Raw genomic sequence first — 56,500 nt, forward strand, 5'->3', positions numbered from 1 at the left:
CGAACATCGAACATCGAACATCGAACATCGAACATCGAACATCGAACATCGAACATCGAACATCGAACATCGAACATCGAACATCGAACATCGAACATCAGTCCCCATAAAGGAAGCAAATAATGACCGACTACAAACACACGCTGAACTTGCCGGAAACGCAGTTTCCGATGCGTGGTAATCTCGCAAATCGCGAGCCGCAAATGCTGAAACAGTGGTATGCCGATGATTTGTACGGCAAGATTCGAATTGCGAAAGCGGGTCAGCCGGTCTTTATTTTGCACGATGGACCTCCGTATGCGAATGGTCAGATTCATATTGGCCATGCGGTGAATAAAATTCTTAAAGATGTGATTGTGAAGGCGAAAACCTTGAGCGGTTTTGACGCGCCTTATGTGCCGGGTTGGGACTGTCATGGTTTGCCGATTGAATTACAGGTCGAGAAAAAGCATGGCAAGCCGGGTAAAAAGCTTTCGATTGCTGAGTTCCGTGAAAAGTGTCGCAGTTATGCGATGGGACAGGTTGAACAGCAGCGTGAAGAATTTAAACGCTTAGGGGTGTTCGGTGATTGGGACAATCCTTACCTGACCATGAACCCGCAGCAAGAAGCAGACAGTATTCGGGCGCTGGGCAAAATTATTGCCAACGGTCACATGCAACAAGGTTTCAAACCTGTGCATTGGTGTACAGACTGCGGCTCGGCGTTGGCCGAGGCGGAAGTTGAGTATCAGGATAAGCGTTCACCGGCTATTGATGTGAGTTTTGTTGCGGTCGATCAGGCGCAACTGGTGGCAGCTTTTGATCATCCTGCCGACCACGCCGGCGAAGGTGAGGTCAGTGTGGTGATTTGGACCACCACGCCTTGGACGATTCCAGCTAACCGTGCGATTTCGTTACACCCTTCGTTGGAGTATGCCTTGGTTCAGGTGGAAGCGACGGCAGAGCGCCCGGCGCAGCGGTTGGTGATGGCCGACGAGCTGGTCACATCGGCGATGGAGCGCTGGGGCATTGATGACTATCACAAATTAGGTTTTGCCAAAGGTGAAGCTTTGGAGTTGATGAAACTCCACCATCCATTGTTTAGTGACATTCAGGTGCCTTTGGTTTTGGGCGAGCACGTAACCACTGAATCGGGTACGGGCTGTGTGCATACGGCGCCAGGTCACGGTGTGGACGACTTTTTAGTTGGCCAGCGCTACGGCATTGAGGTGTATAACCCGGTGGCCGACAATGGGGTGTATAAAGACGATACGCCGATGTTTGCCGGTCAACATGTGATGAAGGCTAACGCCAATATCGTTGATGCGCTGCAAGAGGCAGGGCGCTTGGTTCACCACGAAGCTTATAACCACTCTTATCCGCATTGCTGGCGCCATAAAACGCCGATTATTTTCCGCGCGACGCCCCAGTGGTTTATCAGCATGGACAAGCAAGGTTTACGAGCCAAGGCGTTAGAGCAAATTAAACAGGTTCGTTGGGTGCCTGAATGGGGCCAAAGCCGTATTGAAAGTATGGTGGATGGTCGTCCCGATTGGTGTATTTCACGGCAGCGTACTTGGGGTAACCCGATTGCGGTGTTTGTGCGTCGCGATAACGACGAATTGCACCCTCGTACCTTAGAGTTACTCGAAGAAGTGGCGAAACGAGTCGAAAAAGACGGTGTGCAAGCTTGGTTTGATCTCGATGCGGAAGAACTGCTCGGTGATGAAGCCGGTGACTACCGTAAAGTCACCGACACTCTTGATGTTTGGTTTGACTCGGGCGTAACCCACGAAGCGGTGTTGAATAAAACCCCGGGCTTGCAGTGGCCGGCTGATCTTTACTTAGAAGGTTCAGACCAACACCGAGGCTGGTTCCAGTCGTCGTTGTTAACCGGTGTGGCGATGTATCAACAAGCGCCGTACCGTCAAGTGTTGACCCATGGTTTTACCGTTGACGGGCAGGGCCGTAAAATGTCCAAGTCGATTGGTAACGTAGTGGCGCCGCAAGAAGTAATGAACAAGCTTGGCGGTGATATTTTACGTTTGTGGGTGGCCGGTACCGATTACTCTGGCGAAATGACTGTTTCCGACGAGATCTTAAAACGTTCGGCGGACAGCTACCGCCGTATCCGTAATACGTCGCGCTTCTTGTTAGCGAATATCAATGCTTTTGATCCGACGCAGCACTGTGTCGACGTGCAGCAAATGGTGGCCATGGACCGTTGGATTGTGGCGCGTGCCGTAGCCTTGCAAAAAGAGCTACTGCAAGCTTACGACGATTATCAATTCCATGTGGTGGTGCAAAAACTGATGCACTTCTGCTCTATCGAGTTGGGTAGTTTCTATCTTGATGTGATCAAAGACCGTCAATACACCGCCCAGCGCGACAGTGTTGCTCAGCGCTCTTGTCAGACCGCTTTGTATCATATTGCCGAAATGCTAGTGCGTTGGTTGGCACCAATTTGTAGCTTTACGGCCCAAGAAATCTGGACCGCATTGCCAGCGCAAAACACCGCTGGGCAACAACGCAGTGAGTATGTGTTTACCGAAGCTTGGTATAACGATGCCGACCACATTACCGTCAGCGACGCTGACAACACTTTCTGGCAGCAACTGCTGGATGTGCGTGATGCGGTTAACCGTGCCTTGGAACAAGCGCGCCGTGATGAAGTCATCGGTGGTTCGTTACAGGCCGAGGTAACCTTGTATGCTGGGCCTGAGCTAGCTCACAAGCTGAACAGTTTGGCCGACGAACTGCGGTTCGTGCTGTTAACTTCAGCCGCTGTGGTCGACTCCATAGACGCAGCACCGGAAGACGCCGTCGCCACAACTATCGATGGGTTAGCGGTAAAAGTTGCGAAAACAAGCTATCAGAAGTGCGATCGTTGCTGGCATCATCGCCCTGAGGTTGGCACCATCGAGGCGCATCCAAGTTTGTGCCAACGTTGTGTCACTAATATCGACGGAGCAGGTGAGGAGCGTCATTTTGCCTAAGGCTAAAGCTGATTTTCAAAAGCGCTTAAGCGGACTGCAGTATTTGTGGTTGTCGCTCGTGCTGATTATTATTGATCAGGTAACAAAGCAATGGGTTCTCGATGCTTTCGACTTATATGAAAGCATTGAGATTATGCCGTATCTAAACTTCACCTATGTACAAAACTTCGGTGCCGCATTTAGCTTCTTGAGTGATCAAGGGGGCTGGCAGCGTTGGTTGTTCACCGGTCTAGCTATCGCCGTGAGTGTTATCTTGCTGGTTTGGCTACGTCGTAACCCCGTCAACATGTGGCGCCAGAATCTGGCGTTTTCGCTGATCCTCGCCGGTGCCGTCGGCAACGTTGTTGATCGCCTGATACATGGTTTTGTCATCGATTTTATTGATGTGTATGTTGATAACTGGCATTGGCCAGCCTTTAATGTGGCCGATATGGCGATTACCATAGGCGCAGTTTTAATGTTATTAGAAGCCTTTTTTGAGCAGCGCCAGGAGCAACAGCAGTCATGATTAGTCGTTTACCTATTGAGCATGGTCGCGAAGTTATTCTTCACTTTACCATTAAGTTGGCCGATGACTCGGTGGCTGATAGCACCAAAATGTCGGGCAAACCGGCCAAGTTCCGCGTCGGCGATGGCTCGCTTACTGAAAACTTCGAAGCCTGCCTGGTCGGCCTTAAAGCCGGTGATGATCGTGAGTTCGAGCTCGCCCCGGAAGATGCTTTTGGCATGCCGAACAAAGACAACTATTATCAAGTAGAGACACAGAAATTCGCGGAACGTCCCGAAGAAGGTCAAATTTTTACCTTCCCACAACCCGATGGCACTGAGCTACCGGGTATTGTGCGTTCGATTAACGAGCAGTTCGTGACGATTGATTTTAATCACCCGCTAGCAGGCCAGCGGGTACGTTTCGCCGTCGAAATTATAGAGGTGAATCCGTAAAAGCAGATGTTAGATGTTAGATGTTAGATGTTTGACAAAGATCTTTCCGTATCAAACATCGCGGTACCGCTCTTAGGCCGTTATCAAACATCGTCTTTAAGCTTTTATGTTGTTATCGAACATCGAACATCGAACATCGAACATCGATTTTCGTCTTTGGAGTTAATATGCAAATCTTGCTAGCTAATCCTCGTGGTTTTTGCGCCGGTGTCGACCGTGCAATTACTATCGTTGAACGAGCATTGGAAATTTTTGAGCCACCCATTTATGTGCGCCACGAAGTGGTGCATAACAAGTATGTGGTGGACTCGCTGCGTGAGGCTGGCGCGGTATTTGTCGATGAACTCGAAGAAGTGCCCGACGATAGCATCGTGATTTTTTCGGCGCATGGGGTATCGCAAGCGGTACGCCAAGAGGCGAAGAGTCGTGGGCTGAAAGTGTTTGATGCGACCTGCCCATTGGTGACCAAGGTGCATATGGAAGTTACTCGCGCAAGTCGTAAGGGGCATGAGTGTGTGCTGATTGGCCATGCGGGCCACCCGGAAGTTGAAGGCACGATGGGGCAGTATTCAAATGCCGACGGCGGTATTTACTTGCTTGAGTCGGTAGACGATGTTGCCAAGCTCGAGGTGAAAGACCCTAGTCAGTTGCATTATATGAGCCAAACCACACTGTCGGTTGACGATACAGCGGATGTGATTGAAGCCCTACGTGAGCGCTTTCCTCAAGTGCAAGGGCCGCGCAAGGATGACATTTGTTACGCGACGCAAAACCGTCAAGACGCGGTACGCGAGCTAGCCGACGAAGTCGACTTGCTGCTCGTGGTTGGTGCGCGCAATAGCTCAAATTCAAACCGTCTACGCGAGCTTTCTGAAAAAATGGGCACCACAGCCTTTCTTATCGACGATGCGAGTTGTATTGATCAAAGCTGGCTAGAGAATGTTGAACGTGTCGGTGTTACTGCGGGAGCTTCTGCGCCTGAAGTGTTGGTCAAAAATGTGATCGAGCAGCTGCAGCAGTGGGGCGGTGAAACCGTCGATGAACGCAGCGGCCGCGAAGAAAATATTACCTTCTCGATTCCACCTGAGCTAAGAGTTGTGGAGCTTTAACGCTGCCAACAAGCGGCCGGTGTTTTTTGGTCGTTGTGATTAATTGAAATGGCGGTACAGCCGGTGTCATTGGTTTGGCCGCCCGTCGCTGTGGCGGTCAAAGTGTAGGTCTCAGCGCCGACATTTGATGCTGAAAAGGTATAGTAGTCGCTACTTGCTCCTGCCCCTAATGTGGCAAGATCAGCGTAACTGGTATTCTTCAGACGATACTCTTCTTCTGCCATTTGCAGGGTCAACAATTGCGCCATGGCATCTGCTCGGCGAGCCTCGCGTACGTAGTCAACGAAATTCGGATAGGCGATCGCAGCAATGATACCAATGATCGCTATCACCACCATTAGTTCAATCAAGGTCATGCCTGACTGTTTTAATTTTGCTTGCATTTGCGTGCCTTGTCGTCAAAGATGAATTTTTAAACTACACTGTAGTTAATTAACCTATCTTTAATAGATACGCTATTTTTGGCAATTACGCAATGTGCGGACAGCTTATGAAACGATCAGCGACCCCTCGTCGTGGTTTTACCCTACTGGAGTTACTTGTCACTTTGGTGATTCTCTCCATTATTCTTGGCGCCGGGGTGCCGATGATGCTTAACCTTGCCAAATCAATGCGGCTGCAAGGTGCGGCGCAAGACACTTATGCCCTGTTGCAGTATGCCCGTTCGGATGCGTTACGTACCACCGAAGACCGTTTTGTGGTGTGGGACGAAGAAGACGGTGTTTGGTGTGCTGCCGTGGCAACGGCAAATGATTGTGACTGTTTATCGGAAGATTGCAGTATAAATAACGTACTGCGCCAAATTAACAGTAGCGACTATACTAATATTAGCGTGAATGCGGCGTTTGCCGCTGGCACCTACACTCGATTCGACGGCATGCGTGGCCTAGCCGAGGGGCATGCAGGTAGCGCTCGTTACCAACTGATGGACGACGACAGTGTGGAAGCCGAAGTACGGGTGGTGGTCAGTGTGTTAGGGCGCATTCGTTACTGTACGCAGTCCGGTGATATTGGGGATTATCCAGCATGTTAAAACGACAGCAGCAAGGTCTTTCTTTAGTTGAGCTGATGATTACCATCACGCTCGGCTTGCTGTTAATGGCGGCATTGACGGCGGTATTTGCCAATACCCTTGGAGTGAATTCAAGAAGCTTAAAGTTAAGTCAGTTGCAAGAAGAGTCTACTGCGGTGATGGACTTGATCGTCGGTGACTTGCGGCGCACCGGCTATCGGGCCGATGCGGCCGAATTGATTTACGACCCAGCGAACGCCAGTACGGCGTTTAATGGCACTATCGTGATCTCCAATCACAGTAGTGAAGAGCTCAATAGCTGCGTTATGTTCAGCTATGACGCCGACGCCGATGGTGTGCATGATGGCAACCCAGAAAACTTCGGCTATCGAGTATTTGAAGGGCGCATTCAGCGCCGACAAAGCTCAGCGTTGTGTGATGCTGGAGGCTGGCAGAACCTCACAAGCAACGACATGATTGAAGTGACCGACTTAGATTTTGCACTGACAGAGCAGATGCTGGGATTAGTGAATGAACAGCGCGTCAGTGTCACGTTAGCGGTGGCGATGCCGTCGGATAGCGAAATTACTCGCGAATTAACAACAGAAGTGATCATTCGTAATGCGTTTTAGTCAACGGACCACGAACAGCGGATTTGCAACGGTAACACTGACGGTGTTGCTGCTAGCCATTATTATTCTGGTGACTTTGTATACCGCGAAGTTTAAGGCGCAAGAGCAGCGCATTATGCGCAACCACATGGCCATGATGGAGGCTCGCACGGTGGCTGATGCCGCCCTTGAGCAAACCATTATGGAAATTGATAAAGATCGAAACAATTTAGATCGCACCATAACAGGTACGATTGATGGCGCAAACTATACGGCGACCTTAACCAGCACCAATTATGTCGGTACTGCACGCGGCAGTGTGGATATCGTTGATGTCCAGGTGGTGGCCAATTCAGCGGATGGTTCGGCGACGCAGCGAGCTGCGATAGAGCTGATGGTGTCGTCGTTGATTCGTAGCGGGCCGACGATTCCACTGGCGATTCGTGGCGGCGTGAATGTCTCAGGTAGTTTCCAAATTGTGGCGAACGCCAATGGTGGTGGCGACGGTGTGCCCCTTTCGATTTGGAGCAAAGATGATGTCGACATTAATGGTAACGGTACCACTTGTGGTCAATGGGAGTTTGAGAACGGCGTATGTAGCTCACAAACGTTGAGTGAGCGGGGCGATCATGGCATTGATATTCTTGATGCAGATCCTAATTTTCCCGGCGACTTACTCGACTATTTGTTTGGCATTCCAGAGGACAACTGGGAAGACCTGCGCGCCATGGCAAACTATGAATTTGATAACTGTAACTCACTAGGGCCAACCACCACTGGGTTGATCTGGATTAATGGTGACTGCGATACGCCCAACGGCGATATCGGTACGCCCACGGAGCCAGCCTTGATTGTCGTGCATGATGGCGATTTCAAGATGAATGGTAACGTGACCCTGTACGGCATGATTTTTCAGTTTGTAACGCCGGGACAAGCGTCACCACCGCAATACAGTATTACCTTAAATGGTGGTGCTTTTGTTGAGGGCTCAATACTAGCGAGTCAATCACCCAAGTTGTCTAATGGTAATTTAACCATTCGCTATAATTCAGATGTTCTTGAAAGAATCGAAACCAACGATGAGTTCCGCCGAGTGCATCGTGTAGGGGGAAGCTGGCATGATTTCTAATCGTAGAGCTCGAGGTTTTACCTTTGTTGAGGTGCTAGTTGCGTTGGTTATTATAGCGATTGGCGTGGCAGGCTTAGTAAGCTTACAGCGGATGTTTATTCAATCATCGACGCGAGCGACCGAGCGCACCGCTGCCATGGAAATGGCGCAAGCGAAAATCGAAGAATTACGTTTTACTACTTATGCCGATTTGGCCGCGGGTAGTGATACTGAAAGCCGTGATGGTAAGTCGTACGCGTTGGCCTGGACGAAAACCGATCAGTACCTAGCTGCAGGTAACTGGGTGACCGCGAGCAGCCCAAGCGCGCCTGATCCATTGCCTTCTGAACCCGATGCCAAGGCGATTGCCGTGACGGTGAGTTGGACGGAACGCGCGGGAGCCAGTGAATCATTAACTTTAGAAGCTTGGTTTAATAGTATTGCCGGTCGTGATGGTGGCTTAGTGGTTACCGTGCCAAGTCCACAGCAGCGTCCTAGTGTGACCTACAATCCGGGGGCGGCGCCAGAAGTTATTGCAATTCGGTTAACTGATGACGATTCGGCTGAAACATATAAAGTTAAAGAAACCACTAAACCGACGCCGCAGGTACAATCAGTCGGTGATCGGTTGCAAGTTACTTTCGATACAGTTACCTATGACGAAGCCAGCCAGACGCAACGGATTGAAGACTTTGTAACGGTAAGTTGCGCTTGTAGCTTTGTAGGCTTAGGTGATGAAGGCAAAACGCCCGCGCGTTTAATTCTCGAAGATCAGAGTTTAGTGCTTGACCCTAATGGCTCGGTGAATACGCGAAAAATGGTCGGTGAGCCTGCGGATTCGAACCAACCCGAACTTTGCACTTTGTGCTGCCGCGACCACCACGACAACAGCGAAATGTATCAGGCACAAAATGTTTATCGCCAAGAGAAACTTGATTTAAGAGAGCCAAGTGGTAACCACCGGCACTTCACTAATGTGAATGGTGTGCTAACCAAAGCCGATAGTCTTGGTGATGTGTACGAAGAGTCCTGTCGGATGCGTCGAGTCAATGGCTATTACGTCACGTATCCCGATTGGAGTATCAAAGCAGTGAATGTCATGAGCTCTGAATACTTAGTAAATTCGGGCTCTAGCGGCGTATATACCGATTATGTAAGAGATACAATACGCGCATTGATTTTGGACAATGATTTGCCTACACCGCCAACGGGTCGCGATATTGAAGTGGTACCTGGCGCTTATCAAATGATCGGGCGAGCTATATACCTCGACGCCATGACCACAGAACATGAAAATACAGTCAAAACGGCTCTTCAAAATGGTGAAGACGACTGGCTGTCAAAAGTACCCTTTTATGAAGTGAATCTTACGTTGTTAGGTGAATGGGACTCGTCGGCACCAAGCGTTGCAACGGTAACGAGTGAACCCATTGAAACCATTGTCGACCCGGAAAACAATTATTACGGAACCTATAGTCGAGGTCGACTGCAGACCGCAAGCGGCGGCACCACCACTGTGGGTATCGAAGTGGGTGCAGGGAACGCAAGTATTTTAGGTAATGGCGCTATTCACGTGACAGATAATGGGGTGACGTACACAAGCTCACTTGATGCCACCGTTATTGCTGAAGACAGCGATGACGTCGAATTGTATTCGATTACCGGCGAAATCAATTGCTTGTTTTATAAAGTTAGAGGCAAAAACGCAAGTTGGGAAGCCTGTAAATCAAACGATTTTCGCGATGTTACCATCACCAGCTCAAACCCCAATATTAGTTGTTCGATTTCGACCATCGGCAATACCAACACCACGGGGTATTCTTGTGACGGTATCCGTGCCGGCAGCAGTGTAAGCATTAGTTTTGGCAGTAGCGAACCGAACACCACGACTTTTGACCCTGCAAGCTTCATAGAGGAGTCAATAAGCGAGAACGTGACGCAAAACACGGAAATGCGCATAAACTGATCCTTTACCCAGGTAAGTTATGCTACTATCGAGGCAAATTTAAAGTTGCTTCGGTAGTCGTGCTTATTCATCATGTCGACCCTTCTAACAGTTAAACAGCTTGTTTCGCAGCGTGCTGGGCGCACGTTGTTTGCCGATCTTTCATTCGATTTGCAGCGTGGTGATGTGCTGCATATTGAAGGCGTGAATGGCGCTGGCAAATCAACTTTGCTGCGTGCGTTAGTCGGTTTGGTGCAACTACAAGCTGGCGACATCCGCTACTTTCCTGAGTCGGCTCTTCCCACCGATGCCAATGATTGGCGCCAACAGGTGTTGTTCTTAGGTCACAAGCCAGGCGTGAAAGCAGAGCTGACCGCCCTTGAAAATGTTTCCTTACAAGCGCAACTGAGTGGTGTTGAATCCATTGAACCATGGCAACTGCTAGCCACTGTGGGCTTACTGGGCTTAGAAGACTTACCCGCCGGGCAACTTTCGGCAGGCCAACAGCGGCGTATTGCATTAACCCGCCTTTGGTATAGTCAGGCGCCCTTATGGATTCTAGACGAACCTTTTACTGCCTTAGATACCGACGGTATCGAGCTATTGCAGCAACGTTTTGCTGAACATACAGCAGCGGGAGGCGCTATTATTCTTACTTCACATCAACCGCTAACCTGGCAGCCAACACGCCTGCAACGCTTACGTATTACTGGAGGCGACGAATGAATTCGGCCTCAAATTGGCAAGCGTTCAGGGCCGTGATGCGGCGCGACTTAATGGTGGTGATGCGCCGCCGTAGCGATATTCTGAACCCTCTGTTGTTTATTTTGATGGTGGTGAGCTTGTTTCCGCTCGCGGTTGGGCCAGGGCCCGATATTCTAGGGCGTATCGCTGCCGGGGTGATCTGGGTGGCGGCGCTGCTGTCGGCACTGCTAGGTTCAGAGCGTTTGTTTCGCGATGACTTTCTCGATGGTAGCTTAGAGCAATTGACGCTACTACCGCAGCCGCTGGCGCTGTTAGCTGCTGCTAAAGTGGTGGTACATTGGTTGCTGAGTGGTCTGCCGTTAGTGATCCTCGCGCCGCTTTGCGCATTATTATTAAAGCTACCTTTACAGGCGTGGCCGACGTTAGTGGCAACACTTGTTGTAGGTACCCCAATTTTGAGTGCGGTAACGGCCATAGGTGCCGCGTTAACGGTGAGCTTGGGGCGCGGCGGTGCGCTATTGAGCCTATTATTACTGCCGCTATTCATCCCGTTATTGATTTTTGCCAGTGGTGCTGTTGAAGCCAGTTTGGTGGGTACAGCTGCGTGGCCGCAAGTGTTATTATTGGGCGGCTTGAGTCTATTAACCTTACTGCTTGCCCCATTTGCGGTGGCAGCGGCAATACGAGTGAGTGTGAATTAACATGTGGCGCTGGTTACATCCTTACGCAAAACCCGAAACTGTTTATCACCTGCTAGGGCGCTGGCTACCTTGGGTTGCTGGCACAGCGACCTTGATGTTAGCCGCGGGCATGGTTTGGGGGCTGGCGTTTGCGCCGGCAGACTACCAGCAAGGTGACAGTTACCGCATTATTTTTGTGCATGTGCCAACCGCCATGCTGTCGATGAGTCTATATGTTGGGCTGGCGCTATCGGCGCTGATCGGCCGAGTTTGGCAGTTGAAAATGGCCGATTGGGCACTTTCCGCCATTGCGCCCGTTGGCTTGACGTTTACCTTTATATCGCTGGTTACCGGCGCCATTTGGGGTAAGCCCATGTGGGGCACATGGTGGGAATGGGATGCACGCTTAACCTCCCAACTCATTTTACTGTTTCTTTATATTGGCGTACTCGCGCTCTATCATGCCTTTAGTGATAATCGCAGTGGTGCAAAAGCAGCGGGTATTCTAGCCATGGTTGGGGTCATTAATATCCCCATTATTCGTTACTCGGTGGAATGGTGGAACACCTTGCATCAAGGCTCAACTTTGACGGTTTTTGAGCGCCCGCCAATGGCAAATAGCATGTTAGTACCGCTGTTGGTGTCGATACTTGGCTTTTCTTTATTGGCGGCGAGTTTGATCTTTCAGCGTATGCGCAATGAAATTTTACGCCAAGAGTTACGGCGCCCTTGGGTGAAACAAGAACTGGCGGAGCTTGCAACGCAGCAGCCGGCAATGAAGGAGCAAAGCTAATGGCATTTGAAAGTTGGCAAGCCTTTATTGAGATGGGCGGCTATGGATTTTATGTGTGGTTGGCTTTTGGTATTAGTTTTGCTGCGATTGCCGTGCTGGTGATCAATGGCTTTGGTGCGCGCGTAAAACTGCAGCGTGAGTTCATTAAGCAGCAGCAACGGCAACAGCGTCTAGCGCAGCGGAAAAAAGAGGTATCCTAGTGGCTATGAATCCCCGACGAAAAAAACGTTTAACCTGGGCACTTGGCTTGATTGCTGGGGTGGCCGTTGCATTCAGTATTATTTTGTATGCGCTATCGCAAAACATTGACCTTTTTTATACGCCCAGCGAAGTTGTTGAAGGTAAAGGCAACGACTTAGTGAAGCCGCAAGTAGGCCAACGGTTACGCATTGGTGGCATGGTGGTGGAAGGCTCGGTGAAACGCGACCCGGACACCTTAGAAGTCGAGTTTATGGTCACCGATATTGGCCCTGAAGTGAAAGTATTGTATACCGGCATTTTGCCTGACCTGTTCCGTGAAGGACAGGGAATCGTTGCCCAAGGTGTGATGGTTGAACCGCGAGTGCTTAAAGCCACCGAAGTGCTGGCCAAGCACGATGAAGAATACATGCCACCCGAACTGGCAGAGCAGATGAAAGGTATTAAACACGTCAACCCGAACCAGCCTGATGCGTTCGAAGGAAGCCAATAATGATTGCCGAAGTCGGACAATTTTCACTGGCGCTAGCCTTAGCTTTTTCATTGGTGCTGGCCGTTTACCCAATGTGGGGCGCACATAAAGGTCATAGCGGCGCAATGCTGTTGGCGCGCCCCTTAGCTTACGGTCAGTTCTTGTTTACCGCGATTGCTTATGCGGCACTCACCTGGGCCTTTGTGGTGAACGATTTCAGTGTTGCTTATGTGGCAGCAAACTCGAATACGCAATTGCCGTTAGCCTATCGCATCACTGCGGTGTGGGGCTCTCATGAAGGCTCCTTTTTGCTATGGATGTTAATGCAGGCGGGCTGGATTGCCGCCGTGGCCATGTTCTCACGACGCATGCCGGTGACGATGATGGCGCGGGTGTTGGCGATTCTTGGTTTGATTAGCGTTGGCTTTTATTTATTTATGCTCAGCGTATCGAATCCGTTCGACCGCTTGATACCGTGGATTCCGGTGGATGGCCGCGACCTCAACCCATTATTGCAAGACCCCGGTATGATCATTCATCCGCCGTTGCTTTATATGGGGTATGTTGGTTTTTCTGTGGCCTTCGCCTTTGCTATCGCCGCCTTGATCACTGGCAAGCTTGACGCCGCGTGGGCACGCTGGTCGCGCCCTTGGGCAACCGCTGCCTGGGCTTTCTTAACCTTAGGTATTGCACTTGGCAGTTGGTGGGCCTATTACGAACTTGGCTGGGGCGGCTGGTGGTTCTGGGACCCCGTTGAAAACGCTAGTTTTATGCCGTGGCTGGTGGGCACAGCGCTCATCCATTCGTTAGCGGTGACGGAGAAACGCGGGGCGTTTAAATCGTGGACCGTGCTACTTGCTATTTCGGCCTTCAGCTTAAGCTTGCTGGGTACTTTTTTGGTACGTTCAGGCGTTATTGTGTCGGTGCACGCGTTTGCCACAGACCCCGCGCGCGGGCTATTTATCCTCGGCTTACTTGGCGTGGTGATTGGCGGCTCGCTCGTGCTGTTCGCGTTGCGCGGCGGAGTGGTGAATAGTCACACCAAATATGAAGGCGTGTCGCGCGAGGTGATGCTGCTAGGCAACAACATCTTATTGATGGCGGCAACCTTAGTGGTGCTGCTGGGTACCTTGTTGCCATTGGTGCATAAAGAATTAGGGCTGGGTTCTATTTCCATCGGGGTACCCTTTTTCAATCAAATGTTTACCTGGTTGATTGTGCCATTTGTGGTGCTCATGGGCCTAGGGCCACTCTTCCGCTGGCGCAGGCAGAACTTGCAGCCACTACGCAACAGTTTAGTGTTAGCGCTGGTGTTAGCTGTTGGCTTGGGTTACTTGTTGCCCGCGGTGATGGCCGAACAGATTCATGCCATGGCCGTACTTGGCTTGATTATGGCATTGTGGATCACGCTCAGCTTGGTGACCGAACTGCGCTTGCGAGTGCAGCAACGCAAACAAGGTTTAGCAGGCTTGACCAAGTTAGGTCGCAGCCATTGGGGAATGGTACTTGGCCATCTTGGCTTTGCCATTACCTTGATCGGTATTGGTGCAGTGTCACAATACGAGATTGAACGCGATGTACGCCTAGCCCCCGGTGAGAGTGTCGTGGTGCAGGGGTATCGTTTCCAGTTTGATGTGTTAAGCCAACAACAAGGGCCGAATTATATTACCGACCATGCGGAGTTTTCTGTCTACTCAGGTGAGCGCAAAATAACCGACTTAGTGACCGAGAAGCGTTTTTATACGGTACAGCGGATGAGTATGACCGAGGTTGGTTTAGACGCGGGCTTTACCCGTGATCTCTATGTCGCGCTGGGTGAGCCGCTAGAGAACAGCGATGCCTGGGCGATTCGTATTTACATTAAGCCGTTCATACGCTGGATTTGGCTAGGCGCGCTGTTTATGGCCCTAGGGGGCTTACTCGCGATCACCGATAAACGTTACCGCGCCTTTAAAAAAGCAGGAGGCCGTCAATGACGAAGCCTTGGCGTTTGGCAATCTTATTACTGCCGCTGCTGGCGTTTATTGTCTTGGTTGGCTTTCTGCTGCGCGGCTTATTTTCTGACCCAACGGAACTCAGTTCGGCGTTGGTGGGCAAACCTGTACCGCAGTTCAGTGTGCCTGATCTCTATGACCCCGAACAGCGCTATACGCAACAGGTGCTTAGTGGTAAGCCGATGCTACTTAACGTGTGGGCAACTTGGTGCCCTACCTGCCGCGCCGAGCATGCGTACCTGAATCAATTGGCGGCCGACGGGGTGCCGATTGTGGGCTTGAATTACAAAGACGATTCGCGTGAGAAAGCGGTGCGTTGGCTCAATACTTTAGGGGACCCTTACCAGCTTAATTTATTTGATGCTAAAGGCACGGTGGCCCTAGAGTTTGGTGTGTACGGCGCACCGGAAACCTTTTTAATAGACGCCCAAGGGCGCATCCGTTACCGCCATGTGGGGGATGTGAACGAGCGCGTGTGGCAGGGTGAACTTGGCCAACGCTATCGCGCGCTGGCTGCAGAAGGAGAAAACTAATGCGCAGTTTTTGCACGACGTTATTTCTCGCGCTGTCGTTACTGGTCGCTTTGAGCCCAGCTGCGCCTGCCGCGTATGCTGAAGACATCGAGGTTTATAGCTTTGATGAGCCTGCCAAAGAGGCGATTTTTCAAGAGTTAATTACCGAATTGCGCTGCCCGAAATGCCAAAATCAAAGCATTGCTGACTCGGACGCTGACCTGGCACGCGACTTACGTGACCGCACCTATTTGATGGTAAAGAGCGGTGCTTCAAAGCAAGAAGTCATCGATTACATGGTGGCCCGCTATGGCGACTTTGTGCACTACCAGCCACCGATGACCGTGGCGACCAGTATTCTCTGGTGGGGGCCGATTGCCGTGTTAGCCGGCGGTGCCTTAGTTATTTTAGTGCGCGTACGTACTCAGCGCCGTGGTGAAGTGGAGCTCACCGACAGCGAGCGAGCGCGGCTTGCAGAGCTGCGTAAAGCCCAACAAAAGGACACTGACCAATGACCTGGATGATAGTCACTAGCATGGTGGTGCTGGCGCTTTTGGCGTTGGTACTGGTGGTGGTGTTTGGGGTCCGCCAAAGTGCCCAGCGCCGCAGTCGTTTAGATGTAAACCGCGAACTTTATGAGCAGCGTCGGCAAGAACTCGCCCAAGAGCATGCCGATGGGTTACTGACCGACCAGGCGCTGACAGGTGCCGAGCAAGAGCTCGATAAACGCTTTGTTAGCGAGAATAACGAGTTGGAAAAACTGGAAGAGCAAGCGGTCGGTCGCGGCATCTGGTTACCCGCGATTATTATTGTGGTGTTGGCGGTGGTTGGTTATACCTTGTTTGGTAGTTGGCAGCAACAGCACTACGCGGAGCAAGCACGAAAGGCGTTACCTGGCCTCGCCGAGAAGGTGATCACAGAGCAACAAACCTCACCGACTCAGGAAGAGTTAGAGCTTTTTGCGTTAGGTTTACGCCAACGGCTTCATGAAGACGGTGGTGATGCGCTGGCGTGGATGCTTTATGCCCGCGCCGCGGCGGCATTGCAACAGTACGAGCAAGCCATCGAAGCTTATGAGCGGGCGTATCAGATGGACAGTGAGCGCAGCGGTATTTTGCTGGGCTATGCACAGCTGCTGATTAATGTTGGTGGTGCTGAGCAGTTACAGCGCGCCGGTCGATTGCTGGGACAATTACTAGCACTGGACCCGCAGAACATCGATGCATTGTCATTAACTGGGGCGGTGGCCTATCAGCGGGGCGACTGGCAACAAGCCGTTCAAGCTTGGAGCGTGCTATTGCGGGTGATGCCCGAAGATGATCCGCGCTATGCGGCTGTCGAGAATGCTTTAACCGATGCCCAGCAAAAATTAGCGGGTACTGAGCGCCAGTTGGTGGTGACCGTTCAGTTGGCTGAAGAATTACGACAGCAACTACCGGCAAATGCCACCTTATTCGTTTTTGCCAAAGCCGCAAATGGTGCGCCGATGCCGGCGGCAGTGGTGCGGCAGCCGGTGTCAGAGTTTCCTATCGACGTGCGGTTATCAGACGCCAATGCAATGTTAGCCGATTATAAGCTAAGCCAATTGAACCAATGGCAGGTTGAAGCACGTATCTCTTCTGACGACCGTATTGAAATAAGTGCTGGAGACTTGGGAGCAGACGCCATAACCGTTGCTGCTGATGCTAACGTAGAAGTTACGCTAACCATTGACCAAGTGCTTACACCAGCAGCTGAACAAGATTAAAAGGAGCGACCTTTTGAAAGCTTATGTAGTACCGCTATTGATTTTTGTGCTTGGGCTTAGTGGCTGCGCGACCGCACCAGACGATACCTATGCCAACCCGCGTGACCCTTTTGAAGAGGTAAACCGTGATGTTTGGGATTTTAACGAAGCCTTGGACGAAAACGTACTTTGGCCAGTGGCCCGCACCTATGGAAAGATTCCGCAGCCGGTGCGTACCGGTATTTTGAATGCCGCCGAAAATCTTGGTGAGCCGTCGTACCTAGTGAACAACACCTTGCAAGGTAAATTCAAAGATGCCGGCGTGACGTTTTGGCGCTTTTTAATTAATAGCACGGTGGGTGTGTTGGGTATTTTTGATGTGGCGACGCCGATGGGTTTGAGCGTGCGTGAAGAAGGCTTCGGTGAAACTTTGGCGAGCTGGGGTGTGGCCGATGGCCCCTACCTGATGCTGCCGGCCATGGGCCCAACGGTACCTGTCGATCGTGGTGGGGATGTGGTCGATGGCCTCTACTTTCCTCTTGACGACCTGAACACCCCAATAAGCATTGCCCGCTTTACGGTCAAAGCATTAGAAATGCGGATTCGCTTGCAAGAACAACAAGCGCTCATGGAGAACTCTTTAGACCCCTATAGTTTCGTGCGCGAGGCGTACTTTCAAAACTGGCGTGATAAAGTGCACGACGGTAATCCACCTGTCGAGACCAGTGAAGATGAAGGTTTAGAAGATCTAGGCGATGATTTTTATGATCAATTTGACGACTAACAACGCTCAACAACCCTAAACAAGGAATCGATGACATGGTAAAAAAAGTAGTCATCCCCGTTGCCGGACTAGGTACACGGATGTTACCCGCGACCAAGGCTATCCCGAAAGAGATGCTGCCCTTAGTGGACCGCCCGCTGATTCAACTTATCGTAGAAGAATGTGCGGCTGCAGGCCTGACCGATATTATTTTGGTGACGCACTCGAGTAAAAACTCGATTGAAAACCATTTCGATACCAGTTTTGAGCTGGAAACCACCTTAGAACAACGGGTGAAGCGCCAGTTGTTAGCTGAAGTACAGGCCATTACGCCACCGGGCGTGACCATTATGCATGTGCGCCAAGGCGTGGCAAAAGGCTTAGGACATGCCGTACTTTGCGCGCGACCACTGATTGACGACCAGCCCTTTGCGGTCGTGCTACCCGATGTGTTGGTCGACGCCGCGAGTTGCGATATGCAGCGCGACAACTTAGCCGAAATGGTACGTAACTTCACTGACACCGGTGCGGCGCAAGTCATGGTTGAAAAAGTGCCGCGCGAACGCGTTGATCAATATGGTATCGCCGACATTAAAGGTGTTGAGCTGGCACCTGGTGAGCAAGCCCCCATCGAAAAACTCGTTGAGAAACCTGCCGTGGCGAGTGCCCCGTCGGATCTCGCCGTGGTTGGCCGCTATGTGTTCCCAGCAGCGCTTTGGACCTTGCTTGAACGCACTCCTGTAGGGGCCGGGAACGAAATCCAATTGACCGACGCGATGGACATGCTGCTTGACCAACAAGCCGTGAATGCTTACTACATGAAGGGTCGCAGCAACGACTGCGGCAACAAACTTGGCTATGCCCAAGCCTTCGTTGAACACGCCCTGCGCCACCCCGAATTCGGCCCCGCTATGCGCACCTGGCTCAAAACCCAACTCTAACCCAGAGGGGGCAGCCCCTACATTGTAAAGATTTAGGGGGGGCAGCCCTTACATTGTAAGGGCTGCCCCCCCTGTTATTTTTGCAGTTTGTCGTTTTCTATTTCCTTTTGCGTGCGAAATCGGTAGGGTATTACGGTTTTGGAACGCTTATAACAACAAACAGTGAAGGCAAATAGGGTATGGAACCTAAGAAGACACAACAACAGGACAATGGTTTTTTCGGTCAGCCGGCTGGCTTACAAACCTTGTTCTTTACGGAAATGTGGGAGCGCATGAGTTACTACGGCATGCGCGCGCTATTAGTGCTATTTATGACCGCTGCGATTCAAGAGGGCGGTTTGGGAATGACGGTCGCGGTTGCTACGGCGATTTACGGTTTGTATACCGGTGCGGTCTACTTCATGGGCTTGCCAGGTGGTTGGATTGCTGACCGCTTGATTGGTGGTCAACGGGCAACATGGTATGGCGGTATCGTCATCATGTGTGGTCACATTGTACTTGCGATACCATCCAACACTTCGTTTTTCTTGGGCTTGATACTAGTGGTACTAGGTACCGGTATGTTGAAGCCAAATATCAGTGCCTTGGTCGGCCAACTTTATGATGATGGTGACGACCGCCGTGATGCGGGTTATACCCTGTATTACATGGGTATCAACATCGGTTCACTGATTGGTTACCTAGTCACTGGTTACTTAATGGAAAATGTCGGTTGGCACTGGGCCTTTGGTGCCGCTGCGGTGGGCATGGCCTTTGGCTTACTGCAGTATCGCGCGACCCTACCTAAGCTAGGTAAAGTTGGCGTTGATGCACCTAAACCGTTGTCACCGCAAGGTCAACGGTTGAGCTGGGCGGTGATCGTTCTGTTTTTAGTGGCGCTAGGCACGGTTTTTGTGGCTACTACAACGGGCGCGATGACGATTGACCCAGTCGCGATTGCACAATACGTCGCACTTGCTGCAACCATCGTGTTCTTCGTTTACTACCTGAGCATTTTTATATTTGGTAATTTAACCAAAAATGAAGCCAAACGTTTGGGTGCGTTGTTCTTGGTGTGTATTGCCTCGATTTGTTTCTGGGCTGGGTTCGAGCAAGCGGGTTCATCACTGAATCTATTTGCGCGCGACTTAACTGACCGTATGGTAGGTTCGTTCGAAATTCCAACGGCTTGGTTCCAGATGCTCAACTCTGGTTTCTTGATTGCCTTGTCGCCGTTTTTTGCGGCGCTATGGGTGAACTTAACCAAGAAAATGATTAACCCTTCGTATGGCTTCAAAAGCGCGCTGGGCTTGATCATTATGGCAAGTGGTTTCATCGTAATGTTCTGGGCCTCTCAGGCTGCTGCATCGGGTATGAAAGTATCACCGAACTGGTTGGTTGCGGTGTACTTCTTACACACGGTTGGTGAGCTGTGCTTAAGCCCAGTTGCGTTGAGTGCAGTAAGCAAACTTGCGCCGCGCCGTATGGCGGGTCAGATGATGGGTATTTTCGTACTTACCTACTCAATTGGTAGCCTGATGGCCGGTCTGATTGCCGGTAACCTTGACCCTGAAAACGTATCAACGATGCCAGACATGTACATGCAGATCACGCTGTTCGGTATCGGTGTGGGTGTGGTGGTCTTCTTCATTGCGCTGAAAACGCGTAAATGGGAAGAGCTTGCAGGTCAACCTGATCCAGAGCACGTGGCGATTAATGCCAACGAGCCAATGGACAAACCTAAACTGTAAGCAGCAGAGCATACGCTTGCTAAAACTGAAAGAACCGGGCACTAAGCCCGGTTCTTTGTTTTTGGCATCAACGAAAAACGCGACTACGCCTGGGCAATAATTACCGCGCGCCGCGGTGCTGGGTAGCCTTCGATGGTTTTGCTGGCATCGTTAGGGTCAAGAAAGTCGCTTAACGACTGCCCAGTCATCCAGTCGGTTGCACGTTGCTCAGTCACTTCCGTGACCGATTCGTCGACCACCTTAGCCTGTTTAAAGCCACAACGTTCGAGCCAGTGCAGTAGCGCAAGGGTGCTTGGAATAAACCATACATTGCGCATTTTGGCGTAGGTTTGCCCCGGCACCAACACGGTGTCTACGTCGCCCTCTACGACCAAGGTTTCGAGCACTAAGCGTCCGTCTTTGCTTAGCTGCGCCTTGAGCTGGGTGAGAAAGTCGATGGGCGAGCGGCGGTGATAGAGCACACCCATGCTGAACACCGTATCGAAGGCCTGCAGTTCGGGCAGGTCTTCAACGCCTAGGGGGAACCAATGTGCACGCGCCTGCAAGGCTGTGGGCATAAAATGGCGAATGGCAAGGAACTGCGCCATGAACAGCTGCCCTGGGTCGACGCCCCACACTTGTTCGGCACCGCTTTCAAGCATGCGCCACAGGTGATAACCACTGCCACAACCGACATCGAGGACTTGCTGGCCACTAAGATCGCCGATATGAGGTGCGACCCGCTGCCATTTGTAATCAGAGCGCCATTCGGTGTCAATGTTCACGCCATGCAGTTCAAAGGGACCTTTACGCCATGGCGTAAGCTGTTGCAACAGGCCCCGAATACGGTTTTGTTGGCCTTCTTCGACCTTGGTTGCGCGCACCGTTACTGTATCGCCCAAGCTCACTTCCTCGGCCGGTAACGCTGGCAACTGTTCGACACATTTAAGCCATTTGCGTAGCTCGCCGTGCTGTCGTGCTTGGTTCCAGTGTTGCAACTGGGCTGGCAGTTGATTGAGCCAGTGGTGTAGGGGAGATTGCGCGACGGCAATCAAGTCATCTTTGAATAAATTCATATAAACCTTTAAAGCAAGAGCGATGTTTGATGTTCGCTGTTCGATGTTAGTTGAGATAAAAGAGCGATGTTAGCTATTGGCTGTTTGATGTTAGTTGAGATAAAAGAGCGATGTTAGCTATTGGCTGTTTGATGTTAGTTGAGATAAAAGAGCGATGTTAGCTATTGGCTGTTTGATGTTAGTTGAGATAAAAGAGCGATGTTAGCTATTGGCTGTTTGATGTTAGTTGAAAATAAGAGCGCTCTTATCCTTTTCAAACATCAAACAGCGAACATCAAACAGCGCTCTTATCCTTTTCGAACATCAAATAGCTAACATCGTTTGTGTTATTTAATCGCCAGTAGGGCGGTGAAATTGTAGCACTGGAACCACACCTGTACCGCTGAAAAGCCAACGTTGCGTAGGCGCTGTTGATGGGTTTCTAAGGTGTCGATACGCATCACATTTTCAATGGCGGCGCGTTTTTGGCTGATCTCGAGTTCGCTGTAGCCGTTGGCACGTTTGAACTCATGATGTAGGTTTACTAACACTTCGTCTAGGGCCGGGTCGGCGGCTTTAAATTTCTCGGCGAGCAACATCACGCCACCGGGCTTGAGGCCGTCATAGATACGCTGTAATAAGGCTTGGCGTTGGTCCTGCGGAATAAATTGCAGGGTGAAGTTCATGGTCACCACTGAGGCGTTGGCAATAGCGAGTTCGCGAATGTCGGCACAAACCACATCCACCGGAACGTCGCTACGATAACCGTCAAGGTGCAGGCGGCAACGCTCGATCATGGCGTTTGAGTTGTCGGCGGCGGTAATGCGCACGTCATTCACCGCAGAGAGATTCTGGCGCATGGCTAAGGTGGCTGCGCCTAGTGAACAGCCTAAGTCGTAGATAGTGCTATGAGGCTGTGCGAATTTTTGCGTTAACTGACCGATGCCTTGCAAAATACTTTGATAGCCAGGTACCGAGCGGTTGATCATGTCGGGGAAAACCTCGACCACATTTTGGTCAAACACAAAGTCACTCACCTGGGTGAGGGGCTCAGCGAAAATCGCATCTTTCTTACTTTGGTGCACGGCCGGTCCTCAATTTGGTCGTTCTAGCGTTCAATGGGCATAGTTTAGCGCATGGCGTACCTAAACTTCATTTTTTTCTTTGCTTGAATTCCGCTTGTGCTACTGACAATCGCTGCCAGTCCGTTATAATGTTGCGCTTTGTAAAATTTAATCTGTGGTAGGGACAAACCCATGCGTAGCCATTATTGTGGACAGCTTGAAACAAGTCTGGTCGATCAGCAGGTAACTCTGTGTGGTTGGGTCAACAAACGCCGTGACCTTGGTGGTCTGATTTTTATCGACATGCGCGACCGTACAGGTCTGGTGCAGGTTGTATTTGACCCTGATCAAGCGGCCCTGTTCGATACTGCCAATAAGTTGCGTCAAGAGTTCTGTATTCGCCTACAAGGCACTGTGCGCGCACGTCCAGAAAGCCAGGTTAATGACACCATGGCGACCGGTGCGGTTGAAGTGATGGCCGATGAGCTTGAAATTCTAAGCCGCTCAGAAGCCTTACCTATCGATTTTAATCAGCACGTGAGCGAAGAAGCGCGACTACGCTTCCGCTATCTTGATTTGCGTCGCCCCGCGATGAACCATAACCTACAATTCCGTGCCCGGGTGACCAGTGCCGTTCGTCGCTTTATGGACGACGCCGGATTTATGGATATTGAAACGCCTATGCTGACGCGAGCAACCCCAGAAGGTGCGCGTGACTACCTCGTGCCAAGCCGCACGCATAAGGGTAAATTTTTTGCCTTGCCACAGTCGCCGCAGCTATTTAAACAGTTGTTGATGATGTCGGGCTTTGATCGCTACTACCAAATTGTGAAGTGCTTCCGTGATGAAGACTTGCGCGCTGATCGTCAGCCAGAATTTACCCAGATCGATATCGAAACCTCGTTTATGAGCGCCGACCAAGTGATGGATGTCACGGAACAAATGGTGCGTAAGCTATTTAATGAGCTGTTGACCATCGATTTAGGCGACTTCCCGCGCATGAGCTGGCATGAAGCCATGGCCCGTTTCGGTAGCGATAAGCCTGATTTACGTAACCCACTTGAACTGGTGGATGTCGCTGATTTATTGAAGGACGTCGAATTTAAAGTCTTTGCGGGGCCGGCCAATGATCCTAAAGGTCGTGTTGCGGCATTGAAAGTACCCGGCAAAGCCGCTGATATTTCGCGTAAAGCAATTGACGACTATACCAAGTTCGTTGGAATCTACGGTGCCAAAGGGTTGGCCTGGATGAAGGTAAATGACCTCAGCGCCGGTCGTGAAGGTATGCAGTCGCCAGTATTGAAGTTTATACCTGATGCTGCACTTGAAGGTATTTTAGCGCGCACGGAAGCCGCCGATGGCGATATCATCTTCTTTGGTGCTGACGATGCCAACGTGGTGGCCGAAGCGATTGGCGCGCTGCGTTTGAAAGTGGGTGAAGAGCATGGCTTTGTGAGCGATGAGTGGCGTCCGCTATGGGTGGTCGACTTCCCAATGTTCGAAGAGCACGATGGCGACCTACACGCGATTCATCACCCGTTCACAGCACCGGTAGGGGTTACTCCAGAACAGCTAAAAGCTGACCCTGCGAACACCTTATCGAATGCCTACGACATGGTATTGAATGGCGTTGAAGTAGGTGGCGGCTCGGTACGTATCCACGACAATGCGATGCAGCAAGCGGTGTTTGAGATCCTTGGTATTGCCAAAGATGAAGCGCAAGAGAAATTCGGCTTCTTGCTCGAAGCCTTAAAGTACGGCACTCCGCCGCACGCCGGTTTGGCCTTTGGACTTGACCGTTTGGTGATGCTAATGGTCGGCGCAAGCTCGATTCGTGAAGTGATTGCGTTCCCGAAAACGACCACCGCCGCCTGTGTGTTGACCGATGCGCCTGGCGTAGCTAACCCAGATGCCTTGCACGACTTAGGTGTAGCCGTTAGGGTAGCAGAGGACACCAACGACTAAAGAGGGATGCACGATGGCAGGTCATTCGAAATGGGCCAACATTAAACATCGCAAAGCCGCGCAAGATGCTAAGCGCGGCAAAATCTTTACCCGTCTTATTCGAGAAATTGTGGTTGCCGCGCGCGAAGGCGGCGGCGATCCTGATAGTAACCCCCGCTTACGCGCCGCTATCGACAAGGCGCTCGCCAACAACATGAAAAAAGATACCGTTGATACCGCGGTTAAGCGTGGCAGTGGTGATCTTGATGGCGATAACCTTGATGAGCTCACCTATGAAGGCTACGGCCCCGGTGGCGTGGCGATTTTACTAGAAACCATGACCGACAACCGGAACCGTACGGTTTCTGAAGTGCGTCATGCGTTTAGCAAACACGGTGGCAACCTAGGTACCGATGGCTCTGTGGCTTATTTATTTAATAAGCGCGGAGTGCTGAGTTTTAATGCCGACACCGATGAAGACGCGCTGATGGAAGCCGCGTTAGAAGCCGGTGCCGAAGACATCGTCAGTCACGACGATGGTAGCTTCGATGTGTTTACCACCCCGGACACCTTTGGCACGGTTAAAGATGGCTTGCAGAGCGCAAACTTCGTTGCCGATCATGCTGAAGTCGGCTTGTTGCCAGAAACGCGGTCACCCCTTGCAGAGGCTGACGCTGAGAAATTCCTTAAATTGATTGATGCATTAGAAGAGCTTGACGATGTGCAAGAGGTTTACCACAACGCTGATATCGACGATGAGATTCTGGAGCGCCTCGGCTAATGGCCATTATTCTGGGCATTGACCCAGGTTCACGCCTTACAGGCTATGGGATTATTCGCGTACAGGGGCGCCAGATAAGCTATCTTGCCAGTGGTTGTATTAACGCCACCGGCACCACCCGCAACCCCTACACTCTTGCCGAAAAGCTGCGCGTGATACATGATGGTGTGCGCGAACTGATTGCACAGTTTCAACCTGATGAATTTGCGATTGAGCAGGTGTTTATGGCGCGCAACCCTGATTCAGCGCTAAAACTTGGCCAGGCTCGTGGTGCCGCCATTGTGGCCGCTGCGCAAGCGGAGCTACCGGTGGCTGAGTACGCTGCACGTTTGATCAAACAAGCGGTGGTGGGAACAGGCGCCGCTGACAAGACCCAGGTACAGCATATGGTTATGGCCATGCTAAAACTTAGCCATCGCCCCCAAGCCGACGCCGCCGACGCTTTAGCCGTGGCACTATGCCATGCCAATAGCCGCGATTACGCTGCCACTATGGCGTCTAAGACAACACAAAAAACAACAAGGAGAGGGCGTTGATCGGACAATTAAACGGCCTGTTAATAAGTAAGCAGCCGCCAGAAATTTTAATTGATGTGCAAGGTGTCGGTTACGAAGTACAGATGCCGATGACCTGTTTGTACGACTTGCCGGATGTCGGTGAAACCGTGACCGTGGTGACCCACTTTGTGGTGCGTGAAGATGCCCAATTGCTTTATGGTTTTAATACCTTTGCTGAGCGAGGACTCTTTCGCCAGTTAATTAAAGCCCAAGGTGTCGGGCCCAAATTGGCGCTGACCATTATGTCGGGCATGACGGCACAGCAATTTGTTGCCGCCGTAAGTCATGAAGACGTGACAAGTTTGGTGAAGTTACCAGGCGTTGGCCGCAAAACCGCCGAACGCTTGGTGGTTGAAATGCGTGACCGCTTGCAGAACTGGACGTCAGCGACCCCAGCCACGGATGCCGCACCTATCGATTTTGGTGATTTAGCGCCGACGGTCGAGCGGAGTTCGCCGCGGGCAGATGCGGTGGGGGCCTTAATGGCTTTGGGTTATAAGCCGGCGCAGGCGGAAAAGGCGGTGGCTGCTGCGGTGAAAGCGAGTGGCGATGTGGGGAGTGAAGAGCTGATCCGCACCGCATTGAAGAATATGTAGGGATACCGATGTTTGCTGTTCGATGTTCGATATTCGTTTGAAACAAACATCGAACAGCAAATAGCGAATATCGCCCTTGAGGATTATCAATGATTGAACCCGATCGGATTAACCAGCCGCAGCAGCAACACGACGACGAAGTGATTGATCGTGCGATACGGCCGAAGAAACTTGCTGACTACACAGGCCAGAAGCATGTGGTTGAGCAAATGGAAATTTTTATTCAGGCGGCGCGGCAACGGCAAGAAGCGTTGGATCATTTGCTGATTTTTGGTCCGCCGGGCTTAGGCAAGACCACGCTTGCCAATATTGTTGCCAATGAGCTGGATGTCAATATTCGCCAGACCTCTGGCCCGGTGCTTGAGAAGGCCGGTGATTTAGCCGCTTTGCTGACTAATCTGGAAGAGCACGATGTGCTGTTTATCGATGAGATCCATCGTTTGAGTCCGGTGGTGGAAGAAATATTGTACCCGGCGATGGAAGATTACCAGCTTGATATTATGATTGGCGAAGGGCCTGCGGCGCGCTCCATTAAGCTCGACTTGCCACCCTTTACGCTTATCGGCGCGACCACGCGGGCGGGGGCTTTAACGTCGCCACTACGCGACCGCTTTGGTATTGTTCAGCGGCTTGAGTTTTACGATGTAAATGAACTGACTAAGATTATTCAGCGCTCGGCCGACTACCTCAATTTAGATTTAGACGACGCCGGGGCGCGTGAAATTGCGCGGCGCTCACGTGGTACGCCGCGAATAGCCAACCGCTTACTACGGCGCGTGCGAGACTATGCGGAAGTACGAAATAATGGCAAAATTGATTTGCCGAATGCATCAGCAGCCTTAAAAATGGTTGATGTTGATGAAGCCGGTTTTGATTATATGGACCGCAAGTTGTTGCTGGCTATCATTGAGAAGTTTCTAGGTGGCCCGGTTGGCTTAGATAATTTAGCTGCCGCTATTGGCGAAGAGAAAGATACCATTGAAGATGTGTTAGAACCTTATTTAATTCAACAGGGGTTCTTACAGCGCACACCACGCGGTCGCATCGCAACCCCTCATGCATATGCTCATTTTGGGCTTGGTAAAAAAGAAGAACAAACAGCGAACAGCGAATAGCCAACATCGCTTTTATGGTTAGGCAAAAAAAAGCCCGCTTAAAAAGCGGGCAAAAACTACAGAACAACAAGGAAGTTAAATCCAGGGGAACAATAACAGGAAGAAGTGACAACCGGTCTCTTCGTAACTGATATGCTGCGTATTATACGGAGGTCGGACCTTGGTTCAAACGAGAAAAATTGTTTCTCGCATTAGTTTATCTAATAACACAATGTAACCTTTGCATAAAAAGCATACACCTTGAAATTGGTAAGACCAAAAATAGCTATAAATAACAATGGTTAAGTGTTCCGTGGTCAATTTTTGAAGATAAATAAAACTCTGGCTAGTTTTTAATCATGCAAAAAATTTACATAATATTTTAGCTTGCAACCGTTGCAGTTAGCGCAAGAAACGCAAAAATAAGGGTAGACCAACAAGATGACTGAATTTTCTTGGCCGATCCGCGTCTATTATGAGGACACGGATGCTGGCGGTATCGTATATTATGCCAATTATCTCAAATTTCTTGAGCGGGCGCGTACCGAGTGGTTACGCTCGCTGGGAATTGAGCAAGATACCTGGTTGGCGCACAATATTGGCTTCGTGGTGCGCCACGTTGAATTAGATTTGTTGCGCCCAGCAAAGTTTAACGATGAACTGCGGGTGAGTGTTGTGGTCGAACGTCTGAAACGGGCGTCAGTCGAATTTACACAGCAGGTGCTGAATCAACACGGCACGGTTATTTGCCAAGCCCAAATTAAAGCGGCTTGCGTTCATTTAGGGGAAGCAGGTAGTGCGGTTCGCGCAGTACCAATGCCAACAGAAATCATAGAGGTACTAAAGCGTGCAAGCTGAGATGTCGATTACTGCGTTAATTTTCGAAGCAAGTTTTGTGGTGCAGTTAGTGATGTTGCTGCTGCTCGCCTTTTCGGTGGCAGGCTGGATGATGATTTTTCAGCGCCGCAAAATTATTCAAAGCGCGAGTCAACATGCGACGGCCTTTGAAGACCGTTTCTGGTCGGGCGTTGATCTGGCTCGGTTGTATCAGGAGATCGGTGCGCGGGCACAAAACGCCAATGGTATGGAAAAACTATTTTATGCTGGTTTTAAAGAGTTTGCGCGCTTGCGTGGTAACCCCGCATTAGACCAGCAGCAAGTACTCGAAGCCTCGTACCGGGCGATGCGCGTGGTGCATTCACGTGAGGTCGACCGGCTTGAAAATAACCTCAGCTTACTGGCCACCATAGGTTCAATTAGTCCTTATGTCGGTTTGTTCGGTACGGTATGGGGCATCATGAATGCCTTTATTGGCTTAGGTGCAGTGCAACAAGCAACCTTGGCGATGGTTGCGCCCGGTATTGCCGAGGCATTGATTGCAACGGCCATGGGCTTATTTGCGGCAATTCCTGCTGTGATCGCCTACAACCGCTTCGCCCATCGTGTCGAAAAGGTCGATAATCAGTATCTGAACTTCATGGACGAGTTATTGGCGATTTTGCAACGCCAAGGCAGCACTCCGCCAAAAGCCGCAGGTAACGCAGCATGATGATGATGACGGCCAACCGCAAGCGGCGTAAGCCAGTGTCCGAAATTAACGTGGTGCCTTATATCGACGTTATGCTGGTGCTGTTGATTATTTTTATGGTTACCGCGCCGCTCATCACTCAAGGTGTTAAGGTTGACTTGCCTAATGCCAATGCGGAGCCTTTAGATGCCGAGAGTAAGCCACCGATTATTGTCTCGGTGGATGTCGATGGTCAGTACTATGTGAGTTCGTTAGCTGATTATAATAATCCAAACGATCCACTGGACATTGAGACCTTGGCCGCACGGGTGCAGGCACAGTTAACGCTCGACCCTGAGACACGTATTATGGTTAACGGCGACGGTGGGGTTTCATACAACCAAGTGGTGCGGCTGATGGTGTTACTGCAACAGCTTGGGGTCGACTCGGTTGGCTTAATGACTGAAGATACGGGCAACTAGAGAGGCGCATGTGAAAATAGGAAAGTTTACATGGCCGAGTGAATTAACCGTACCCTTATTGCTTTCGGTGGCGTTGCACCTGGGCATAGTGGTGGTGCTGTTTGCTGGCTTTAAATGGTCACCGAGTGTGCCTGAGAGCATGGAAGTGCAGCTTAATGCGCCGTTGCAAGACGAAGTGGTGCCGGAAGAAGAAATTGTCAAGGCGGCCACGGTCGATAAAGCCAAAATTCAAGAGCAGATTGAGGCGATTCAAGCCGAAGAGCAACGCCGACAAAACGAAATTGACGAACTTGAGCGACGCGCGCAAGAAGCGAAACGACAACGAGAAACCGAACAACAAAGGCAACGCGAACTTGCTGCGCAGCAGCAAAAAGAGCGCGAACGTATTGCTCGCGAGCAGAAAGCGGCAGAGCAGAAGCGCCAGGAAGCTGAAAAAGCCGCAGAAGCCGCTGCTGAACGTCGTAAACGTGAAGAGGAAGCCGCCAAAAAGGCCGAAGCTGAGCGCAAAAAACGTGAAGAAGAAGCACGGCGACTTGAAGAAGAGCGTAAGCGCAAAGAACGTGAAGCGCGTGAACGGGCTGAGCGAGAGCGGCAGATGCAAGAAGAGTTAGCGGCTGAACGTAAAGCGCGTGCAGCAGCCCGCTCACGGCAGGTACAAAGTGAGGTTGGCAAATATACAGCGTTGATACGCAGTACGATTCAGCGTAACTTAATTACCGACCCATCGATGCGCGGCAAAGAATGTAAAGTACGTATTCGCGTCGCCTCGAGTGGATTTGTGATTTCCGTCGACACTATTGGCGGTGATACTGGCGTTTGCCAAGCGACGCAAAATGCTGTGTTCAAGGCAGGTACCTTGCCGGTGTCGAAAGACCCGGAAATATTCAAAGAGATGGAAACCATCGATTTGACGGTGCAACCAGAATTTAATTAACTCATGAAGTAATTGTGATAACACTATGATGAAAAAACTTGTTTTATTGTTAGTAACGACAGTGGCTTTGCTCACTGTACTGCAGCGACCGGCAAATGCGTCGCTAGAGATCGTTATCACCGATGGCGTTAACAGTGCCCGTCCGATTGCGGTGGTACCTTTCCGGTGGTTGGGCGATGGCCCGGCCCCTGAAGGGCTGACAGAAGTCATTGCCGCCGATTTGATGCGCAGCGGGAAGTTTAACCCGATACCGCAGAACGCGATGCCACAATCGCCGAGCAAAGAAAGTGAAATTGACTACCCAAGTTGGGCCAGCTTGGGTGTAGAAGCCGTGTTAGTGGGCACCATTGAGCCTTATGCCGTGGACCGTTACACCGTGTCGTTTCAAATTGTTGATATCTTACGTGGGCAAATCACCAGCGGCACACGCATGCTGCGCGACGGTGAGTTAGTGACAGCACAAGATCATATTCTCGATGCCCGTCGCAGTGTGATTGGTGGTGAGCAATTCCGCCAATATGCACACCGCATTTCTGATGTATTTTATGAAACCATGACTGGCGAGCGCGGCGCATTTATGACACGTATCGCCTACGTTACGGTCGATCATGACAACGAAAAACCTTATGAACTGGTAGTTGCTGACTACGACGGTTACAACGAAAAAGTATTGTTACGTAGCCCTGAACCACTGATGTCGCCGTCATGGTCACCGGATGGCAACAAATTGGCTTATGTGAGCTTTGAGAATAAGCGTCCAGAAATTTTTATCCAAGACATCTACACCACCCGGCGGGAAAAAATGACGTCTTTTTCGGGCATCAATAGTAGCCCGGTATGGTCACCCGATGGCAAGCGTTTAGCTATGGTGCTGTCGAAAGACGGCAACCCAGAGCTTTATGTGATGGACATTGCCAGCAAACAGCTAGAGCGCGCAACACGGCACCACGCGATTGATACAGAACCGAATTGGTCGCCCGACGGGAAATCCCTCGTGTTCACCTCAGAAAGGGGTGGCAGACCGCAGTTATATAGCGTAAATTTAGATTCAGGCCAAGTTCGTCGGTTAACCTTTGAAGGTGAACAGAACCTTGGTGGTACTTGGGCTCCGGATGGCCAGCACGTGGTGATGGTAAACCGTACCCAAGGCAACTATCATATTGCCAAACAAGAATACCCAAGCGGTGCCATGCAGGTACTGACACAAACGTCACTAGACGAGTCACCAAGCTTGGCACCGAATGGCAGCATGGTTATTTACAGTACGACACACAATAACCAACAAGTATTAGCGTTGGTTTCGGTGGATGGTCGCTTCAAAGCGCGGCTACCAGCCCGAAAAGGTGAGGTTAAATCACCTGCTTGGTCACCGTTTTTACGCTAATAAACACGATTAATACCCTAAACATTCGAACTAAGGATCGCGGAAATGAACGCAAATCAGTTACTTAAAAGCCTTCTTATCGCTGTACCTATGCTGACGTTGGCAGCATGTAGCTCAAGCCAAGGCACCGATGATGCGGCGAATCAACAAACGAATCAACAAGAGCAAGGCCAGCAAAGCGGTTCTGGTGTCGAGCTTGATTCAGCAGAGCGCACTAAAACGCCAGCAGAAGTTCGTGCTGAAAAAATGGAAACGCTGCAACGCGAAAATATTATTTACTTCGCATTTGATAACTCTCGGGTAAGTGCTGAGTATGGTCAACTGCTCGCAGACCATGCTGAATTCTTAGTTCAAAACCCTAACGTTGACGTGACCATTGAAGGTCATGCTGACGAGCGTGGTACACCTGAGTACAACATTGCGCTTGGCGAACGTCGTGCCAAAGCGGTTGCTCAGTACCTACAGAACCTAGGCGTAAGTGCAAGCCAAATCGAAACCGTTTCTTACGGTGAAGAGAAGCCACTTGTAAACGCTTCAACCCAAGCAGCGTATGCGAAAAACCGCCGCGGTGTTTTGGTTTACTAAGGTAAAACGATGCAAAAACTAATTCTAGTAGTGGCCTTATTAGTACCCGGAGTCGTGTTCGCACAGGCTCCGGTGTCGAAATTAGGCAGTGGCAGTGTCGAAGAGCGTTTGCAGCAACTCGAGCGTGTAATGGATGCTCGTAATGCGGCGCAAATGGCGCTCTTAGACCAAATGTCGACATTACAAGATGAAGTCGCTCAGCTGCGTGGGCGTACGGAAGAACACGCTTACCAGCTTGAGCAAATCTTGCAGCGGCAACGGGAAATTTATCAAGAAATTGACCGACGCCTGGCCGCGACCCCTGAGCCCGCAACAGTTACCACGCCATCTAATTCAGTGGCCGGCACAAGCGAGACGTCGAGCAATACAAATTACTCGAGCAACTTGGGCGAGAACGATGCTTACGATAAAGCGATCCGCTTAGTCATGGAAGATCGACGCTATGACGCAGCGATTCCAGAGTTTCGTAGCTTTATTCAACAGTTTCCAAACTCAACCTATGTGCCAAATGCGCACTACTGGTTAGGGCAACTGTTGTATGCCGAGGGCGACTTTGCTGAAGCGAAACAGGAATTCACCACTGTTGTCGAACAGTATCCAGACAGCAATAAGCGGGCCGATAGCATACTCAAGCTTGGCATTGTTGCTCAGCAGCAAGGTGAAAAGCAGTTAGCGCGTAATTACTTTGACAAAGTTATTGCAGACTATCCTGAGAGCACACCGGCTGATTTAGCCAAGAAACGCTTAGATAATTTGTAACATCCTTGTAAGTAACTACGGTAGATGTTCGTAAATTGAGCAAACGCACCGTATATCTTAAATTTGCAGTTGCATCGAGCGGCATTTTAAGTAAACTATGCCGCCGTTGCCGCTGATAAGTAGCAGCAGATGAGATTGGGTCGTTAGCTCAGTTGGTAGAGCAGTTGACTTTTAATCAATTGGTCGCAGGTTCGAATCCTGCACGACCCACCAATCTCATTGTTCACATCGCATTATATCGTGGGTCGTTAGCTCAGTTGGTAGAGCAGTTGACTTTTAATCAATTGGTCGCAGGTTCGAATCCTGCACGACCCACCACGATTTCACCCGCACGTCATTTTCCTTTATACTATGCAAACTTTTTCCCATGTAGTGAAGTTGTAGCATGAGTATCACAGAAGAAATTCAAGCCCGCGTTATCGATAAGCTCGATTATGCTTTTCCAGCTAAACCTAAACCGCTAAACGACCAAGAGAAAGCGACGTACATCGCGCATATCAAGCAGTTGTTGAAAGACAAGAATGCGGTACTGGTCGCCCATTACTATACCGATCCTGAAATTCAGGCGTTGGCCGAAGAAACCGGTGGTTGCGTGTCTGACTCGCTCGAGATGGCGCGCTTCGGTGCTAATCATGAGGCCGACACGCTGATTGTTGCCGGTGTGAAGTTTATGGGTGAGACAGCGAAAATACTGACGCCAAATAAAACCGTGTTAATGCCAACCTTAGAAGCCACGTGCTCACTTGATATTGGTTGTCCTATCGAGGAGTTTTCGGCGTTCTGTGATGCCAACCCAGAGCGCACCGTAGTGGTTTATGCGAATACCTCTGCGGCGGTAAAAGCGCGCGCCGATTGGGTGGTTACCTCAAGCATTGCACTGGATATTGTCGATCACCTCGATGCTGAAGGCGAAACTATCCTTTGGGGTCCTGATCAGCACCTCGGTGACTATATTCAGCGCGAGACGGGTGCCGACATGCTGATGTGGCAGGGCGCATGTGTGGTGCATGACGAGTTTAAGACCAAAGCCTTGGAAGACTTGAAAAATGTTTATCCTGAGGCGGCGGTGTTAGTACACCCTGAGTCGCCAGCAGCAGTGGTAGATTTAGCAGATGCGGTTGGGTCAACTTCACAACTTATCAAAGCCAGTCAAGAACTGCCCAACGAAACCTTCATTGTGGCCACCGACCGCGGTATTTTCTACAAGATGCAGCAACTGTCACCGAACAAGCGCTTTATTGAAGCGCCTACGGCGGGTAGCGGAGCCACCTGCCGCAGCTGTGCACACTGCCCGTGGATGGCAATGAATGGCTTAGTTGCTATTGCTGAAGCCTTAGAGCACGGCGGCGCGGCCCATGAAATTCATGTCGACCCGGAACTCGCCAAGCAAGCGATGCAACCGTTACAACGGATGTTGAACTTCAAAAAGAGTTAGTTGCTGACCCAAATCGAAGCCGAAGCATTACTTCGGCTGGTAGGTCGGGTGTAATAGTTGATAACCGCTTGCCTTGAGCAGGCGGTTGTCAATGCGTTTACTGCCCCGACGACCGATCTCATCAGCGCGCGATAGCCCTGCTATGTCCATCCCCAAACGATCCGCTAGTCGTGCATAGGCATGCTCCTGTAACAGTGGCTCGTCATCACTGACCAGAAATAGTGGCTGTTGCTGCTCAGGGTGCTGCACCAGATAGGCAATAAAGCCTGCCACATCGTCAGCATGGATACGGTTTGTCCAGGCAGGGGTTATCACGGCTTTACCTGAAATAATCAGCTCAGCGAGCCGTGAGCGATTCGGGCCGTAAATTCCTGAGCACCTTAAGATGCTACTATGATCGCTGCTGCTGTGAATCAGTTGTTCAGCTTGTAACAGCGATTGACCGTTGTCATCGGTCGGCTCTGCCATGGTTGTTTCATCAATCCACTCACCATTACGTTCACTATAAACCCCAGTGCTTGAAACATAGATGATTTGCGGGTGATGTCCTTGGCTTTTCAACTGATGTTGCAAGAGTCGGCAGGGCACCACATAACCATCAAAGTAAGGGTCCTGGCTAGCGCGGTTGGGTGTCAGGGTAAGTACAATGACGTCAATGTCGGGGCTCACAAGCTTGGCGATATCTTCACCATTAGACGCATCACCTGCTAGCAACTGTACGTGGGCCGGATTGGCCTTATAAGCAGGTTGGCGGCACAAACCGTACTGTGCTGTGCACCCCATTGAATCGAGTGCAACGCTGGCGCGCTCGGCGATGTCACCGTAACCAATAAATGCAATTTTTTTCATGCAGCTAACCATACGTCTAAGAATAACATGAGTACTAAACCTACCATGAGGCCGGCAGTGGCACGTTGATGATGCCCGCGTCGGTGGGTTTCCGGAATGATTTCGTGACTAATTACAAACAGCATAGCACCTGCGGCGAAAACCAGCCCCCAGGGCAGTAAAACTTGCGATAAATTAACAAACACCCCGCCAATAAGACCACCGACGGGCTCAATTAAGCCCGTAAGGGCTGCTACGACAAAGCTTTTCAAGCGGCTGTAACCGACTGCAACTAAGCCGACGGCGACGGCGAGACCTTCGGGAATATTTTGCAAACCAATACCAAGCGCCAACGAAAAGGCGGCATCGGACGCGCCGTTACCATAGGCGACCCCAACCGCGAGGCCTTCGGGTAAGTTATGAATTGCGATGGCAAATACAAACAACCAAACCCCAGAAACTTTCTCTGAAGCAAGCCCTTCGGGGCCAGAGACAAAATGTTCGTGTGGAAGTAGACGATCCATGGCAGCAATAGCCGCCGCACCGAGCAAAATGCCGACGACGGCAATCAGTGCTGGTACGGGCCCTTCGCCGTACATTTCGGTAGATATATCGATAGCGGGAACAATCAACGAAAAGAACGATGCTGCAAGCATGACGCCCGCAGCAAACCCTAACAGGGTATCGTTAAAGCGCTCGGATGGCTGACGGCCAACCAGCACAGGCAAGGCTCCGACCGCGGTTAATGCACCCGTGATGAAGCTTGCGATTAGCGCGAGAATAATTAAATCCATACCGCCCTCGTCAGGTTAATGTTTAATGTCCAGCTTAACCTAGCTGAGGGCTGAATGGCAGTTGGTTTTACTCATCGTCGTCGGCAAAAAAGATTTGCTCGATGGTTTGATCAAAAAGTCGCGAAAATTTAAACGCTAGGGGTAAGCTAGGGTCGAACTTACCTTTCTCAATGGCATTGATGGTTTGCCGCGATACATCTACTGCTGTGGCGAGGTCCGCTTGGGTCCAGTCGCGTTCAGCGCGCAGAACTTTCAGCCGATTTCTCATTGATATCTCCGTGTAGCGATGATCATGCTAACCAAGTAGGTGATTCCAACCAACATAATTAAAACCGAAATTTCTGCATCAAAAGGAATCACATTGGTGGTATCCGCCAGCGAGTAGGTAATGCCGCCGATGACTGCTACGCCGAGACTGATTGCTGAGGCCTGTAAATAGATCTTTTGTTGTAGCTCGTCCAAGGCGAGTACGTAGCGACGATTGACTTCAATCATGACGCCACCGAGAACGAGATTAAGCAGCAGTACTAGTATTTTTACTAGTTGTTGATCGGGCCACAACAGCATCGAGCCGAAGGTGGCCACGGCGGTCGATAGAAGCCAAGCTGCGGTTGCGATTGCCAGTCGAGACATGGATTTTTTGGTTGAGACAGTGCAGTTCATAAAAGACCTTTAAGTAAAGTGTGTTTGACATATAGTTGATCTAAATAATCACTAAGTCAAGCACACTTTACAAAAAGTCTTATTTACCACTCTTTTGTTAGTTAAAAGCCAGCGGCATGACCGTCTTTGCGACTCTCGGAGGCGCCGTAATAAACATCTTCTTCGTGGTTTTTCCAGATGGCTTGATAGCCACCGTAAGGCCCGACTGCCTCTTGCAGGGTATGGCCCATTTTGATCAGCTCACGGCGGGTAGCGGGCGAGAAACCATTTTCAAGGCTAATAACGCCACCATCGGTCATGCTTTCACCGGTCGGCTGGCTGGAGCCGGTATGCAGAATACGCGGCGCGTCGCCGGCTTCTTGTAAGTTCATACCGAAATCAATCAAATTGATAAGAATTTGTGCATGCATTTGCGGCTGCGTGGCACCTCCCATCACGCCATAGCTCATAACCGGCTTGCCGTCTTTGGTAACAAAGGCTGGAATAATGGTATGGAAAGGGCGTTTGCCTGGCGCGAATACGTTGGCGTGGCCTTGTTCTAAGGCAAAGAGTTCGCCGCGATTTTGCAGTACGAAACCAAGCCCCGTAGGGGTGATACCTGAGCCCATGCCGCGGTAGTTACTTTGGATCAGTGATACCATATTGCCGCTCTGATCAGCGGTCGTCAGGTAAATGGTATCCCCTTCGGTGGGTGGGTTGCCGGGCTCGACGGCCAGTGCCGGCTGTTTGCTATCAATCAGGCCGGCCCGCTGTTTGGCGTAGTCTTTATCGAGTAAGCCTTCGACCGGCGCTTGGCTAAACGCCGGGTCGGCGTAATACTTAGCGCGATCTTCAAAGGCGAGCTTCTTGGCTTCGACGAAATGATGAATATACTCGCTACTGTCAAAGCCCATCGCCGCGATATCAAAATTTTCCAGAATATTTAAAATCTGCTGCGCGGCAATACCTTGGGTATTCGGCGGCAATTCCCATAAATCGTAACCGCGGTAGTTACTTGAGACCGGCGCAACCCAAGTGGACTCGTGTTCGGCTAAGTCGTCATACGAAAGAAACCCGCCATGCTCCGCAACAAAGTCACTAATGGTACGCGCAATAGCTCCTTCATAGAATGCATCACGACCTTCGATGGCGATTGTCTCAAGAGTATTTGCGAGATCCGGATTTTTAAAGCGCTCGCCTTTTTGCGGCATTTCACCGTCTGGCATAAATACTTCAGCGAAGCCGGGTTGTTCGCCGATCACCGCAGCATTACGGGCAAAATAGTAGGCAATCACTTCGGTAACAGGAAAGCCTTCACGAGCGTAGCGAATCGCTGGCGCGAGCACTTTCTCCATGGGCAGTTGGCCGAATTTCTCGTGTAACTCAAACCAGCCGTCGACTGCGCCTGGCACCGATAGCGGAAGTACGCCACGAGCTGGAATTTTGTCATAGCCATTTTCAACAAAGTAGTCGAGCGACAAACTTTGTGGCGAACGCCCGGACGCGTTGAGTCCGTATAGCTGTTGCGTGTCGGCGTCCCAAACGATGGCAAATAAATCACCACCAATACCGTTGCCGGTAGGTTCGACGAGGCCAAGTAGTGCGTTTGCGGCAATAGCTGCGTCGATGGCGTTCCCGCCTTGTTGCATAATATCGAGCGCGACTTGGGTGGCGAGGGGTTGGCTGGTAGCGGCCATCGCCTCGGGTGCCATGGCTTCGGAACGCGTGGCAAAGTGATGGCCAGTAATACGGTCGGCAGCCGCAGCGCTAGGGCTCATTGCAGTCAGGCCTGCGAGCAGGGCACAAGAGAGAGTACAAGAGAATGTTAACGAGAGTAGTGAGCGTTTCATCATCGCCTCCTAGTGAAGTAAGTCACTTCACTATAACGAGGCGATGGGCAAGGTGTTAATTAAATCGACAGATGTCGTACTCTGTCCGATAGTTAACCGCTTATTTCAGGGTTAAAATCCATTCCGCCAATAGGGTAAGTTGCTCGTCGCTAAGCTGCGGCTGAGCCGGCATAGGTGTTTGTCCCCAGTTACCTTTGCCACCGTTTTTGATACTGTCTTTCAGTTGCGCAACAGCGTCATCTTGGCCGGCATACTTTGCCGCCACATCGCTGTATGCAGGGCCGACAATTTTGTTATTAACACCGTGACAGGCAGTACAAGCGTTCTTTTTCGCCAGTTCCAATGCCTCGTCGTTAGCTTGTGCGCTGCCGGCAACAGACAATGTTAAAACTACGAAAATACCACCGATAAATTTACTGAACATGACTAAGACTCCTTGATGAACCTATGGTTTATGCCATCATTGCAAAAGATAGCGTACCTAAGAAACGTAGCTAAGAAACGTACCTAAGTAAGAAAGATACCTTAACTATGCATGTTTGGATCAATTTAAACAAATCAAAGGACCCACATCAATGAGACTTTTCGCCCCGTTAAGCTTGGTGAGTGTTTTACTATGCGTTGGTTGTGCCCCCACGCCGACCTATACCTATCAGTGCGAGAGTAGCGCGGTGATTGAGGCCTCCTACCCTGATGCGGAAACAGCAAGGGTTCGCTATCAAGATCGTACCTATGAATTAACTATTGCGGTGTCGGCCAGTGGCGCACGTTATGTTGGTGAGCAGTTGGAATGGTGGACCAAAGGTAGCGGCGCGGGTGCTGAAGCGAGATTATTTCAGCACCACGCGAATGGCACGACAGGCGATACTGTTGAAAGCTGTGTACGCAAGTAGCTGGTAACCCCTAGAAGCCCTTACAGGCCGTAGACTGTTACATAGAACTCGTCGGTGTCGTCAGTAGACTCAACGGTATATTCAATTGGCACATTAGACTCACCGGCGGGGCCTTTCATTACTAGGTCGGCGGCACACTCGTAGGTATCAATTTTTTCGTCGTGTCCTTGGGTACGAATGACATCCAGAGACATATCAATGAGGTTGGCAAATTCTTTGCCGAACTGGGCAACTAATTCGTCATTACTAATTTCCAAAACCAGGTCTACGGTCTCAGAGTCACTGCAAGTTGGGGTTCCGCCGCTGCACGCTGACAAGACAATGGCACCTGCCACTACGGGCACAATACGTTTAAACATAACCTTTCCTTTTTGGGTTCTCTACTGGGCAGAAAGCGCCAGAACAACGTGCACAACCACACTTTGCCTGCTTTTTACCTCTTAAACGAAACCCTAAATTACCAGCAGGGTATTTTTTTACAATAAAAACCGAACCTTACCAGCAAATTTATTCGCGCCGCTCACTCGCGCTGGCCCTCGCCCTGCGGGTAGCGCTGGCGCGCTATGCAAAACGGCTATCCTGCCGTTTTGTCGAACCTAAGGGTTCTCACCAAAGCCGCTCACTCCATCAAATACAAAAAAACCGCCACAAGGGCGGTTCTTTTGTAAGTGGCAAAGAGGAGGGATTCACTCGGGCCATCCTTGGCCCTCGCCCTGCGGGTAGCGCTGGCGCGCTATGCAAAACGGCTATCCTGCCGTTTTGTCGAACCGAAGGGTTCTCACCAAAGCCGCTCACTCCATCAAATACAAAAAAACCGCCACAAGGGCGGTTCTTTTGTAAGTGGGGAAGAGGAGGGATTCACTCGGGCCATCCTTGGCCCTCGCCCTGCGGGTAGCGCTGGCGCGCTATGCAAAACGGCTATCCTGCCGTTTTGTCGAACCTAAGGGTTCTCACCAAGGCCGCTCACTCCATCAAATACAAAAAAACCGCCACAAGGGCGGTTCTTTTGTATTTGGCGGAGAGAGAGGGATTCGAACCCTCGATACGTTGCCGTATACACACTTTCCAGGCGTGCTCCTTCAGCCACTCGGACACCTCTCCAGAAGCGGCGGCAATAATAGGCTATCGCGCCTGTAATTTCAATCACCAATCGCGGTTTTAGTGGTGGTGGCTAGAGTTCGTCGGCGGCGTCGTTTTTGGAGCGGGCATCGGGCTCGGGTTCTTGCTCGGGCTCGTTGGAGTGTTGGTCTTGCATCACATGCACCTGTGCTCGTTCGTCGTGCCACGATTTAATATGTAAATCACGTTGTGGGAAAGGAATTTCAATTTTGTGTTCGGTTAACGACGAGTGGATCTCCCACATAAAGGCGGCATGCACCGCACTTGGGCGGTTCACGGCTTCCGGTTTTAACCATACCACTAACTCGAACTTTAAAGCGCTCTCACCAAACTCCACCAGCCAAACTTGGGGTGGACGGTGGCTGGTGTCCATGAGGGTGTGGGGGACCCGCTCAGCTGCTTCAAGTACGGCTTTTCTGACGAGATCTTTATCAGAGCCATAGGCCACGCCGAAGGGGACTTTCGTGCGACGGTAGGTGTCGCGCATAGTCCAGTTGGTCACTCGGCCACTGACAAATTCGGAGTTGGGAACAATAATATCGATATTGTCATTGGTGGTAACAATGGTACTGCGGATATTAATTTCTTTTACTTCGCCGGTAATGCCTGATTCAAGCTCAACAAAGTCGCCAACTTTAAGGGTTTTATCGAAGAGTAGAATAATACCCGAGGTGAAGTTACTGATCAGGTTCTGTAAGCCAAAACCCACACCAATACCCAAGGCACTAGCGAAAATAGCAAATTTGGTAAGGTCGATACCCATCGAGGCGATGGCAATCAAAAAACCAATGAGGAGTATCGCGTAATGGGTGATTCGTTTAAGCGCGTAAACCGACGAGGCGGCGAGGCTATTACGGTAGTCTGAATAGCGTTGCAGCGCTTTTTGAACCAGCCTGGAGACAATCCAGGCTGCGATCAAAATAACAATAAAACGCAATATGGTGCCGTAGGTGACGGGTGTTTCACCGACACTGAAAAGCTCACTATTAAGCCAGTGAAACGCTTCTTTGATGTTGGTTACGACCGTCGCCACGACATCCGATACTGAGGTTGTTGTCACATTTGCGCCTGTAAGTAGAGTTCGAGACCAAGTCGCTCAATAAGCTCAAGTTGTTGACGTAGCCAGTAGGCATGGTCTTCTTCCGTGTCGCGAAGAATGCCAACCAACATATCGCGGGTGACAAAGTCTCCTGCTTCTTCACAGAAATCAATCACTTCGCGTAAGGTTTTGGCGTTATTACGTTCCAGCTCTAAGTCGTTTTTGAGCATGGTAGGTACGTCATCAGCAATACTATGGGCTTCGCGGTTATCCATGTCTGGGCGACCACCAAGAAACAGCATGCGACGGATCAGTAAATCAGCATGGCCGCGCTCATCATCAATTTCGTGATTAATGCGCTCATAGAGTTTGTCTAGGCCCATGTCTTCGTAACGCCGTGAATGAGCGGTGTACTGATCAATAGACGTGAGTTCGTACGCTAGCAAGCGATTGAGTTGCGTAACTACCGCAGCAGTATCTAAAGCCATGTTACGACTCCTTATGCAGTTTGGTTTGCAAATAGGTACTTATGCCCAACTGGTTGATAAGATCGAGTTGCGTCTCGAGCCAGTCAAGGTGCTCTTCTTGTTGGTCAAGCAGGGTGCTTAATTGGTCGCGGGTAACATAGTCGCGATGTTGCTCACAGTGTTGTATGGCTTCACGTATGGCTTCGACATCGGCGTTCTGTACTTTGTGGTCGAGTTCCAACATCTCGCGTGGGTCTTCACCAATGTACAATTTACCGAGGTCTTGCAGGTTCGGAATGCCACCAAGAAACAGCAGCCGCTCGATGATCACGTCAGCATGCTTCATTTCTTCAATCGATGCTTTATAGATGGTGCTATTGAGCACATCAAATCCCCAATTCTTATACATGCGGGCATGTAAAAAGTATTGGTTAATGGCGGTGAGTTTGCGGGTGAGAATTCGATTAAGCTCTTGCAGAACTTTTGCTTCGCCTTGCATTACACACTCCTAACTAGATGAATAACAAGTCTAGTCTAAGTGTAGCACACCGTGGTTGGCAATAAGGCTTCTTCAAGAAAACGAGTATTACGTTCTTTGACAGCTTCGGTGAGCACCTCTTTGGCACAGCTTTTACAGCAACCACACTGTGAGGCAACGCCATAATTCTGACGTAGCTCGCGCATGCTGCTAATACCTTCATCGTGCACCGCACGGCGAATGGTTTTATCTGTGACACCTTTGCAAAGACAAACGTACATAAGGACCTCGTTTCAAACTTAGTCCAAATAATAATACAAATGCGAACGATTCGCAACCGTGTTCGTTGTTAAAGTGAAATAATGATCAAAATAATATGCAAAGCGACCACTGTGAAGCTTAAGCGCGAGCGCAGTTCGATATACCAAAGATGCTCACTGAGGTGACGTTTTTCGAAATTGAGCCAGAACAAATGGCCACAAGCGAGCACCACCAGCATGGTTAGCGGTGATAGCCAAATGCCAGCGAACACCAATACAATGCCAAGAATACTCGGTAGCATGCTCCAGTGCAGCATGCGCGTTGGATTGTCGTCGCGGGCCATGGCTAGCCCCCAGTGAACGCCACCAAGAAAGCTAAGTATGAGGGCGCTATAAACCACGAATAGTCGCAACGAATGCTCGGCGTAAAGGTCCAGTAGGCCGCCAAAAGTGAAGACCAAAAAGGGAATAAGGCCGGCATAGCCGAGTCGTTGTGCTGTGCTAATCGCGCGCTCTTGTAGCATTTAGAACCCTGTTTTCAGTAGGTAAATGGTGTAAGAAGTATAACAAAGTAACAGTATGGCACCTTGAATACGGTTTAACCGAGTAGGACGGTTCATGCGGAAGCTAAATACCGCCAACAAGAAGGTTAATACGGTCATGGCGACCCAATCGCGGCTGAGTACTAATGGGTCTAGCTGGATCGGTTCGATGGCGCCGGCAATACCGACCACCGCTAAGGTATTGAACATATTCGAGCCGATGACATTACCAAAGGCAAGGTCATGTTCATTTTTGCGAACCGCGGCAATGGCCGAGGCCAATTCGGGTAGTGAGGTGCCGATAGCGACAACGGTTAAACCGATCACTAGGTCACTTACGCCAAGGGCGGTCGCGATATCAACGGCGCCCCAAACCAATATACGTGAACTTACGACCAGCAGTACTAAACCGATAACCAACCATAGGATGGCTCTGCCGATAGGCATGGTGTGAGCTTTTATTTCTTTATCAAATTCGCCGGCTAAGCTGTCGTCTTGGCTGCGCATACCTTGGTAGATACTCCAGCCCATGTAACCGGCAAAAATTGCCAATAACATCCAGGCTTCGATGGCGGTGACGACCATGTCGTACAGCGGCCATGCCAATAATAGGGTAATGGCGATTAAAATGGGCATTTCGCGTTTTAATACTTGGCTGCTTACGGCAATGGGCGCAAGTACCGCGGTGATACCGAGCACTAAGGCAATATTGGTAATGTTTGAGCCAAAGGCGTTACCTAAAGCTAAGCCTGGGTTCCCCTGCAAGGAAGCGAACGCGGAGACGACCATTTCCGGGGCCGAGGTACCAAAGCCGATAATCACCATACCTATCAATAACGGTGGCATGCCTAGGTGGTTAGCAGTGGCGGCTGCACCGTCGACGAAGCGATCAGCGCTCCAGACTAACAGTGCGAGGCCAAAAAGTACTGCGGCAACAGCGAGTAACATGAACTGTCCTTCCAATTAAAATTGATGTCGAAATCGATGATGGCTGCTATTGTAACGCTAATCATTAGCCGTTGGGAATGTGAATTCAAGGAGTTAACATGGCACAGCCTCGCCCAGAATTTATTATCGATAGTTGGGACTTTAGTTCTCACCCAGCGCAACCGATCGACCAAGACTTCAATGCACAACCGAATCGCTGGTTTCATATTCAGCGTGATTTACCCGGTATTAGTGAGTGGTTACTTAGCGTGGGTATCCCAGAGCCGCTGATTGGTGCTGTGTTGGAGGAAGATACACGGCCGCGTTTTGAACGTAACAACGACGGTTTCTTGTTGATTTTACGTGGCGTTAACTTGGGCGAGGGCGAACGCCCAGAAGACATGTTGAGCGTGCGCATTCTTTATTACAAAGGGGCCATTTATAGTTTCCGTAAACGGCCGCTGCGCTCGGTGGGTAGGTTACGAGAACAACTGCAACAGCAGCAGGGGCCCGAGTCGTTGCAAGACCTGGTAGTGATGTTGGTGGAAGAGCTTAATGATCGCCTAGAAGAACTGCTAGATGTGGTTGAAGCGGAAATGGAACGGCTTGAAGGTGACGACAATGGCAGTACCGCCGAACGCCAACGTCAATTGACCCAACTGCACAAACGCATGCTAAGGCTGGTGCGCTTTGTACGACCGCAAATGACCGCGATTGAGCGTTTGGCCAGCGATGCGCCTAAGTGGCTAGACCCTGAAAACGTGCAGTGGTTGGTAAACGAACGCGATAGTGTGCAGCGCGAATTAGAATCTCTGGAGATGCTGCTGGAACAGGTATGGATGCTGCGCGAACACCTGCAACAAGATGTCGCCGAAAAAATGAATCGCAATACCTATTGGTTATCGGTGATTGCCGGTGTATTTTTGCCTATTAGCTTCTTAACCGGTGTGTTTGGTATCAATATTGGCGGCATGCCAGGCGTCGAGCATGAGCATGCCTTTTGGATTTTCTGTGGCGCACTCGGCATTATTGCGGTGGTAGAGTTTTTGCTGTTACGCCGGCTGCGCTTTTGGTAACACCGGCCGAAACGATGGTGCATGGTTGTGAAAACCTGGCAGTTCGCAATGGTCAGCGGCAAATACCACTAGGTGATCAAAGTCGGGACGCAGGCCAATATCAGCACCGACTTGTAACTGTTCATGCGACGGGCTTAAGGTTAATACTTCGACCCCACTGACTAATTCTACGCTGTAAAGGTTGTGGGCGCCGCGGAAACCGCGCGCCTTAATTTTGCCGCGTAGACGCGAGCTAGGGTCGGGTACTAGGTCGTCAGGACGTACTAAAAAGTTAACCGGAGTGCCCCCTTCAACGTCTTCTAAACTCGGATGCTCTAACATACCAAGGGGCGATGCCATGGCACCACTGGCATTGACGGTTCCTTGCAGCAATACACCATGCCCGATAAAGTCGGCCACCATTTGGTGACGCGGTTGGTGGTACAGCTGATAGGGCGTTTCCCATTGCAGTAATTCACCTTGGTACATGACGCCGGCTTTGTCGGCCATAGCAAAGGCTTCTTGCTGGTCGTGGGTCACTAACAGCGCGGTGATCTGCTCTTGTTTCAGCAACGCGCGCACTTCAACGGCAAGGCGCTCGCGTAGCTCTGCGTCAAGACTCGAAAATGGTTCGTCGAGTAACAATAGGCGCGGTCGAGGCGCCAATGCTCGGGCTAAGGCGATGCGTTGTTGTTGGCCGCCTGAAAGTTCATGGGGAAAGCGTTGCTGGTAGCCCGGCAAGCCAATTCGGTCGAGCAGTTCGTCGACCCGAAGTTGCTTTTCGACGGCACTGCAATGGCGCATACCAAAGCGAATATTTTGCTCAACCGTAAGGTGTGGAAACAGCGCAAAGTCTTGAAACACCATACCGATACCGCGTTTTTCAGGGGCTTGGGTAAAGGCGGGTGCCGAAACGGTTTTGCTGGCAAGACTAATACTACCGGCGGCCACTGACTGAAAGCCTGCAATGGCGCGTAATAGAGTGGTTTTACCGCAACCGCTAGGGCCAAGAAGACAACCGATTTCTCCTGCGTCGAGGTTCACCGTGACGTCGCGAACGATGGCCTGCTGACCAATATTTACTTGCAAATGATCAAGCTGTAACAGGGACAAAATCTTGCTCCTTCAGTGCGTTTTGTTGCGATTTTAACATAGCTCGCGAGAGCAGAATAACCGGAATTAAGCCAACCAGAACCATCATTAATGCCGGCGGTCCGGCGTCGGCCAAGCGCTCATCACCGGCCATTTCATAGGCACGAACGGCGAGGGTATTGAAATCGAAGGGCCGCAACACAAGGGTTGCCGGCAACTCTTTCAATACGTCGACACCGACTAAAATAATTGCAGTTAAAACACTCGGCCGCAGCAGCGGAAGGTGAATCGCGCGTAGTACTTGAAAAGGGCGGTAGCCATGAATGCGCGCGGCTTCGTCCATACTTGGACGAATTTCAGCTAAGCCGGCTTGCACGGTTTGCAGAGCCACGCTTAAAAACCTTACGGTGTAGGCAAAAATTAAGGCGAACAGCGTGCCCGAAAGTAACAGCCCTGGGTTCCAACCGAACCACTTCTGACTGAAGCTAATCAGAACTTGGTCGGCCGAGCTTAGCAACACCAGTAACCCAACGGCGATCACTAAGCCAGGAATGGCGTAGCCTAAACCGGCAAAGGCGACACTTGAGCGAACCCAACGTGTGGGCAATTGACGTCGACCGTAGGCTAACCATAAAGCCACAGTCACCACTAACAAAGCGGCTGTGAAGGCCAGGGCAAAGCTATTCCAAGCCAGTTGCCAGAATTCGATGTCGGTCCATACTTGCCAGCGTTCGACCGACCAACCTGCCAGCTGTAAGGCGGGCAGAATAAAGCCGAACACCAGCGGCAACCAGCACGCAGCAGAGGCCAGCCAAGCCTTACCGCCACTAAGCTGAAAGGGTTCAGCTGGGCGTGAGCTACGTTGGTCATAGCGCGCCTGCTTGCGCGACCATCGTTCAATTAAAATCAACGCAATCACCGCCACGAGCAGTAAACCGGCTAACTGCAGTGCACCGCTGAGATCACCTAAGCCATACCAGGTACGGAAAATACCAGTGGTGAAGGTGGTTACCCCGAAATATTGTACGGTGCCATAATCAGCGAGGGTTTCCATTAACGCCAAAGTGGTGCCGGTGACGATGGCGGGCCGGGCCAGCGGCAGTGCAATCCGCCAAAAGCATTGCCAAGGCGAAAGGCCTAGGCTGCGTCCGGCTTCAAGGGTCGTTGCGGACTGCTGTAAAAAGGTTGCGCGAGTGATGAGATAAACATAAGGGAATAACACCAAGCTCAACACCACAATGGCGCCACCGACACTGCGGATCTGCGGAAACCAATAATCACCGTAGCTGAGGTCAAACAGGTCGCGTAGTGATGTTTGCACCACGCCACTGTAGTCGAGCATTCCGGTATAAGTGTAAGCGGTGATGTAAGCAGGCATCGCCAGCGGTAATAGTAACGCCCAGCTGAGAATTCGTTGGCCAGGGAAGCGACAACTGGTAGTAAGCCAAGCCGAGCCAACGCCTAACGCAATGACGCCTATTGCGACGCCAATCATCAGCATTAATGAATGGCGTACATATTCAGGAATAACCGTTTGCCAAAGATGGCTAAGGGTGGTGAAGTCCCCCCCAACAACCAGTTGCAGTAATGCAGCGACGATAACGAAAAGCGGCAGCCCCAGCACTAGGGCTGAGGCTACCAGGGAGAGTTGTCGCCATTTCGCTGCCATTAACGCCAGCCTGCGCGGTTCATTAATTTCACGGCGGCTGCGTTATTTTCACCAAGTACGCCCATTTCGATGTCATCCATCTCGAACGCGCCCCAATTTTGCAGGCGTTGGCTCCACTCAACCTCGGTCACCGCTGGGTATTCGTTGTTGGTTGCGGCATACCACTGCTGAGCTTCTGGCGATAACAAATACGCCATTAATTGTTGCGCCTCGTCTTTGTGCTTAGCGTGTTGCGTGATGCCAATACCTGAGACGTTAACATGCGCGCCAAAGCTGTCTTGATTGGGCCAAAAGATAGCTACTTTGCTGGCTGCTTCACGTTCAGCGTCATCATCAGACGCTTCCATTAAGCCCAAATAGTAGGTGTTGGCGACGGCAATGTCACAAACGCCTGCGGCAACCGCCTTAATTTGGTCGCGATCACCACCGACCGGTGGTTTGGCAAGGTTATCAACTAGGCCACGCGCCCATTGTTCCGTTTTTTCAACGCCCCAATGATTTATCAACGCGGCCGTTAACGATTGGTTGTAGATATTATCTGAGGAACGAATACAGACATTGTTGTCCCACTTATCAGAAGCGAGATCTTCATAACCAGAAAGTTCGCTTGGGTCGACCCGATCTTTGGCATAGAAAATAGGCCGGGCCCGCAGGCTCAGTCCAATCCATAGGTTGTCGGTGCCGTGCAAGTGTGAGGGTACTTTACTTAATACGTCGCTGCTGGTGATGGGTTGAAACACGCCAGCTTCAGCCGCGCGATGCAGGTTGCCGGCATCAACGGTCAGGAACAGGTCGGCTGGGGTATTTTGACCTTCGTTTTCTAAGCGAGCGAGTAGCGCATTGCCGTTTCCGGTTAATAAACGTACTTCAATGCCGGTTTTTTCGCTAAACTGTTCGAGAACAGGTTTGATCAATGCTTCTTTTCGCGCAGAATACACGTTGACTGTTGCCGCGTTGGCGATAGATGCTGAAAATGCGAGTGCCAGTGCACTCAGCGATAGAAATTTTTGCATTTTTGATAATCTCATGACGCGTTAACCTCGTAGTTATGCAAGTAGTTATGCAAGTAGTTATGCAAGCACTGTTGCAAGTCGTTCTGCAAAAGGAATGGATGATATTGTACTTAAATGCGAATGATTATCAACTAGCTGAATGAAGTATCTCGGACCTATCCCGTCAGGGGTAGATACCACTAAGTAAACTGAAATTTACAGCGAGCTCGTTTCGCCGTGCAGGCCGACAAGTGGTTCGTCGCAACGACAAGGAGTATTCCAAACGATGTCAAATATGTCCGCTCTGGCGCTTATCGGCGTGCTGTCCATTCTATGTCAGTGGTCAGCATGGCGACTGAAAATACCGGCGATACTGCCACTACTACTCGTCGGAATGTTAGTTGGCCCTGGCTTAGGCTGGTTGCAGCCTGATGCGGTGTTCGGCGATATTTTATTTCCCTTAGTCTCGCTCTCGGTGGCTATTATTTTATTCGAGGGTAGCCTCACCCTCAAAATTGACGAGATCCGTGGTCATGGCCGAATGGTAACCAACCTTGTCAGTCTGGGGGTCTTTGTTACCTGGATAGGTGTCGCCCTGGTGGCCTATGTACTGATGGACTTCGGCTGGGAGCTAGCGGCATTGTTTGGCGCGCTAGTGGTGGTCACCGGACCGACGGTGATCATGCCAATGTTACGCTCGGTGCGACCGAAGTCGAACCTTGCGAATATTCTGCGCTGGGAAGGTATTATTATCGACCCCGTAGGCGCTTTGCTCGCAGTCTTGGTGTATGAGTTTATTATTGCCAGCCAAGGCGCTGGTATGTTGCACGCCATGCAAGCGTTCGCTATTACCATTGGCGTAGGCTTCGCGCTTGGCTATGCCGCCGGTAAACTATTAGGAACCGCGTTACGCAAAGGCTGGTTCCCACATTACCTGCAAAATGTTGCGACTTTGGTAACTGTGCTGGGTGTTTTTGCCTTATCAAATGCCTTACAGCATGAATCAGGCTTGCTCACTGTAACGGTGATGGGCATGGTGATGGCCAATACGCGTAACCTTAATTTAGACGATATTCTCGAGTTCAAAGAAACCCTCAGCGTACTGCTTATTTCTGGACTCTTTATTATTCTGGCCGCGCGGCTCAACATGGAAGCCTTCAGCGAGCTCGGGCTGCCGGCGGTCATTTTATTAGCCATCATTATTTTTGTGGTTCGTCCTTTGAGTGTTTGGTTGTCGGCCATTGGTACGCCTCTCAATGTGCGCGAGAAAGTGTTGCTATCGTGGATTGCGCCACGAGGTATTGTGGCCGCGGCGGTTTCCGCACTGTTCGCACTCAAGTTGCAGCAAGCGGGGTGGCAGGCCGCAGAGCTATTGGTGCCCTTGGTCTTTTTAGTGATCCTCAGCACGGTGGTACTACAAAGTTTAACGGCGAAGCCTTTGGCACATGCCTTAAAACTGCGCGAGCCGCCGGCCCATGGCTTTCTTATTTTTGGCGCCAACATGACCGCACGACGCATCGCCAAGGCACTAAAAGAGCAGAACTTACAAGTATTATTGGCGGATACCAACTGGGAAAACATAAAACAGGCACGGATGGAAAATCTTGCCGTGTATTTTGGGAATCCAACGTCTGATCACGCTGAAAATAATATGGACCTTACGGGTATTGGCCGAGTGTTGATTTTATCGCCTTACAAACAGCTAAACCCAGTGGTGGCCTTGCACTTTATGGATTGGTTCAGCAGCAACAAGATCTTTGGTTTACCAAGCAATGAACATGAAGCTCCGGCGCGTAACCAACTCTCTGAAAGCTACCGCGAGCGCTTGAAGCTATTCGGTAAAGGTGTGACTTTTTCAAAACTGGCGAGCCTGTCGTTCCAAGGTGCGCAAATGAAAACCACCAACCTGACCGACAGCTTCAGTTTTATTGATTATCAAGAACGCTACGGTAACCGCGCAATTCCAATGTTTGCAATGGATGAACGTAAAGTGATGCACGTATTTACCACCGATCACACCTTTGAACCTAAATCGGGCTGGCAAATTATTGCACTGGTGACGGTTGAGGAAACCTCCGCGGAACAAGCGGTTAAGTCTTCTTGATAAATGACACATTAAAAAGTTTACTAAATGTTACTTTTTGTTGTTGATGTTTGTATTTGAGTTGTATAGGATGCGTTAAAGGAATCAGAAATGGAGTTAAGGAACAACACCATTTCGTTTGAACACGGATGTTCTCCTCCCTTTTTATCTGCGTTATGATGACGGTATGACACGGTTGCTTAACTACCTCATCCTAGAGACGAACGCACATGACAAAGCTCGTTAGACGTATTCTTCCAGTGCTGCTTAGTATTGGCGTCGTTGCCGCCTGTACACCTGCCTCGGTGTCTGATAGCAGTGCGCTGACCCGAGTACAAGACATCAACTTACAACCACTGCCCAATAACGATTGGCAATTGAGTGATGGCAGTATTCAGCTGAGCTTTTGCCGCAATCGCCTAAATGATGCGCTTTTGGCCACCGCCGAAGACTTGAATCGCTGGCGCTTAGTACAAGAGCCATCGGCGCTGCCCAAACAGCGGCAGCGTGGTCTGGCGGAGCTGGCCGCATTGTATAGTGAGCATGGAGTCTTGCTCTGGCAAGAGTGGGGTACCGTAAGCTCACAGTCGTACCGAATCGTCAGCGCGCGAAAGAGTGAGTCGCCGTCATTAATTGATGCCTTGGCGCGGCTCGGTCGTGACCCGCGAATCTGCTATAGTGCCATCGACAGCGCAACAGGGGGAACCTAAACCATGCTTAATCAGCCGACCGACAGTTATATTGAACAACAGCTTAAAGACAACCTACCTTTGACCCACTTGCAGGTTATTAACGAAAGCCACATGCATGGTACGCCTACGGACGATTCACACTTTAAGATTGTGATTGCCAGCGAAGCTTTTGCCGGTAAGCGTTTGTTACAACGTCATCGCACCATTAATAAATTATTAAGTGACGCCTTGGCTGGCCCCGTGCATGCACTCGCGCTGCACACCTACACCCCAGATGAATGGCAACAGCTAGCGCAAGCGCCAGAATCACCAGCCTGTCGTGGCGGTAGCAAACTGGATAACTAGCGCTGGTGTCACGCCAATACCGCAACTAATCAGATGTGTTTTCTGCGGCAGCTCGGTTAAACTGGCGCTTAAAGTAAGCTAAGGAATGGGACAAGACTATGGTTATTCAACCAAAAATTCGTGGTTTTATCTGTACAAATGCACATCCAGTGGGCTGTGCTGCGCATGTTCAAGAGCAAATAGACTTCATTAAACGCCAAGGGCCCATCGCAGATGCACCTCAGCGTGTGCTGGTGATCGGTTGTTCGACCGGTTACGGACTCGCTTCGCGTATCACCTCAGCGTTTGGTGCTGGCGCAAAAACCTTGGGTGTTTGCTTCGAAAAAGAACCTTCAGCAAAACGCACTGGCACGGCCGGTTGGTATAACACCGCGGCTTTTCACCAGGCAGCACGCGCTGAAGGGCTGTATGCCGACACCATTAATGGCGATGCCTTCTCAGATGAAGTTAAAGCTGAAACCATTGCCAAAATCAAAGCTGAAATGGGCAAGGTCGACTTGGTGATTTATAGTCTTGCCTCTCCGAAGCGAAAAGACCCAGAGTCTGGCGTGGTTTACAGTTCAACCCTGAAGCCTGTTGGTAAAGCCTATACCACCAAGACCTATGATACCGACAAAGACCTCATTAAAGAGATCTCGCTGGAGCCGGCCACCGACGAAGAAATCGCCGATACGGTGAAAGTAATGGGTGGTGAAGATTGGGAGCGCTGGTTGGCGGCGCTAGCTGACGCTGGCGTGCTGGCCGACAACGCCAAAACCACTGCTTATACTTATATTGGTAAAGAGCTTACCTGGCCGATTTATGGCCATGCCACCATTGGTAAAGCCAAAGAAGACTTAGACCGCGCCGCGGCAGGTATTCGTGGTGAGCATCGTGAACTCAATATTGAGGCTTATGTGTCGTCGTTAAAAGCGTTAGTTACACAAGCAAGCTCAGCGATTCCAGTAATGCCGTTGTATATTTCCTTGATCTACGGCGTGATGAAAGAAGAAGGCACGCACGAGGGCTGTATTGAGCAAATCTATCGCTTGTTTACAGAAGCGCTGTATGCCGATGATCAGCCCCTTGATGCGGCAGGGCGCTTGCGTATGGACGGTAAAGAAACCAACGAAGCGACACAAGCCAAAGTCAAAGAGCTGTGGGACCAAGTCAAGCAAGACAATTTCCATCAGCTCGCTGATTACGAAGGGTATCATGCTGACTTTCTGAAATTATTTGGCTTTGGTATCGCGGGCGTCGACTACGATGCGGATGTCGATCCAGAGGTACCGTGGTCGTAAGCTAACTCGTCAAAAATTGTGCCGTGGAAGGTGGTAACCCACGGCACAAAAGTGCTAAAATGCCCGCCCTAGGTGACTATGTACAAAATTCGGTCAGTGCAGTGAGTTGTGGCTAGCCTCAATTTGGTGCGCTAACCATATGATTTATCAGGTTTCAGGGATGTAATTGTTACGTCTTCTGATGAAAGATTCATCTTCCCTAACGAGTAGTGCAAACGCGTATGATTACGATCAAGAAAGGGCTGGATATCCCGATCACTGGGGCCCCCCAGCAAACTATCGAAGATGGTGAGTCCATCACCACCGTTGCCGTTCTGGGTGAAGAGTATGTGGGGATGCGCCCGACCATGCATGTCAAGGTTGAGGATCGCGTCAAGAAAGGCCAGGTACTTTTCGAAGACAAGAAAAACCCAGGGGTGAAATTCACCGCACCAGCTGCCGGCGTTGTGAAAGACGTCTTACGTGGAGCAAAGCGTGTCTTGCAAGCTGTCGTCATTGAAAGTGACGGTGACGAGCAAGAAACCTTTGCTAGCTACGAGAGCAAAGAGCTGGCTAACCTCGACCGCGATAAAGTGGTAGAGCAGTTGAACAACTCTGGGCAATGGGTTGCGCTACGCACTCGCCCATTTAGCCGTTCACCAAAGCTCGATGCGAAGCCTGCGGCAATTTTTGTCAATACCATGGACAGCAACCCGCTGGCCGCCGACCCGGCAGTTATTATTGCGGAAAACCAACAGGCGTTTGCCGATGGTTTGCAGGTGCTGGGCAATCTTACGGAAGGCAAGGTTTATGTCACTAAGGCCGCCGATGCGAAGGTTGAAACTGGCGCAGCTAAGGTTCAGGTCGAGAGCTTCAAAGGGCCTCACCCAGCTGGACTCGTAGGTACGCATATTCACTTCCTAGAACCTGTGAGCATGAAGAAGCAGGTTTGGCACATCAACTATCAAGACGTGATTGCTTACGGCAAACTGTTCACGACCGGTGAAATTTACACTGGCCGCACGGTTGCAGTGGGTGGTCCAGGTGCGAAAAAGCCACGTTTATTGCGCACGCAAATGGGTGCCAACCTAAACGAGCTCACCAAAGGCGAGTTAGTTGAAGGTAATCAGCGTATTGTTTCTGGCTCTATTCTTAATGGTCATAAAGTTGACGATGCCCACCAGTGGTTAGGGCGTTTCCACACTCAGGTAAGCGTTTTGCCTGAGGGCGACGAAAAAGAATTTTTAGGTTGGATCAAACCAGGTGTCAATCAACACTCAGTGACGCGCGCATTCGCCGGTCACTTGTTCTCTAAGAAGTTGTTTGCCATGAACACCTCGACCAATGGCTCAGACCGCGCAATGGTGCCGATCGGTAACTATGAGCGCATTATGCCATTAGATATTCTTCCAACCATTTTGTTACGTGACTTATTGTCAGGCGATTCGGATGAAGCTCAGCAGCTCGGTTGCTTAGAGCTTGATGAAGAAGACTTGGCACTTTGTACCTATGTTTGCCCAGGCAAATACGAGTACGGACCAGTGCTGCGTAACGTGTTGACCACGATCGAGAAAGAGGGCTAATCATGGGCTTAAAAAATTATCTTGAGCGGATTGAGCCGAACTTCGAGAAAGGCGGTAAATACGAAAAGTGGTACGCACTTTATGAAGCAGCGGCGACCATCTTTTATACCCCTGGCTTAGTCACGAAAAAAGCAACGCACGTGAAAGACCACGTGGACTTAAAGCGCATCATGATTTTGGTGTGGATGATGACCTTCCCAGCAATGTTTTGGGGTATGTACAACGTTGGTAACCAAGCCGCACTTGCGTTAGCTGGTGGTTATGAGTTGGCCGATGTATGGCAAGTGGGTCTGTTCCAACTGTTCGGTGGTGACTTTGCGAACGCGGGCTGGGGCACTAAGATGTTCTATGGCGCCTGCTTCTTCGTTCCGGTTTATGCGACCACGTTTATTGTCGGCGGTTTCTGGGAAGTGGTGTTCGCCACTGTCCGTAAGCACGAGATTAACGAAGGCTTCTTCGTGACCTCAGTGCTCTTCGCCTTAACCCTGCCAGCGACCATGCCACTGTGGCAAGTTGCTTTAGGTATTACCTTCGGTGTGGTTATCGGCAAGGAAATCTTTGGTGGTACTGGCCGTAACTTCTTAAACCCTGCATTAACAGGGCGTGCATTCTTGTACTTTGCCTTCCCGGCGCAAATCTCCGGTGACAAAGTATGGACTGCCGTTGATGGTTTCTCGGGCGCTACCTTATTAGGTCAAGCAGCTATTGGTGAAAACTACTTCGACAACATGGACATGTGGTGGAATGCCTTCCTGGGCAACATCCAAGGTTCAATGGGTGAAGTGTCTACCTTAATGATCTTGATTGGCGGTTTAGCGCTGATTTACTTCCGTATCGCTTCTTGGCGCATCGTGTTTGGTACCTTTATTGGTATGGTCGCTCTGTCGTTGTTGTTTAACGTCATCGGTAGCGACACCAATACTATGTTCCAAATGCCTTGGTACTGGCACCTTGTGGTAGGTGGTTTCGCCTTTGGTATGATGTTTATGGCAACCGACCCAGTGTCCGCTTCGTTCACCAACAAAGCCAAATTTGCGTATGGCTTCTTGATTGGTGCGATGACCGTACTGATTCGTGTTGTGAACCCAGCTTACCCTGAGGGCATCATGCTGGCGATTCTATTTGCTAACGTATTTGCACCATTGTTCGACCACTTTGTGGTGCAGGCGAACATTAAACGGAGGTTAGCTCGTGGCTAAGAAGAACGAATCGTTAGGCAAAACGTTATTTGTCGTGATCGCCCTCTGTTTAGTCTGTGCGATCATCGTTTCTGGTGCAGCGGTTGGCTTAAAGCCAATTCAGCAAAAGAACGCCGCATTAGATATGCAACGCAACGTGCTCGACGCAGCAGGTCTGCTTGAGCCGAGCACCGACGTCGTCGCAGTATTCAACGAACGCGTTGAAACCAAGCTTATTAACTTGAACACGCTCGAAGTCGTGGACCAAGCGAACGGTGAAGATGCTGCCAACTACGACCCGATTGCCGCAGCAAACAAGCCTGAGTGGAGCACACAGCTCG

61 protein-coding genes and 3 tRNA genes (1 of these 64 cut by a window edge) are annotated in these 56,500 nt (G+C 50.6%); 44 read left to right on the plus strand and 20 right to left on the minus strand.

All coding sequences use genetic code 11. The annotated features are described in order from the left end of the window. Positions 1–122: 122 nt before the first annotated feature. The 4 genes from ileS (at position 123) to ispH (ending at position 5,026) form a co-directional block, all read left to right on the plus strand. Positions 123–2,975 (plus strand): isoleucine--tRNA ligase, encoded by a 2,853-nt coding sequence (ileS, locus tag PSI9734_RS00005; protein ID WP_173919082.1) that lies wholly within the window; start codon positions 123–125, stop codon positions 2,973–2,975. Next, positions 2,968–3,483 carry a signal peptidase II gene (gene lspA, locus PSI9734_RS00010; protein WP_173919083.1) on the plus strand — a complete coding sequence of 172 codons (516 nt, stop codon included), beginning with the start codon at positions 2,968–2,970 and terminating at the stop codon, positions 3,481–3,483. Before ileS ends, lspA begins: the two co-directional genes overlap by 8 nt. Further along, positions 3,483–3,917 carry an FKBP-type peptidyl-prolyl cis-trans isomerase gene (gene fkpB / locus PSI9734_RS00015; RefSeq protein WP_425500045.1) on the plus strand — a complete coding sequence of 145 codons (435 nt, stop codon included), beginning with the start codon at positions 3,483–3,485 and terminating at the stop codon, positions 3,915–3,917. The genes lspA and fkpB overlap by 1 nt, the downstream gene beginning before the upstream one ends. A gap of 167 nt (positions 3,918–4,084) precedes the next feature. Next, on the plus strand, positions 4,085–5,026 hold the full coding sequence (gene ispH, locus PSI9734_RS00020; RefSeq protein WP_173919085.1) for a 4-hydroxy-3-methylbut-2-enyl diphosphate reductase: 942 nt from the start codon (positions 4,085–4,087) through the stop codon (positions 5,024–5,026). On the opposite strand, the gene PSI9734_RS00025 is transcribed toward ispH, so the two are convergent. Continuing rightward, positions 5,023–5,409, minus strand: coding sequence for a type IV pilin protein (locus PSI9734_RS00025; RefSeq protein ID WP_173919086.1), 387 nt, complete (start codon positions 5,407–5,409; stop codon positions 5,023–5,025). The two genes, ispH and PSI9734_RS00025, sit on opposite strands and share 4 nt — an antisense overlap. Positions 5,410–5,516: 107 nt before the next feature. Here PSI9734_RS00025 and PSI9734_RS00030 point away from each other — a divergent pair, with 107 nt between their 5' ends. From PSI9734_RS00030 to PSI9734_RS00105, 16 genes are all read left to right on the plus strand, one after another. Beyond that, positions 5,517–6,059: a GspH/FimT family pseudopilin gene (locus tag PSI9734_RS00030; protein ID WP_173919087.1), complete on the plus strand. Its 543-nt coding sequence runs from the start codon at positions 5,517–5,519 to the stop codon at positions 6,057–6,059. Beyond that, positions 6,053–6,670 (plus strand): prepilin-type N-terminal cleavage/methylation domain-containing protein, encoded by a 618-nt coding sequence (locus PSI9734_RS00035; RefSeq protein ID WP_173919088.1) that lies wholly within the window; start codon positions 6,053–6,055, stop codon positions 6,668–6,670. Before PSI9734_RS00030 ends, PSI9734_RS00035 begins: the two co-directional genes overlap by 7 nt. Continuing rightward, the gene (locus tag PSI9734_RS00040; RefSeq protein WP_173919089.1) at positions 6,660–7,778 is read left to right on the plus strand and encodes a pilus assembly PilX N-terminal domain-containing protein; all 1,119 of its coding nucleotides are present in this window, start codon (positions 6,660–6,662) and stop codon (positions 7,776–7,778) included. The genes PSI9734_RS00035 and PSI9734_RS00040 overlap by 11 nt, the downstream gene beginning before the upstream one ends. Next, the gene (locus tag PSI9734_RS00045; RefSeq protein ID WP_173919090.1) at positions 7,768–9,723 is read left to right on the plus strand and encodes a prepilin-type N-terminal cleavage/methylation domain-containing protein; all 1,956 of its coding nucleotides are present in this window, start codon (positions 7,768–7,770) and stop codon (positions 9,721–9,723) included. Before PSI9734_RS00040 ends, PSI9734_RS00045 begins: the two co-directional genes overlap by 11 nt. A gap of 72 nt (positions 9,724–9,795) precedes the next feature. Next, positions 9,796–10,428 carry a cytochrome c biogenesis heme-transporting ATPase CcmA gene (gene ccmA, locus PSI9734_RS00050; protein WP_173919091.1) on the plus strand — a complete coding sequence of 211 codons (633 nt, stop codon included), beginning with the start codon at positions 9,796–9,798 and terminating at the stop codon, positions 10,426–10,428. Next, positions 10,425–11,108 carry a heme exporter protein CcmB gene (gene ccmB / locus PSI9734_RS00055; RefSeq protein WP_173919092.1) on the plus strand — a complete coding sequence of 228 codons (684 nt, stop codon included), beginning with the start codon at positions 10,425–10,427 and terminating at the stop codon, positions 11,106–11,108. Before ccmA ends, ccmB begins: the two co-directional genes overlap by 4 nt. 1 nt (position 11,109) lies before the next feature. Then, positions 11,110–11,880, plus strand: a complete 771-nt coding sequence (locus PSI9734_RS00060; protein WP_173919093.1) for a heme ABC transporter permease — start codon at positions 11,110–11,112, stop codon at positions 11,878–11,880. Next, positions 11,880–12,080, plus strand: a complete 201-nt coding sequence (gene ccmD / locus PSI9734_RS00065) for a heme exporter protein CcmD (protein ID WP_173919094.1) — start codon at positions 11,880–11,882, stop codon at positions 12,078–12,080. Before PSI9734_RS00060 ends, ccmD begins: the two co-directional genes overlap by 1 nt. A 5-nt stretch (positions 12,081–12,085) precedes the next feature. After that, on the plus strand, positions 12,086–12,571 hold the full coding sequence (gene ccmE, locus PSI9734_RS00070) for a cytochrome c maturation protein CcmE (RefSeq protein ID WP_173919095.1): 486 nt from the start codon (positions 12,086–12,088) through the stop codon (positions 12,569–12,571). Further along, positions 12,571–14,526 carry a heme lyase CcmF/NrfE family subunit gene (locus PSI9734_RS00075; protein ID WP_173919096.1) on the plus strand — a complete coding sequence of 652 codons (1,956 nt, stop codon included), beginning with the start codon at positions 12,571–12,573 and terminating at the stop codon, positions 14,524–14,526. Before ccmE ends, PSI9734_RS00075 begins: the two co-directional genes overlap by 1 nt. Next, a complete protein-coding gene (locus PSI9734_RS00080) occupies positions 14,523–15,077 on the plus strand; it encodes a DsbE family thiol:disulfide interchange protein (protein WP_173919097.1) in 555 nt (184 codons plus the stop codon). The genes PSI9734_RS00075 and PSI9734_RS00080 overlap by 4 nt, the downstream gene beginning before the upstream one ends. After that, complete coding sequence (locus PSI9734_RS00085; protein ID WP_173919098.1) at positions 15,077–15,571, plus strand: cytochrome c-type biogenesis protein; 495 nt, start codon at positions 15,077–15,079, stop codon at positions 15,569–15,571. The genes PSI9734_RS00080 and PSI9734_RS00085 overlap by 1 nt, the downstream gene beginning before the upstream one ends. Further along, positions 15,568–16,803, plus strand: coding sequence for a c-type cytochrome biogenesis protein CcmI (gene ccmI, locus PSI9734_RS00090; protein WP_173919099.1), 1,236 nt, complete (start codon positions 15,568–15,570; stop codon positions 16,801–16,803). Before PSI9734_RS00085 ends, ccmI begins: the two co-directional genes overlap by 4 nt. 13 nt (positions 16,804–16,816) lie before the next feature. Then, positions 16,817–17,566 carry an MlaA family lipoprotein gene (locus PSI9734_RS00095; protein WP_173919100.1) on the plus strand — a complete coding sequence of 250 codons (750 nt, stop codon included), beginning with the start codon at positions 16,817–16,819 and terminating at the stop codon, positions 17,564–17,566. Between the two features lie 35 nt (positions 17,567–17,601). Then, complete coding sequence (gene galU, locus PSI9734_RS00100; RefSeq protein ID WP_173919101.1) at positions 17,602–18,486, plus strand: UTP--glucose-1-phosphate uridylyltransferase GalU; 885 nt, start codon at positions 17,602–17,604, stop codon at positions 18,484–18,486. A 179-nt stretch (positions 18,487–18,665) separates the two neighbouring features. Further along, positions 18,666–20,216: a peptide MFS transporter gene (locus PSI9734_RS00105; RefSeq protein WP_173919102.1), complete on the plus strand. Its 1,551-nt coding sequence runs from the start codon at positions 18,666–18,668 to the stop codon at positions 20,214–20,216. A gap of 83 nt (positions 20,217–20,299) precedes the next feature. Here PSI9734_RS00105 and cmoB read toward each other — a convergent pair whose 3' ends face one another. Together cmoB and cmoA are read right to left on the minus strand one after the other, a co-directional pair. Next, positions 20,300–21,271 (minus strand): tRNA 5-methoxyuridine(34)/uridine 5-oxyacetic acid(34) synthase CmoB, encoded by a 972-nt coding sequence (cmoB, locus tag PSI9734_RS00110; RefSeq protein ID WP_173919103.1) that lies wholly within the window; start codon positions 21,269–21,271, stop codon positions 20,300–20,302. Between the two features lie 326 nt (positions 21,272–21,597). Continuing rightward, on the minus strand, positions 21,598–22,335 hold the full coding sequence (gene cmoA / locus PSI9734_RS00115; RefSeq protein WP_173919104.1) for a carboxy-S-adenosyl-L-methionine synthase CmoA: 738 nt from the start codon (positions 22,333–22,335) through the stop codon (positions 21,598–21,600). Between the two features lie 171 nt (positions 22,336–22,506). Between cmoA and aspS the strand changes: the two genes are divergently transcribed. From aspS to nadA, 15 genes are all read left to right on the plus strand, one after another. Further along, complete coding sequence (gene aspS, locus PSI9734_RS00120) at positions 22,507–24,279, plus strand: aspartate--tRNA ligase (RefSeq protein WP_173919105.1); 1,773 nt, start codon at positions 22,507–22,509, stop codon at positions 24,277–24,279. A 13-nt stretch (positions 24,280–24,292) separates the two neighbouring features. Beyond that, positions 24,293–25,039, plus strand: coding sequence for a YebC/PmpR family DNA-binding transcriptional regulator (locus PSI9734_RS00125; protein ID WP_173919106.1), 747 nt, complete (start codon positions 24,293–24,295; stop codon positions 25,037–25,039). Then, positions 25,039–25,575: a crossover junction endodeoxyribonuclease RuvC gene (gene ruvC, locus PSI9734_RS00130; RefSeq protein ID WP_173919107.1), complete on the plus strand. Its 537-nt coding sequence runs from the start codon at positions 25,039–25,041 to the stop codon at positions 25,573–25,575. The genes PSI9734_RS00125 and ruvC overlap by 1 nt, the downstream gene beginning before the upstream one ends. Continuing rightward, entirely contained in the window at positions 25,572–26,192 is a 621-nt protein-coding gene (gene ruvA / locus PSI9734_RS00135; RefSeq protein WP_173919108.1) for a Holliday junction branch migration protein RuvA, read from the plus strand. The genes ruvC and ruvA overlap by 4 nt, the downstream gene beginning before the upstream one ends. Before the next feature lie 89 nt (positions 26,193–26,281). Continuing rightward, entirely contained in the window at positions 26,282–27,307 is a 1,026-nt protein-coding gene (ruvB, locus tag PSI9734_RS00140; RefSeq protein ID WP_173919109.1) for a Holliday junction branch migration DNA helicase RuvB, read from the plus strand. 420 nt (positions 27,308–27,727) lie between these two features. After that, a complete protein-coding gene (gene ybgC / locus PSI9734_RS00145; RefSeq protein WP_173919110.1) occupies positions 27,728–28,144 on the plus strand; it encodes a tol-pal system-associated acyl-CoA thioesterase in 417 nt (138 codons plus the stop codon). Then, positions 28,134–28,835: a protein TolQ gene (gene tolQ / locus PSI9734_RS00150; RefSeq protein WP_173919111.1), complete on the plus strand. Its 702-nt coding sequence runs from the start codon at positions 28,134–28,136 to the stop codon at positions 28,833–28,835. The genes ybgC and tolQ overlap by 11 nt, the downstream gene beginning before the upstream one ends. Before the next feature lie 2 nt (positions 28,836–28,837). Beyond that, positions 28,838–29,275, plus strand: a complete 438-nt coding sequence (gene tolR, locus PSI9734_RS00155; protein ID WP_173919939.1) for a protein TolR — start codon at positions 28,838–28,840, stop codon at positions 29,273–29,275. Positions 29,276–29,285: 10 nt separating this feature from the next. Further along, complete coding sequence (gene tolA / locus PSI9734_RS00160; RefSeq protein WP_246194652.1) at positions 29,286–30,209, plus strand: cell envelope integrity protein TolA; 924 nt, start codon at positions 29,286–29,288, stop codon at positions 30,207–30,209. Between the two features lie 25 nt (positions 30,210–30,234). Beyond that, positions 30,235–31,593, plus strand: a complete 1,359-nt coding sequence (gene tolB / locus PSI9734_RS00165) for a Tol-Pal system beta propeller repeat protein TolB (RefSeq protein WP_173919112.1) — start codon at positions 30,235–30,237, stop codon at positions 31,591–31,593. Positions 31,594–31,638: 45 nt separating this feature from the next. Further along, positions 31,639–32,178 (plus strand): peptidoglycan-associated lipoprotein Pal, encoded by a 540-nt coding sequence (gene pal, locus PSI9734_RS00170; RefSeq protein ID WP_173919113.1) that lies wholly within the window; start codon positions 31,639–31,641, stop codon positions 32,176–32,178. 9 nt (positions 32,179–32,187) lie between these two features. After that, the gene (ybgF, locus tag PSI9734_RS00175; RefSeq protein ID WP_173919114.1) at positions 32,188–32,937 is read left to right on the plus strand and encodes a tol-pal system protein YbgF; all 750 of its coding nucleotides are present in this window, start codon (positions 32,188–32,190) and stop codon (positions 32,935–32,937) included. A 137-nt stretch (positions 32,938–33,074) separates the two neighbouring features. Then, positions 33,075–33,150, plus strand: a tRNA-Lys gene (locus PSI9734_RS00180). 29 nt (positions 33,151–33,179) lie between these two features. Next, positions 33,180–33,255 (plus strand) — tRNA-Lys (locus PSI9734_RS00185). Positions 33,256–33,322: 67 nt separating this feature from the next. Continuing rightward, positions 33,323–34,372 (plus strand): quinolinate synthase NadA, encoded by a 1,050-nt coding sequence (gene nadA, locus PSI9734_RS00190; protein WP_173919115.1) that lies wholly within the window; start codon positions 33,323–33,325, stop codon positions 34,370–34,372. A 27-nt stretch (positions 34,373–34,399) separates the two neighbouring features. Here nadA and PSI9734_RS00195 read toward each other — a convergent pair whose 3' ends face one another. From PSI9734_RS00195 to PSI9734_RS00220, 6 genes are all read right to left on the minus strand, one after another. Then, positions 34,400–35,221 carry an NAD(P)H-binding protein gene (locus tag PSI9734_RS00195; protein ID WP_173919116.1) on the minus strand — a complete coding sequence of 274 codons (822 nt, stop codon included), beginning with the start codon at positions 35,219–35,221 and terminating at the stop codon, positions 34,400–34,402. Beyond that, positions 35,218–35,994 carry a ZIP family metal transporter gene (locus PSI9734_RS00200; RefSeq protein ID WP_173919117.1) on the minus strand — a complete coding sequence of 259 codons (777 nt, stop codon included), beginning with the start codon at positions 35,992–35,994 and terminating at the stop codon, positions 35,218–35,220. Before PSI9734_RS00200 ends, PSI9734_RS00195 begins: the two co-directional genes overlap by 4 nt. A gap of 67 nt (positions 35,995–36,061) precedes the next feature. Next, positions 36,062–36,262: a helix-turn-helix transcriptional regulator gene (locus tag PSI9734_RS00205; protein WP_173919118.1), complete on the minus strand. Its 201-nt coding sequence runs from the start codon at positions 36,260–36,262 to the stop codon at positions 36,062–36,064. Then, positions 36,259–36,627, minus strand: a complete 369-nt coding sequence (locus tag PSI9734_RS00210) for a hypothetical protein (protein WP_173919119.1) — start codon at positions 36,625–36,627, stop codon at positions 36,259–36,261. Before PSI9734_RS00210 ends, PSI9734_RS00205 begins: the two co-directional genes overlap by 4 nt. 131 nt (positions 36,628–36,758) lie before the next feature. Continuing rightward, on the minus strand, positions 36,759–38,414 hold the full coding sequence (gene ggt, locus PSI9734_RS00215) for a gamma-glutamyltransferase (RefSeq protein ID WP_173919941.1): 1,656 nt from the start codon (positions 38,412–38,414) through the stop codon (positions 36,759–36,761). Between the two features lie 172 nt (positions 38,415–38,586). Further along, positions 38,587–38,910, minus strand: a complete 324-nt coding sequence (locus PSI9734_RS00220) for a c-type cytochrome (RefSeq protein ID WP_173919120.1) — start codon at positions 38,908–38,910, stop codon at positions 38,587–38,589. A 151-nt stretch (positions 38,911–39,061) separates the two neighbouring features. On the opposite strand from PSI9734_RS00220, the gene PSI9734_RS00225 reads away from it, so the two are divergent. Continuing rightward, complete coding sequence (locus PSI9734_RS00225) at positions 39,062–39,379, plus strand: MliC family protein (protein WP_173919121.1); 318 nt, start codon at positions 39,062–39,064, stop codon at positions 39,377–39,379. Between the two features lie 20 nt (positions 39,380–39,399). Here the strand turns inward: PSI9734_RS00225 and PSI9734_RS00230 are convergent, their stop codons facing one another. From PSI9734_RS00230 to PSI9734_RS00265, 8 genes are all read right to left on the minus strand, one after another. Continuing rightward, positions 39,400–39,738, minus strand: coding sequence for a hypothetical protein (locus PSI9734_RS00230; protein WP_173919122.1), 339 nt, complete (start codon positions 39,736–39,738; stop codon positions 39,400–39,402). A 654-nt stretch (positions 39,739–40,392) separates the two neighbouring features. Beyond that, positions 40,393–40,480, minus strand: a tRNA-Ser gene (locus PSI9734_RS00235). 70 nt (positions 40,481–40,550) lie between these two features. Further along, positions 40,551–41,558, minus strand: a complete 1,008-nt coding sequence (locus PSI9734_RS00240; RefSeq protein ID WP_173919123.1) for a mechanosensitive ion channel family protein — start codon at positions 41,556–41,558, stop codon at positions 40,551–40,553. Continuing rightward, positions 41,555–42,025: a bacterioferritin gene (gene bfr / locus PSI9734_RS00245; protein WP_173919124.1), complete on the minus strand. Its 471-nt coding sequence runs from the start codon at positions 42,023–42,025 to the stop codon at positions 41,555–41,557. Before bfr (PSI9734_RS00245) ends, PSI9734_RS00240 begins: the two co-directional genes overlap by 4 nt. 1 nt (position 42,026) lies before the next feature. Next, the gene (bfr, locus tag PSI9734_RS00250) at positions 42,027–42,503 is read right to left on the minus strand and encodes a bacterioferritin (protein WP_173919125.1); all 477 of its coding nucleotides are present in this window, start codon (positions 42,501–42,503) and stop codon (positions 42,027–42,029) included. A 35-nt stretch (positions 42,504–42,538) separates the two neighbouring features. Next, positions 42,539–42,763, minus strand: coding sequence for a bacterioferritin-associated ferredoxin (locus PSI9734_RS00255; protein ID WP_173919126.1), 225 nt, complete (start codon positions 42,761–42,763; stop codon positions 42,539–42,541). Between the two features lie 68 nt (positions 42,764–42,831). Next, positions 42,832–43,266: a DUF3429 domain-containing protein gene (locus PSI9734_RS00260; RefSeq protein WP_173919127.1), complete on the minus strand. Its 435-nt coding sequence runs from the start codon at positions 43,264–43,266 to the stop codon at positions 42,832–42,834. Continuing rightward, positions 43,267–44,232, minus strand: a complete 966-nt coding sequence (locus tag PSI9734_RS00265) for a calcium/sodium antiporter (protein ID WP_173919128.1) — start codon at positions 44,230–44,232, stop codon at positions 43,267–43,269. Positions 44,233–44,330: 98 nt separating this feature from the next. Here PSI9734_RS00265 and PSI9734_RS00270 point away from each other — a divergent pair, with 98 nt between their 5' ends. Then, a complete protein-coding gene (locus tag PSI9734_RS00270) occupies positions 44,331–45,287 on the plus strand; it encodes a CorA family divalent cation transporter (protein WP_173919129.1) in 957 nt (318 codons plus the stop codon). Here the strand turns inward: PSI9734_RS00270 and PSI9734_RS00275 are convergent. Genes PSI9734_RS00275 through PSI9734_RS00285 form a run of 3 tightly spaced genes read right to left on the minus strand, consistent with a single transcriptional unit; the run spans position 45,264 to position 49,055 of the window. Beyond that, positions 45,264–46,373: an ABC transporter ATP-binding protein gene (locus PSI9734_RS00275; protein ID WP_217420750.1), complete on the minus strand. Its 1,110-nt coding sequence runs from the start codon at positions 46,371–46,373 to the stop codon at positions 45,264–45,266. The genes PSI9734_RS00270 and PSI9734_RS00275 overlap by 24 nt on opposite strands. Continuing rightward, a complete protein-coding gene (locus tag PSI9734_RS00280; RefSeq protein ID WP_173919130.1) occupies positions 46,360–48,027 on the minus strand; it encodes an ABC transporter permease in 1,668 nt (555 codons plus the stop codon). The genes PSI9734_RS00275 and PSI9734_RS00280 overlap by 14 nt, the downstream gene beginning before the upstream one ends. Then, positions 48,027–49,055, minus strand: coding sequence for an extracellular solute-binding protein (locus PSI9734_RS00285; protein ID WP_246194654.1), 1,029 nt, complete (start codon positions 49,053–49,055; stop codon positions 48,027–48,029). The genes PSI9734_RS00280 and PSI9734_RS00285 overlap by 1 nt, the downstream gene beginning before the upstream one ends. A 250-nt stretch (positions 49,056–49,305) precedes the next feature. On the opposite strand from PSI9734_RS00285, the gene PSI9734_RS00290 reads away from it, so the two are divergent. The 7 genes from PSI9734_RS00290 to PSI9734_RS00320 form a co-directional block, all read left to right on the plus strand. Continuing rightward, positions 49,306–51,123, plus strand: coding sequence for a cation:proton antiporter (locus PSI9734_RS00290; RefSeq protein WP_173919131.1), 1,818 nt, complete (start codon positions 49,306–49,308; stop codon positions 51,121–51,123). 209 nt (positions 51,124–51,332) lie between these two features. Then, positions 51,333–51,812: a hypothetical protein gene (locus PSI9734_RS00295; RefSeq protein ID WP_173919132.1), complete on the plus strand. Its 480-nt coding sequence runs from the start codon at positions 51,333–51,335 to the stop codon at positions 51,810–51,812. A gap of 3 nt (positions 51,813–51,815) precedes the next feature. Beyond that, positions 51,816–52,139, plus strand: a complete 324-nt coding sequence (locus tag PSI9734_RS00300) for a BolA family protein (RefSeq protein ID WP_173919133.1) — start codon at positions 51,816–51,818, stop codon at positions 52,137–52,139. A gap of 98 nt (positions 52,140–52,237) precedes the next feature. Continuing rightward, a complete protein-coding gene (gene fabV / locus PSI9734_RS00305; RefSeq protein WP_173919134.1) occupies positions 52,238–53,419 on the plus strand; it encodes an enoyl-ACP reductase FabV in 1,182 nt (393 codons plus the stop codon). 221 nt (positions 53,420–53,640) lie between these two features. Beyond that, complete coding sequence (locus PSI9734_RS00310; protein ID WP_173919135.1) at positions 53,641–54,981, plus strand: Na(+)-translocating NADH-quinone reductase subunit A; 1,341 nt, start codon at positions 53,641–53,643, stop codon at positions 54,979–54,981. 2 nt (positions 54,982–54,983) lie between these two features. Further along, positions 54,984–56,180 (plus strand): NADH:ubiquinone reductase (Na(+)-transporting) subunit B, encoded by a 1,197-nt coding sequence (locus PSI9734_RS00315; protein WP_173919136.1) that lies wholly within the window; start codon positions 54,984–54,986, stop codon positions 56,178–56,180. Beyond that, on the plus strand, positions 56,173–56,500 hold the start of the coding sequence (locus PSI9734_RS00320) for a Na(+)-translocating NADH-quinone reductase subunit C (protein WP_173919137.1). Its footprint extends 461 nt past the window's final position; 328 of the gene's 789 nt are visible here — the first part of the coding sequence; its start codon is at positions 56,173–56,175; its stop codon lies beyond the right edge, outside the window. The genes PSI9734_RS00315 and PSI9734_RS00320 overlap by 8 nt, the downstream gene beginning before the upstream one ends.

It is taken from the genome of Pseudidiomarina piscicola (assembly GCF_902806985.1).
GTDB lineage: Bacteria > Pseudomonadota > Gammaproteobacteria > Enterobacterales > Alteromonadaceae > Pseudidiomarina > Pseudidiomarina piscicola.

Coding starts and splice junctions, on each gene's coding strand:
- ileS (WP_173919082.1), top strand. CDS start 123: ATGACCGACTACAAACACACGCTGAACTTGCCGGAAACGCAGTTTCCG.
- ispH (WP_173919085.1), top strand. CDS start 4,085: ATGCAAATCTTGCTAGCTAATCCTCGTGGTTTTTGCGCCGGTGTCGAC.
- PSI9734_RS00025 (WP_173919086.1), bottom strand. CDS start 5,409: ATGCAAGCAAAATTAAAACAGTCAGGCATGACCTTGATTGAACTAATG.
- PSI9734_RS00030 (WP_173919087.1), top strand. CDS start 5,517: ATGAAACGATCAGCGACCCCTCGTCGTGGTTTTACCCTACTGGAGTTA.
- PSI9734_RS00035 (WP_173919088.1), top strand. CDS start 6,053: ATGTTAAAACGACAGCAGCAAGGTCTTTCTTTAGTTGAGCTGATGATT.
- PSI9734_RS00040 (WP_173919089.1), top strand. CDS start 6,660: ATGCGTTTTAGTCAACGGACCACGAACAGCGGATTTGCAACGGTAACA.
- PSI9734_RS00045 (WP_173919090.1), top strand. CDS start 7,768: ATGATTTCTAATCGTAGAGCTCGAGGTTTTACCTTTGTTGAGGTGCTA.
- ccmA (WP_173919091.1), top strand. CDS start 9,796: ATGTCGACCCTTCTAACAGTTAAACAGCTTGTTTCGCAGCGTGCTGGG.
- ccmB (WP_173919092.1), top strand. CDS start 10,425: ATGAATTCGGCCTCAAATTGGCAAGCGTTCAGGGCCGTGATGCGGCGC.
- PSI9734_RS00060 (WP_173919093.1), top strand. CDS start 11,110: ATGTGGCGCTGGTTACATCCTTACGCAAAACCCGAAACTGTTTATCAC.
- ccmD (WP_173919094.1), top strand. CDS start 11,880: ATGGCATTTGAAAGTTGGCAAGCCTTTATTGAGATGGGCGGCTATGGA.
- ccmE (WP_173919095.1), top strand. CDS start 12,086: ATGAATCCCCGACGAAAAAAACGTTTAACCTGGGCACTTGGCTTGATT.
- PSI9734_RS00075 (WP_173919096.1), top strand. CDS start 12,571: ATGATTGCCGAAGTCGGACAATTTTCACTGGCGCTAGCCTTAGCTTTT.
- PSI9734_RS00080 (WP_173919097.1), top strand. CDS start 14,523: ATGACGAAGCCTTGGCGTTTGGCAATCTTATTACTGCCGCTGCTGGCG.
- PSI9734_RS00085 (WP_173919098.1), top strand. CDS start 15,077: ATGCGCAGTTTTTGCACGACGTTATTTCTCGCGCTGTCGTTACTGGTC.
- ccmI (WP_173919099.1), top strand. CDS start 15,568: ATGACCTGGATGATAGTCACTAGCATGGTGGTGCTGGCGCTTTTGGCG.
- galU (WP_173919101.1), top strand. CDS start 17,602: ATGGTAAAAAAAGTAGTCATCCCCGTTGCCGGACTAGGTACACGGATG.
- PSI9734_RS00105 (WP_173919102.1), top strand. CDS start 18,666: ATGGAACCTAAGAAGACACAACAACAGGACAATGGTTTTTTCGGTCAG.
- cmoB (WP_173919103.1), bottom strand. CDS start 21,271: ATGAATTTATTCAAAGATGACTTGATTGCCGTCGCGCAATCTCCCCTA.
- aspS (WP_173919105.1), top strand. CDS start 22,507: ATGCGTAGCCATTATTGTGGACAGCTTGAAACAAGTCTGGTCGATCAG.
- PSI9734_RS00125 (WP_173919106.1), top strand. CDS start 24,293: ATGGCAGGTCATTCGAAATGGGCCAACATTAAACATCGCAAAGCCGCG.
- ruvC (WP_173919107.1), top strand. CDS start 25,039: ATGGCCATTATTCTGGGCATTGACCCAGGTTCACGCCTTACAGGCTAT.
- ruvB (WP_173919109.1), top strand. CDS start 26,282: ATGATTGAACCCGATCGGATTAACCAGCCGCAGCAGCAACACGACGAC.
- ybgC (WP_173919110.1), top strand. CDS start 27,728: ATGACTGAATTTTCTTGGCCGATCCGCGTCTATTATGAGGACACGGAT.
- tolR (WP_173919939.1), top strand. CDS start 28,838: ATGATGACGGCCAACCGCAAGCGGCGTAAGCCAGTGTCCGAAATTAAC.
- tolB (WP_173919112.1), top strand. CDS start 30,235: ATGATGAAAAAACTTGTTTTATTGTTAGTAACGACAGTGGCTTTGCTC.
- pal (WP_173919113.1), top strand. CDS start 31,639: ATGAACGCAAATCAGTTACTTAAAAGCCTTCTTATCGCTGTACCTATG.
- ybgF (WP_173919114.1), top strand. CDS start 32,188: ATGCAAAAACTAATTCTAGTAGTGGCCTTATTAGTACCCGGAGTCGTG.
- nadA (WP_173919115.1), top strand. CDS start 33,323: ATGAGTATCACAGAAGAAATTCAAGCCCGCGTTATCGATAAGCTCGAT.
- PSI9734_RS00195 (WP_173919116.1), bottom strand. CDS start 35,221: ATGAAAAAAATTGCATTTATTGGTTACGGTGACATCGCCGAGCGCGCC.
- PSI9734_RS00200 (WP_173919117.1), bottom strand. CDS start 35,994: ATGGATTTAATTATTCTCGCGCTAATCGCAAGCTTCATCACGGGTGCA.
- PSI9734_RS00205 (WP_173919118.1), bottom strand. CDS start 36,262: ATGAGAAATCGGCTGAAAGTTCTGCGCGCTGAACGCGACTGGACCCAA.
- PSI9734_RS00210 (WP_173919119.1), bottom strand. CDS start 36,627: ATGTCTCGACTGGCAATCGCAACCGCAGCTTGGCTTCTATCGACCGCC.
- ggt (WP_173919941.1), bottom strand. CDS start 38,414: ATGAGCCCTAGCGCTGCGGCTGCCGACCGTATTACTGGCCATCACTTT.
- PSI9734_RS00220 (WP_173919120.1), bottom strand. CDS start 38,910: ATGTTCAGTAAATTTATCGGTGGTATTTTCGTAGTTTTAACATTGTCT.
- PSI9734_RS00225 (WP_173919121.1), top strand. CDS start 39,062: ATGAGACTTTTCGCCCCGTTAAGCTTGGTGAGTGTTTTACTATGCGTT.
- PSI9734_RS00230 (WP_173919122.1), bottom strand. CDS start 39,738: ATGTTTAAACGTATTGTGCCCGTAGTGGCAGGTGCCATTGTCTTGTCA.
- bfr (WP_173919124.1), bottom strand. CDS start 42,025: ATGGCTTTAGATACTGCTGCGGTAGTTACGCAACTCAATCGCTTGCTA.
- bfr (WP_173919125.1), bottom strand. CDS start 42,503: ATGCAAGGCGAAGCAAAAGTTCTGCAAGAGCTTAATCGAATTCTCACC.
- PSI9734_RS00255 (WP_173919126.1), bottom strand. CDS start 42,763: ATGTACGTTTGTCTTTGCAAAGGTGTCACAGATAAAACCATTCGCCGT.
- PSI9734_RS00260 (WP_173919127.1), bottom strand. CDS start 43,266: ATGCTACAAGAGCGCGCGATTAGCACAGCACAACGACTCGGCTATGCC.
- PSI9734_RS00265 (WP_173919128.1), bottom strand. CDS start 44,232: ATGTTACTCGCTGTTGCCGCAGTACTTTTTGGCCTCGCACTGTTAGTC.
- PSI9734_RS00270 (WP_173919129.1), top strand. CDS start 44,331: ATGGCACAGCCTCGCCCAGAATTTATTATCGATAGTTGGGACTTTAGT.
- PSI9734_RS00280 (WP_173919130.1), bottom strand. CDS start 48,027: ATGGCAGCGAAATGGCGACAACTCTCCCTGGTAGCCTCAGCCCTAGTG.
- PSI9734_RS00285 (WP_246194654.1), bottom strand. CDS start 49,055: ATGAGATTATCAAAAATGCAAAAATTTCTATCGCTGAGTGCACTGGCA.
- PSI9734_RS00290 (WP_173919131.1), top strand. CDS start 49,306: ATGTCAAATATGTCCGCTCTGGCGCTTATCGGCGTGCTGTCCATTCTA.
- PSI9734_RS00295 (WP_173919132.1), top strand. CDS start 51,333: ATGACAAAGCTCGTTAGACGTATTCTTCCAGTGCTGCTTAGTATTGGC.
- PSI9734_RS00300 (WP_173919133.1), top strand. CDS start 51,816: ATGCTTAATCAGCCGACCGACAGTTATATTGAACAACAGCTTAAAGAC.
- fabV (WP_173919134.1), top strand. CDS start 52,238: ATGGTTATTCAACCAAAAATTCGTGGTTTTATCTGTACAAATGCACAT.
- PSI9734_RS00310 (WP_173919135.1), top strand. CDS start 53,641: ATGATTACGATCAAGAAAGGGCTGGATATCCCGATCACTGGGGCCCCC.
- PSI9734_RS00315 (WP_173919136.1), top strand. CDS start 54,984: ATGGGCTTAAAAAATTATCTTGAGCGGATTGAGCCGAACTTCGAGAAA.